Annotated in this window: 51 protein-coding genes, 11 tRNA genes, 3 rRNA genes and 2 other annotated features (2 of these 67 cut by a window edge); of the genes, 61 read left to right on the top strand and 4 right to left on the bottom strand. The window is 42.6% G+C overall.

Annotated elements, in window-relative coordinates; genetic code table 11:
* From lon to ACP8HI_RS15385, 52 genes are all read left to right on the top strand, one after another.
* Window positions 1–1,241: the 3' portion of an endopeptidase La gene (gene lon / locus ACP8HI_RS15640; protein ID WP_438347134.1), read on the top strand. Its footprint begins 1,096 nt before the window's first position; only the last 1,241 of its 2,337 coding nucleotides appear in the window; the start codon falls outside the window, past its left edge; the stop codon is at window positions 1,239–1,241.
* A gap of 15 nt (window positions 1,242–1,256) precedes the next feature.
* The gene (gene yihA / locus ACP8HI_RS15635; protein ID WP_438347133.1) at window positions 1,257–1,886 is read left to right on the top strand and encodes a ribosome biogenesis GTP-binding protein YihA/YsxC; all 630 of its coding nucleotides are present in this window, start codon (window positions 1,257–1,259) and stop codon (window positions 1,884–1,886) included.
* 182 nt (window positions 1,887–2,068) lie between these two features.
* Window positions 2,069–2,590 (top strand): hypothetical protein, encoded by a 522-nt coding sequence (locus tag ACP8HI_RS15630; RefSeq protein WP_438347132.1) that lies wholly within the window; start codon window positions 2,069–2,071, stop codon window positions 2,588–2,590.
* Window positions 2,591–2,752: 162 nt separating this feature from the next.
* Entirely contained in the window at window positions 2,753–4,147 is a 1,395-nt protein-coding gene (gene hemA, locus ACP8HI_RS15625; protein ID WP_438347131.1) for a glutamyl-tRNA reductase, read from the top strand.
* A gap of 16 nt (window positions 4,148–4,163) precedes the next feature.
* Window positions 4,164–4,991: a cytochrome c biogenesis protein CcsA gene (gene ccsA / locus ACP8HI_RS15620; protein WP_438347130.1), complete on the top strand. Its 828-nt coding sequence runs from the start codon at window positions 4,164–4,166 to the stop codon at window positions 4,989–4,991.
* An 8-nt stretch (window positions 4,992–4,999) separates the two neighbouring features.
* Window positions 5,000–5,647 (top strand): precorrin-2 dehydrogenase/sirohydrochlorin ferrochelatase family protein, encoded by a 648-nt coding sequence (locus ACP8HI_RS15615; RefSeq protein ID WP_438347129.1) that lies wholly within the window; start codon window positions 5,000–5,002, stop codon window positions 5,645–5,647.
* A 3-nt stretch (window positions 5,648–5,650) separates the two neighbouring features.
* The gene (gene hemC / locus ACP8HI_RS15610) at window positions 5,651–6,607 is read left to right on the top strand and encodes a hydroxymethylbilane synthase (RefSeq protein WP_438347128.1); all 957 of its coding nucleotides are present in this window, start codon (window positions 5,651–5,653) and stop codon (window positions 6,605–6,607) included.
* 4 nt (window positions 6,608–6,611) lie between these two features.
* Window positions 6,612–8,162, top strand: a complete 1,551-nt coding sequence (gene cobA, locus ACP8HI_RS15605) for a uroporphyrinogen-III C-methyltransferase (RefSeq protein ID WP_438347127.1) — start codon at window positions 6,612–6,614, stop codon at window positions 8,160–8,162.
* Between the two features lie 94 nt (window positions 8,163–8,256).
* Window positions 8,257–9,258, top strand: coding sequence for a porphobilinogen synthase (gene hemB, locus ACP8HI_RS15600; protein WP_438347126.1), 1,002 nt, complete (start codon window positions 8,257–8,259; stop codon window positions 9,256–9,258).
* A gap of 19 nt (window positions 9,259–9,277) precedes the next feature.
* The gene (gene hemL, locus ACP8HI_RS15595; protein WP_438347125.1) at window positions 9,278–10,579 is read left to right on the top strand and encodes a glutamate-1-semialdehyde 2,1-aminomutase; all 1,302 of its coding nucleotides are present in this window, start codon (window positions 9,278–9,280) and stop codon (window positions 10,577–10,579) included.
* The gene (locus ACP8HI_RS15590) at window positions 10,576–11,493 is read left to right on the top strand and encodes an RluA family pseudouridine synthase (protein WP_438347124.1); all 918 of its coding nucleotides are present in this window, start codon (window positions 10,576–10,578) and stop codon (window positions 11,491–11,493) included. Before hemL ends, ACP8HI_RS15590 begins: the two co-directional genes overlap by 4 nt.
* 188 nt (window positions 11,494–11,681) lie before the next feature.
* Complete coding sequence (locus ACP8HI_RS15585; RefSeq protein ID WP_438347123.1) at window positions 11,682–12,890, top strand: LysM peptidoglycan-binding domain-containing protein; 1,209 nt, start codon at window positions 11,682–11,684, stop codon at window positions 12,888–12,890.
* Window positions 12,891–13,055: 165 nt separating this feature from the next.
* Window positions 13,056–13,335, top strand: a binding site (T-box leader).
* Window positions 13,336–13,394: 59 nt separating this feature from the next.
* Window positions 13,395–16,061: a valine--tRNA ligase gene (locus tag ACP8HI_RS15580; RefSeq protein WP_438347122.1), complete on the top strand. Its 2,667-nt coding sequence runs from the start codon at window positions 13,395–13,397 to the stop codon at window positions 16,059–16,061.
* A gap of 40 nt (window positions 16,062–16,101) precedes the next feature.
* Window positions 16,102–17,478, top strand: coding sequence for a bifunctional folylpolyglutamate synthase/dihydrofolate synthase (locus ACP8HI_RS15575; protein ID WP_438347121.1), 1,377 nt, complete (start codon window positions 16,102–16,104; stop codon window positions 17,476–17,478).
* Between the two features lie 7 nt (window positions 17,479–17,485).
* Window positions 17,486–18,859: a UDP-N-acetylmuramate--L-alanine ligase gene (gene murC / locus ACP8HI_RS15570; protein WP_438347120.1), complete on the top strand. Its 1,374-nt coding sequence runs from the start codon at window positions 17,486–17,488 to the stop codon at window positions 18,857–18,859.
* Between the two features lie 358 nt (window positions 18,860–19,217).
* The gene (locus ACP8HI_RS15565) at window positions 19,218–20,390 is read left to right on the top strand and encodes an SPOR domain-containing protein (protein ID WP_438347119.1); all 1,173 of its coding nucleotides are present in this window, start codon (window positions 19,218–19,220) and stop codon (window positions 20,388–20,390) included.
* Between the two features lie 119 nt (window positions 20,391–20,509).
* Complete coding sequence (locus tag ACP8HI_RS15560; protein ID WP_438347118.1) at window positions 20,510–20,752, top strand: DUF4321 domain-containing protein; 243 nt, start codon at window positions 20,510–20,512, stop codon at window positions 20,750–20,752.
* Between the two features lie 22 nt (window positions 20,753–20,774).
* A complete protein-coding gene (locus ACP8HI_RS15555) occupies window positions 20,775–21,377 on the top strand; it encodes a Maf family protein (RefSeq protein ID WP_438347117.1) in 603 nt (200 codons plus the stop codon).
* A gap of 41 nt (window positions 21,378–21,418) precedes the next feature.
* On the top strand, window positions 21,419–22,108 hold the full coding sequence (radC, locus tag ACP8HI_RS15550; protein WP_438347116.1) for a RadC family protein: 690 nt from the start codon (window positions 21,419–21,421) through the stop codon (window positions 22,106–22,108).
* Window positions 22,109–22,147: 39 nt separating this feature from the next.
* The gene (locus tag ACP8HI_RS15545; RefSeq protein WP_438347115.1) at window positions 22,148–23,170 is read left to right on the top strand and encodes a rod shape-determining protein; all 1,023 of its coding nucleotides are present in this window, start codon (window positions 22,148–22,150) and stop codon (window positions 23,168–23,170) included.
* 54 nt (window positions 23,171–23,224) lie between these two features.
* Complete coding sequence (gene mreC, locus ACP8HI_RS15540) at window positions 23,225–24,100, top strand: rod shape-determining protein MreC (RefSeq protein ID WP_438347114.1); 876 nt, start codon at window positions 23,225–23,227, stop codon at window positions 24,098–24,100.
* The gene (gene mreD / locus ACP8HI_RS15535; RefSeq protein ID WP_438347113.1) at window positions 24,100–24,630 is read left to right on the top strand and encodes a rod shape-determining protein MreD; all 531 of its coding nucleotides are present in this window, start codon (window positions 24,100–24,102) and stop codon (window positions 24,628–24,630) included. Before mreC ends, mreD begins: the two co-directional genes overlap by 1 nt.
* Window positions 24,631–24,710: 80 nt before the next feature.
* Window positions 24,711–25,373, top strand: coding sequence for a septum site-determining protein MinC (minC, locus tag ACP8HI_RS15530; RefSeq protein ID WP_438347112.1), 663 nt, complete (start codon window positions 24,711–24,713; stop codon window positions 25,371–25,373).
* Window positions 25,374–25,376: 3 nt separating this feature from the next.
* Window positions 25,377–26,171 carry a septum site-determining protein MinD gene (gene minD / locus ACP8HI_RS15525; protein ID WP_438347111.1) on the top strand — a complete coding sequence of 265 codons (795 nt, stop codon included), beginning with the start codon at window positions 25,377–25,379 and terminating at the stop codon, window positions 26,169–26,171.
* A gap of 311 nt (window positions 26,172–26,482) precedes the next feature.
* The gene (locus ACP8HI_RS15520; protein WP_438347110.1) at window positions 26,483–27,193 is read left to right on the top strand and encodes a peptidoglycan DD-metalloendopeptidase family protein; all 711 of its coding nucleotides are present in this window, start codon (window positions 26,483–26,485) and stop codon (window positions 27,191–27,193) included.
* Window positions 27,186–28,046, top strand: coding sequence for a M50 family metallopeptidase (locus ACP8HI_RS15515; RefSeq protein WP_438347109.1), 861 nt, complete (start codon window positions 27,186–27,188; stop codon window positions 28,044–28,046). The genes ACP8HI_RS15520 and ACP8HI_RS15515 overlap by 8 nt, the downstream gene beginning before the upstream one ends.
* An 89-nt stretch (window positions 28,047–28,135) precedes the next feature.
* Window positions 28,136–29,380, top strand: coding sequence for an Rne/Rng family ribonuclease (locus ACP8HI_RS15510; RefSeq protein ID WP_438347108.1), 1,245 nt, complete (start codon window positions 28,136–28,138; stop codon window positions 29,378–29,380).
* Window positions 29,381–29,438: 58 nt separating this feature from the next.
* Window positions 29,439–29,523, top strand: a sequence feature (ribosomal protein L21 leader region).
* A 13-nt stretch (window positions 29,524–29,536) separates the two neighbouring features.
* Window positions 29,537–29,848: a 50S ribosomal protein L21 gene (rplU, locus tag ACP8HI_RS15505; RefSeq protein ID WP_438347107.1), complete on the top strand. Its 312-nt coding sequence runs from the start codon at window positions 29,537–29,539 to the stop codon at window positions 29,846–29,848.
* A gap of 14 nt (window positions 29,849–29,862) precedes the next feature.
* On the top strand, window positions 29,863–30,195 hold the full coding sequence (locus tag ACP8HI_RS15500; protein WP_438347106.1) for a ribosomal-processing cysteine protease Prp: 333 nt from the start codon (window positions 29,863–29,865) through the stop codon (window positions 30,193–30,195).
* Window positions 30,196–30,212: 17 nt separating this feature from the next.
* Complete coding sequence (gene rpmA / locus ACP8HI_RS15495) at window positions 30,213–30,524, top strand: 50S ribosomal protein L27 (RefSeq protein ID WP_438347105.1); 312 nt, start codon at window positions 30,213–30,215, stop codon at window positions 30,522–30,524.
* Window positions 30,525–30,778: 254 nt separating this feature from the next.
* A complete protein-coding gene (locus ACP8HI_RS15490; RefSeq protein ID WP_438347104.1) occupies window positions 30,779–31,519 on the top strand; it encodes a Spo0B domain-containing protein in 741 nt (246 codons plus the stop codon).
* Window positions 31,520–31,532: 13 nt separating this feature from the next.
* Complete coding sequence (obgE, locus tag ACP8HI_RS15485; protein ID WP_438347103.1) at window positions 31,533–32,843, top strand: GTPase ObgE; 1,311 nt, start codon at window positions 31,533–31,535, stop codon at window positions 32,841–32,843.
* A 372-nt stretch (window positions 32,844–33,215) separates the two neighbouring features.
* Window positions 33,216–33,653 (top strand): ACT domain-containing protein, encoded by a 438-nt coding sequence (locus ACP8HI_RS15480; protein ID WP_438347102.1) that lies wholly within the window; start codon window positions 33,216–33,218, stop codon window positions 33,651–33,653.
* A gap of 43 nt (window positions 33,654–33,696) precedes the next feature.
* Window positions 33,697–34,983, top strand: a complete 1,287-nt coding sequence (locus tag ACP8HI_RS15475; RefSeq protein ID WP_438347101.1) for a homoserine dehydrogenase — start codon at window positions 33,697–33,699, stop codon at window positions 34,981–34,983.
* A 24-nt stretch (window positions 34,984–35,007) separates the two neighbouring features.
* A complete protein-coding gene (gene thrB / locus ACP8HI_RS15470) occupies window positions 35,008–35,976 on the top strand; it encodes a homoserine kinase (protein ID WP_438347100.1) in 969 nt (322 codons plus the stop codon).
* Entirely contained in the window at window positions 35,973–36,854 is an 882-nt protein-coding gene (gene pheA, locus ACP8HI_RS15465) for a prephenate dehydratase (RefSeq protein WP_438347099.1), read from the top strand. The genes thrB and pheA overlap by 4 nt, the downstream gene beginning before the upstream one ends.
* Before the next feature lie 175 nt (window positions 36,855–37,029).
* Complete coding sequence (locus tag ACP8HI_RS15460; protein WP_438347098.1) at window positions 37,030–38,304, top strand: LysM peptidoglycan-binding domain-containing protein; 1,275 nt, start codon at window positions 37,030–37,032, stop codon at window positions 38,302–38,304.
* 547 nt (window positions 38,305–38,851) lie between these two features.
* Window positions 38,852–40,409: ribosomal RNA gene (locus ACP8HI_RS15455) — 16S ribosomal RNA — on the top strand.
* Window positions 40,410–40,807: 398 nt separating this feature from the next.
* Window positions 40,808–43,738, top strand: a 23S ribosomal RNA gene (locus ACP8HI_RS15450).
* 162 nt (window positions 43,739–43,900) lie between these two features.
* Window positions 43,901–44,017 (top strand): 5S ribosomal RNA (gene rrf / locus ACP8HI_RS15445).
* The 16S, 23S and 5S rRNA genes sit together here with 11 tRNA genes alongside, the layout of an rRNA operon.
* Window positions 44,018–44,082: 65 nt before the next feature.
* A tRNA-Asn gene (locus ACP8HI_RS15440) sits at window positions 44,083–44,158 on the top strand.
* Window positions 44,159–44,162: 4 nt separating this feature from the next.
* A tRNA-Glu gene (locus ACP8HI_RS15435) sits at window positions 44,163–44,237 on the top strand.
* 26 nt (window positions 44,238–44,263) lie between these two features.
* Window positions 44,264–44,339, top strand: a tRNA-Val gene (locus tag ACP8HI_RS15430).
* Window positions 44,340–44,359: 20 nt separating this feature from the next.
* A tRNA-Met gene (locus ACP8HI_RS15425) sits at window positions 44,360–44,436 on the top strand.
* 13 nt (window positions 44,437–44,449) lie between these two features.
* Window positions 44,450–44,527: transfer RNA gene (locus tag ACP8HI_RS15420), tRNA-Asp, on the top strand.
* 60 nt (window positions 44,528–44,587) lie between these two features.
* Window positions 44,588–44,663: transfer RNA gene (locus ACP8HI_RS15415), tRNA-Lys, on the top strand.
* A 16-nt stretch (window positions 44,664–44,679) separates the two neighbouring features.
* A tRNA-Leu gene (locus ACP8HI_RS15410) sits at window positions 44,680–44,764 on the top strand.
* Between the two features lie 7 nt (window positions 44,765–44,771).
* Window positions 44,772–44,846: transfer RNA gene (locus ACP8HI_RS15405), tRNA-Gly, on the top strand.
* A gap of 7 nt (window positions 44,847–44,853) precedes the next feature.
* Window positions 44,854–44,930: transfer RNA gene (locus ACP8HI_RS15400), tRNA-Arg, on the top strand.
* A gap of 18 nt (window positions 44,931–44,948) precedes the next feature.
* Window positions 44,949–45,030, top strand: a tRNA-Leu gene (locus ACP8HI_RS15395).
* A gap of 6 nt (window positions 45,031–45,036) precedes the next feature.
* A tRNA-Pro gene (locus tag ACP8HI_RS15390) sits at window positions 45,037–45,110 on the top strand.
* A gap of 179 nt (window positions 45,111–45,289) precedes the next feature.
* Window positions 45,290–45,955 (top strand): BofC C-terminal domain-containing protein, encoded by a 666-nt coding sequence (locus ACP8HI_RS15385; RefSeq protein ID WP_438347097.1) that lies wholly within the window; start codon window positions 45,290–45,292, stop codon window positions 45,953–45,955.
* A 116-nt stretch (window positions 45,956–46,071) separates the two neighbouring features.
* Here ACP8HI_RS15385 and ACP8HI_RS15380 read toward each other — a convergent pair whose 3' ends face one another.
* Window positions 46,072–47,136 carry a branched-chain amino acid aminotransferase gene (locus ACP8HI_RS15380; protein ID WP_438347096.1) on the bottom strand — a complete coding sequence of 355 codons (1,065 nt, stop codon included), beginning with the start codon at window positions 47,134–47,136 and terminating at the stop codon, window positions 46,072–46,074.
* Window positions 47,137–47,265: 129 nt separating this feature from the next.
* Between ACP8HI_RS15380 and ACP8HI_RS15375 the strand changes: the two genes are divergently transcribed.
* From ACP8HI_RS15375 to yajC, 8 genes are all read left to right on the top strand, one after another.
* On the top strand, window positions 47,266–48,147 hold the full coding sequence (locus ACP8HI_RS15375) for a LysR family transcriptional regulator (RefSeq protein ID WP_438347095.1): 882 nt from the start codon (window positions 47,266–47,268) through the stop codon (window positions 48,145–48,147).
* A 101-nt stretch (window positions 48,148–48,248) separates the two neighbouring features.
* Window positions 48,249–48,752, top strand: a complete 504-nt coding sequence (gene ruvC, locus ACP8HI_RS15370) for a crossover junction endodeoxyribonuclease RuvC (RefSeq protein WP_438351854.1) — start codon at window positions 48,249–48,251, stop codon at window positions 48,750–48,752.
* Entirely contained in the window at window positions 48,749–49,363 is a 615-nt protein-coding gene (gene ruvA, locus ACP8HI_RS15365; protein ID WP_438347094.1) for a Holliday junction branch migration protein RuvA, read from the top strand. Before ruvC ends, ruvA begins: the two co-directional genes overlap by 4 nt.
* A 19-nt stretch (window positions 49,364–49,382) precedes the next feature.
* Window positions 49,383–50,390 (top strand): Holliday junction branch migration DNA helicase RuvB, encoded by a 1,008-nt coding sequence (gene ruvB / locus ACP8HI_RS15360; RefSeq protein WP_438347093.1) that lies wholly within the window; start codon window positions 49,383–49,385, stop codon window positions 50,388–50,390.
* Window positions 50,391–50,418: 28 nt separating this feature from the next.
* Window positions 50,419–52,533, top strand: a complete 2,115-nt coding sequence (locus ACP8HI_RS15355) for a SpoIID/LytB domain-containing protein (protein WP_438347092.1) — start codon at window positions 50,419–50,421, stop codon at window positions 52,531–52,533.
* A gap of 7 nt (window positions 52,534–52,540) precedes the next feature.
* On the top strand, window positions 52,541–53,569 hold the full coding sequence (gene queA / locus ACP8HI_RS15350) for a tRNA preQ1(34) S-adenosylmethionine ribosyltransferase-isomerase QueA (RefSeq protein WP_438347091.1): 1,029 nt from the start codon (window positions 52,541–52,543) through the stop codon (window positions 53,567–53,569).
* Window positions 53,570–53,639: 70 nt separating this feature from the next.
* On the top strand, window positions 53,640–54,779 hold the full coding sequence (gene tgt, locus ACP8HI_RS15345; RefSeq protein ID WP_438351853.1) for a tRNA guanosine(34) transglycosylase Tgt: 1,140 nt from the start codon (window positions 53,640–53,642) through the stop codon (window positions 54,777–54,779).
* A gap of 31 nt (window positions 54,780–54,810) precedes the next feature.
* Entirely contained in the window at window positions 54,811–55,122 is a 312-nt protein-coding gene (yajC, locus tag ACP8HI_RS15340) for a preprotein translocase subunit YajC (protein WP_438347090.1), read from the top strand.
* 138 nt (window positions 55,123–55,260) lie between these two features.
* On the opposite strand, the gene ACP8HI_RS15335 is transcribed toward yajC, so the two are convergent.
* Complete coding sequence (locus ACP8HI_RS15335) at window positions 55,261–56,088, bottom strand: phosphatase PAP2 family protein (protein ID WP_438347089.1); 828 nt, start codon at window positions 56,086–56,088, stop codon at window positions 55,261–55,263.
* Window positions 56,089–56,179: 91 nt separating this feature from the next.
* Entirely contained in the window at window positions 56,180–56,575 is a 396-nt protein-coding gene (locus ACP8HI_RS15330; RefSeq protein WP_438347088.1) for a TIGR04086 family membrane protein, read from the bottom strand.
* Window positions 56,576–56,821: 246 nt separating this feature from the next.
* Here ACP8HI_RS15330 and ACP8HI_RS15325 point away from each other — a divergent pair, with 246 nt between their 5' ends.
* Window positions 56,822–57,544, top strand: a complete 723-nt coding sequence (locus ACP8HI_RS15325; RefSeq protein ID WP_438351852.1) for a DUF421 domain-containing protein — start codon at window positions 56,822–56,824, stop codon at window positions 57,542–57,544.
* A gap of 6 nt (window positions 57,545–57,550) precedes the next feature.
* Here the strand turns inward: ACP8HI_RS15325 and spoVB are convergent, their stop codons facing one another.
* Window positions 57,551–57,671, bottom strand: the final stretch of a protein-coding gene (gene spoVB, locus ACP8HI_RS15320; protein ID WP_438347087.1) for a stage V sporulation protein B. Its footprint extends 1,457 nt past the window's final position; only the last 121 of its 1,578 coding nucleotides appear in the window; its start codon lies off the right edge, out of view; the stop codon is at window positions 57,551–57,553.

Genomic DNA, 57,671 nt, shown 5'->3' with positions numbered 1-57,671 from the left:
CTCGTTCCATAGCCCGATCACTTGAGCGGAAATTCGTACGTATATCGCTTGGAGGTGTACGGGATGAAGCGGAGATTCGTGGGCACCGTCGCACATATGTCGGGGCCATGCCAGGTCGTATCATACAGGGAATGAAATCTGCTGGCTCGATGAATCCGGTGTTTCTTCTAGATGAGATAGACAAAATGGCATCTGATTTCAGAGGTGACCCTTCATCTGCTTTACTTGAAGTGCTTGATCCAGAACAGAATAATACATTTAGTGACCATTTTATTGAGGTTCCTTTTGACTTATCTAAGGTGATGTTTGTTACGACAGCCAACGCTATTCATAATATTCCAAGACCTCTTTTGGATCGGATGGAAATACTCCATATTCCAGGTTATACGGAACTTGAGAAGCTTCAGATTGCCAATCGGTATCTGTTGCCGAAGCAAAAGCGTGAACATGGCTTGGAACCTGATCAACTGCAGGTCGATGAGGATGCCCTACTGAAAGTGATTCGGGAATATACGCGTGAATCAGGCGTTCGGAATCTGGAGCAACAGATTGCTTCAATATGTCGTAAGACTGCAAGAAAGATTGTTTCACAACAGCACTCCATTATTGTAATAACACCTGCTGATATTAAGGATAACCTTGGAATTGCTAAATTCCGTCATGGTGTAGCTGATCTTGAGGATCAGATTGGCACGGTAACGGGGCTCGCATGGACTGAAGTAGGTGGAGAGACGTTAATGATTGAAGTGACAGTCGTGCCAGGTTCAGGTAAACTAATATTAACAGGTCAATTGGGTGACGTGATGAAGGAGTCTGCACAGGCGGCCTTTAGCTATACTCGTTCCCAATCCGAAGTGCTAGGAATCGATTCTGACTTCCATGAGAAGAATGATATTCATATCCATATTCCTGAAGGGGCCATTCCTAAAGATGGGCCGTCGGCAGGGATTACGATTGCTACTGCGTTGGTTTCGGCTTTGAGTAAGAGATATGTCTCCAAGGATGTCGCTATGACAGGTGAGATCACGCTGCGTGGACGTGTATTACCTATTGGAGGACTGAAAGAGAAATCACTAGCTGCCCATCGTGCAGGCTATAAGAAAATTTTGCTCCCTAAAGATAATGAACGGGATTTAAGTGAGATTCCGGACAGCATAAAGAATGAAGTGGAATTTATTCCTGTGTCTCATATGGACCAGGTTCTGCAACATGCGCTTGTGGAACGTAAGGGAGTGCACTAGAGAGGGATTATAACTATGAAAGTAACCAAATCCGAGTTTGTGATTGGTGCCGTTGGGCCCGATCAATACCCGGGCGATGGCTTGCCAGAGATTGCTCTGGCAGGTCGTTCGAATGTGGGTAAGTCATCATTAATTAACAAAATGATTAATCGTAAAAATTTGGCTCGAACAAGCTCAACGCCTGGTAAAACTCAGCAATTAAACTATTATGTCGTTAATGATGAATTGTATTTAGTTGATTTTCCTGGATATGGTTTTGCTAAAGTATCTAAGACGCAGCGTCTGGCATGGGGTAACATGATCGAGAAGTATTTATTAGAAAGAGTGACATTGAAGCTATTGCTACTTGTAGTGGATCTGCGGCATCCTCCTTCCAAAGACGATATGATCATGTATGATTGGGTATCACATTATGATATTCCTGTCTGTGTTGTAGCAACGAAGGCTGACAAAATCCCTCGTAGCCGATGGGCTAAGCAGATTAAGCAAATGAGGCAATGTTTAGGTTTGCGAATTGATCATCCACTAGTCTTATTCTCATCTGATACGGGCTTAGGCAAAGATGAGCTGTGGGGTATTATTAAAGCTAATATGATTGCCACTGAAGAAGATGATGAGGATGAAGTTCTTACCGAAGGACAATAACTTTATACTTGTTAAAATATAAGAAAGTATAAGTTTCACTTGATACTTCCTTATATTTCCCCTGAGAAGGACGGCATAGTCGTTTCTACTTGACAAATAACCATGGAGGTCCGTGGTTATTTGTTTTTTCGCATTCCCATACAATGATACATAGCTGTAGATGTGATAAGGGGGCGTTGTGATTGCGTCGTAGAAAGAACAAAGACATTGTATTCACTTGTATATTGTTACTGTTAGTTGGGAGTTTGTTGTACCAGGGCTATCAGTTATTAAAGCCCAATGAGGTGAAAAAGGATGCATCCCAGATGCTTTATCAGGTTGTTCATTTTCAAATGGAAATATTGAATTCCTCCTTAATGGAGGCTATTCATATGAATAATACGAAAGAGCTAGATCGAGTGAAATTGGCTGCATACTCAGCTAACTTCGGACATGAACGGATGGTTAGAGCTTTTGGTAAGGATGAACTAGATTATTTGCCAGCCGTGGATGAATTGGTTAATATGATAACAGGCTGGCAGATCGCTGGAGATCGTTCGATTAGTCAACAAGAACGCGATTTGTTAGTTGCATTTAGTTCTAAATTTGCTGAGATCATACCGGTTTATGGTATTCTTGTAAATAATAATCATCAAGTAAATTCAGTACAAGCCGAGCAATTGAGCAAACTAAGTAAACAATTAGATGATCTAATTTCAAGATAAGGGCTTATCCCGATATGACGGGTTCATAAACATGTCAATAAATCGCCATGGAGATTTAAAATATTGTGATATAATTAACATAATTGAAATTGTAATCTATAATTGAGTGGTTGATATATGGTACGGAGATATTTAAATCAGTTGAGGTAGGTGACTTTATATATGCATATCGTCGTTGTAGGATTAAATTATCGAACATCGCCTGTGGAAGTGAGGGAGAAATTCACATTCGCAGATAAGGATTTACCGGAAGCTTTACGCCAATTAAAGCTTACCAAGACCGTATTGGAAGGTGTTATTGTTGCAACTTGTAACCGGACAGAAATTTATGTAGTCGTAGATCGTCTACATATGTGCGGTTATTTCATACGGGGTTTCATGGAGCAGTGGTTCGGTATTTCCCGTGAGGAATTCACGAAGCATATATATATATATGAAGATGAACAAGCGATATCTCATTTGTTCCGCGTGACATGTAGCTTAGATTCTATGGTGCTTGGAGAAACGCAAATTTTAGGTCAAGTACGTAGTGCATTCCTAGAGTCACAGCGTAACAATGCAACGGGTACTTGGTTCAATATGCTATTTAAGCAGGCGGTTACCCTAGGCAAAAGAGTACATTCTGAGACGACTATTGGAGAAAGTGCGGTATCCATTAGTTATGCTGCAGTTGAATTAGGTAAACGGATTTTTGGGTTGTTTACAGATAAGAAAGTATTGATTCTTGGTGCGGGTAAGATGAGTGAACTAACTGTGAAGCACTTGTATGGAAATGGAGCAGCTGAAGTTATTGTTGCCAACCGCACGTTGTCGCGAGCAGAGGAACTAGCCAAGAAATTCAATGGCTCACCATGTACTCTAGATGCGGCGATTAAGCGTTTAGATGAAGTGGATATTCTAATTAGCTCCACAGGTGCGGATGAATATGTATTAACTTCTTCACAGGTCAAAGAGAGTATGAAGCGTCGTCAATCACGGCCATTGTTTATTATTGATATTGCTGTTCCAAGGGATATAGATCCCATTATTGGTGATATTCATAATGTATTCTTGTATGATATCGATGATTTAGAAGGTATAGTACAGAGTAACCTTGAAATGCGTCGTACTGAAGCATCTAAGATTGAGATCATGATCGAGGAAGAAATCATTGTATTTAATCAGTGGTTGAAGACGCTTGGTGTTAGACCTGTTATTCGAGCTTTACAAGAAAAGTCTAATGTAATTCACGAAGAAACGATGGAAAGCCTATTTAACAAACTTCCTGAATTGGATGAACATCAACGGAAAGTGATCCGTCGTTTAACTAAAAGTATCGTGAACCAGATGTTGCATGATCCGATTAATCGAATAAAGGAATTGACTGGTGAGAAGAATGGGGAGGATTCCCTAGATGTCTTTACACAGATATTTGCTCTAGAGGACCAGCTGAATGACACAAGAGATGATGATATGTTGGTTGGACCAAAGCGCATATTGATGGGTACAAGCAGTAAATCTTCTACGGAGATCAAATCATCTCTTCCTAAGGCATCCTTGATGCCGGCCAGCCTGTAGAGGTGGGTGAGAGAAGATGTTATTATTAAGTAGAATTTATGATGCAGGCATTTATATTTATGCCCTGAGCCTTCTGTTCTTTTTCTCTGATTGCATTCGACGCAATTTGAGAGCGAAGTGGACAGGCACAGGGCTTCTTGTTGTTGTATTTGTAGTTCAGTTAACGATCCTTGGGATTCGAATGTGGGAGGAACGTATTGTTCCGATTTTTACCCTATATGATTTCTTATTCATGTTCGCGTTCATTCTTGTTATTGCTTCATTACTGATGTGTCTCTTTAAAAAGTCTGAGTTTGCTGTTCTTTTGTTAAGTGTGATTGGTTTTTGTGTTTTTGTACTTAATCACTTGTGGTTCGATTTCAGTAATGATCCTATGAGCAATTGGCAAGGTGTACACGGGTTGTTAGTATTCCATATTATTTTGGCAAATCTAAGTGTAGTGTCATTTACAGTTGCTGCTGTATTTGCAGTGATGTATCTATTTTTGCATAAGAAATTAAAAGATAAGAAATGGAATGATACGGTCAGACGACTACCAAGCCTTGAAATGATGGACAAATACTCCTACTATGGCATGGTGACGGGATTGCCGCTCCTATCTGTATCACTGATCGTGGCAGTGCTGTCTATTGTTGCTGAAGGACGTCTAGAATTGCTTTTGGATTCCAAGGTAGTTACTACTTTCGTGGGATTGAGTATTTTCATAATGTATTTTGTTAAAAGAAGGGCTAAGCAAAATTCCGGAGTAGTGATATCTAGGTGGGCGTTAATCGGATATGCCGTTATCATCATAAATCTGATGCTGAATTCATGGTCTAAATTTCATTGGTGGACAGGAGTGTGAGTTGATCTATGGCTGGATATATCCCTATCATGCTAGAGTGTGAAGATCGACCCTGTCTTGTTGTCGGTGGGGGGATGATCGCCGAGAGAAAGATTAAGGCACTCCTTGAAGCGCGAGCGAATGTAACTGTGATTAGTCCAGAACTTACGCATGGCTTATTTGTATTATATAAAGAGGGTCGTATTCAATGGGAACAAAGAGGTTTTGTTGATGGTGATACTTCGGGGTATTGGATTGTTCAAGCTACAACAAATCATGAATCTTTGAATAGGACAATAGCAGAGGAAGCGAAAGAAAGCTCGATTCCCGTTAATGTAGCGAGTAAGGCAGAGTTGGGAACATTTATCAATCCAGCTGTTATGAAGCGAGGACGACTAACGATTGCTGTATCAACATTAGGTGCGGGTCCAGGAATAGCAGCGAGTATAAGTAATACTTTGGCTGAGCAGTATGGTGAGGAATATGAGATTTATCTAGACATTCTGTATCAAATTCGTTCAGAAATCAAAAAAAGAGTTGCTTCACTTGAACAACGCGGTAAGTTATTAAGGAAATTAGCGCAATGCCATATTCTTGAGGATATTCGAGAGGGTACCTATAAGGAGTGGAGTCAAGCGGAAATACAAACGTGGATAAGAGAGAATGAGGAGGAGTAAAGCATGCGGACGATTGTAGTAGGTAGTAGACAAAGCGCACTCGCGTTAACGCAAACAGGGCAAGTCATTCAGTCATTGCAGAAACTTAGTGATGAGCATGGGTTTGATTTGACATTTGAAGTTAAAAAGATTGTTACAAAAGGGGATCGCATTCTCGATGTGACCCTTTCTAAGGTTGGTGGTAAAGGCTTGTTCGTTAAGGAGATTGAGCAGGCGATGCTTGACGGAGAGATCGATATGGCCGTACATAGTATGAAAGATATGCCTTCAGAGTTGCCGGAAGGTCTAATGAATGGTGCTGTGCCAGTCCGTGCAGATGCACGCGATTGTCTTATCTCCTTGGAAGGATTGGATTTAGATCAATTACCGCATGGCGCTAAGGTTGGGACGAGTAGTTTACGGCGTTCAAGTCAACTAAAGGCATATCGTCCAGATCTGCAGTTAGAGCCTATTCGCGGTAATATTGACTCTCGACTACGGAAGCTTGAGGAAGGCGAATTTCAGGCCATTCTACTAGCAGTAGCGGGTCTGAAACGTATGGGCTGGGAAGATCGAATTACATCTTATATTTCGGTAGATGTCTGTCTGCCTGCTGTTGGGCAAGGTGCATTAGGTATTGAATGTCGTGCAGATGATGAGGAAGTTCGTAAACTTCTTGCTCTGTATAATGATAAAGACACTTCGATGATAGTAGCAGCAGAACGTAAATTTCTAAGTGTATTGAATGGTGGTTGTCAGGTTCCTATTGGTGCACATGCGATATGGGTGCATGATAGTTCAGATCATACCCAAACAGGCTCCAGAATTATACAATTAACAGGCATGGTTGGTTCTCCTGAGGGGGACGTCATTCTGAAGGAAATGGTGACGGGGACTGATCCCGAGAAGCTTGGTCTTGAAGTAGCAAACAAGTTAATTGCTCAAGGAGCAGAGAATATATTGGCGCAAGTAAGGGGATGATGGGATGTCGTTAACATCTGGCAAAGTGTATTTGGTCGGGGCAGGACCAGGAGATGCTGGTTTAATTACTGTCAAAGGCTTGCAATGTATCAAAAAAGCAGACGTAGTTGTGTATGATCGTTTGGCAAATCCACGCTTGCTACAATCCATGAAACCCGGCGCTGAGAAGGTATACGTAGGCAAGCTTCCAGACAGACATACGATGAAACAGGAAGATATTAATCAGCTGTTGGTGGATCTTGCTTTGGAAGGTAAGACGGTGACTAGGTTAAAAGGTGGAGACCCGACTATCTTTGGTCGTGTCAGTGAGGAAGCGGAACTACTGTGGAAGAATGGTATCCGCTATGAAATCGTTCCGGGAATAACTTCGGCGATAAGTGTTCCTGCTTATGCAGGTATTCCGGTGACTCACCGTGATATGTCTTCGTCACTCTCGATTATTACGGGTCATGAAAGTCCGGACAAGCTTGATCGAATGATACAATGGGATAAGTTAGCGAATGCTACGGGAACCCTTATCTTTATGATGGGGGTTGCTAAGATAGGTTACATAAGTGAGCAATTGATCACACACGGTCGTCTTGCTAATACTCCCGTGGCGCTCGTACGTTGGGGAACTCGTGCGGAACAGGAAACATTGACTGGGACGCTTGCAGATATTGAGGATAAAGTAAAAGCTGCTGATTTTCAGCCTCCCGCTGTAATTGTTGTAGGTGATGTGGTACTACAGCGTGAGAAATTGATGTGGGCAGAGTATATGCCACTCTTCGGCAAACGTATTCTTGTAACCCGTGCTCGTTCCCAAGCAAGTGGGTTGGCTAATAGAATTGAGGAGCTTGGTGGCGAACCTTATGAGTTTCCAGTCATTGATATGGTGCATCCGACAGAGCAGAATGAAATACTAAATATAGAGTCGTCATTTGCTAAATTAGAGGAGTATGATTGGATCTTCTTCACGAGTGTGAATGGAGTGGAGTTCTTCTTTCGACATTTACAGGAACAGAGACGAGATGTCCGTTCATTATATCGTGCAAAGGTAGTAGCTGTTGGGCCAGCTACTGCTGAAGCCTTGATGTCACATGGTGTCATCCCTGAACAACTTCCGGAAGTATTCCAAGCAGAGGGAATGGTGGAGATGTTAGGAGAACGGCTGAAGGCAGGACAGAAGGTTCTACTACCACGAGGAGATAAAGGTAGAAAGTGGCTTCCTGAGAAGCTTGTGGAGATGGGGCTTGAAGTTACAGATACAGTTACATATCATACGGTTATTACGGGTGAAGATGATAGTGAACTGTTAAGAATGTTTGATGAAGGCGGCATTCATGCCATTACGTTCACTAGTTCCTCAACGGTGACGAATCTCCTTGCCATCATGAAGCGGATGGGGATTCAAGATCCTGTAAAGAAATTGGAAGGTATTGCAACCTTCTGTATTGGAGAAATTACAGCGATAACCGCAAAGGAAGCAGGCTTAACCGTGGGAATGGTAGCGGAAGAAGCGACCATCGAGAGCCTGGCTCAATCTTTATGCCGTTGGAACGCGATACAAAACTGAGATGAAAATATAGTGGTGTAAGAATAATCCGTCATCGCAGCGGTCATGTGAGAGAACCAAGTGTATGCTTAAAAACTTTTAGGAGGTAACAACCATGAGTTTTCCATTAGTGCGGCATCGCCGCTTACGGCAATCTGCCGGTATACGTAGTATGGTGCGGGAGACCGTTCTAAATGTGCAGGATTTGGTACAACCTATCTTTGTCGCATACGGTACAAATGTGAAAAGGGAAATATCCTCCATGCCTGGCGTGTATCATTTCTCGCTCGATACGTTGAAGAGTGAAGTAGATGATATTGCAGCTTTGGGCATTCCGGCAGTGCTATTGTTTGGAATTCCGGAAACGAAGGATAGTATCGGATCTTCAGGGTTTGCAGATGATGGCATCGTACAAGAGGCAACACGCCTTATTAAAGGCTGGTATCCTGAATTATTAGTTATTGCAGATACTTGTTTATGCGAATTTACGGATCATGGGCATTGTGGGATGGTACATACTTTTGAACATGAAGGTCATATTTGTGGAGATGTGCTTAATGACGAGTCACTCGTGTTGCTTGTCAAGACCGCAGTATCTCAAGCTAAAGCGGGAGCCGATATCATCGCACCGTCGAATATGATGGACGGATTTGTAAGAGCAATTCGTGAAGGGCTTGATGAAGCAGGCTATCAGAACATACCCATTATGTCTTATTCAGTGAAATATGCTTCTGCATTCTATGGACCTTTCCGTGAAGCAGCGGACTCTGCACCTCAATTTGGTGATCGTAAAACATATCAAATGGACCCCGCTAATGCAAGAGAAGCGCTTAGAGAAGCAGAATCTGACGTGCTTGAGGGTGCTGATATGCTTATGGTAAAGCCAGCTTTGGCCTATTTGGATATTATGCGGATGATTAAGGATCAATTCGATCTTCCTTTGGTTGCATATAATGTTAGTGGTGAATATTCCATGGTCAAAGCTGCCGCACAGCAGGGCTGGATTAATGAGAAGGCGATTGTTCAGGAAATGCTTACAGGTATGAAACGTGCTGGCGCAGATATCATTATTACTTATTTCGCGAAAGATGTAGCTGGTTGGATCGCAGGAAAATAGAAGGATGGGAGTGTCGAGGATGACTCAATTGTCTGGCAAGCGTAAGGAAGAGGCTTCTAGAGCTGCTTTTGAAGAAGCTAAGCAATATATACCTGGTGGAGTTAATAGTCCTGTTCGTGCATTTAAGGGAGTTGGATTAACTCCGATTTATGTAGAGCGCGGAGAAGGATCTCGTATTTTTGATATCGACGGAAATACATTCATTGATTATATCTGTTCTTGGGGACCTCTAATTATGGGACATGCCCATCCAGAGGTTATTGCAGCTATTCAGGAAACTGCTTTGCGGGGGACAAGCTTCGGGGCTCCGACGTTGATTGAGACGGAGATGGCGAAGCTTGTCTGTGAGCGCGTTCCGTCTATTGAAATTGTGCGGATGGTTAATTCGGGCACGGAAGCTACAATGAGTGCCATTCGTCTAGCGCGTGGTATTACGGGCAGAAGTAAAATTTTGAAATTTGAAGGTTCCTATCATGGACATGCAGATAGTCTTTTGATCAAAGCGGGATCAGGGGTAGCTACATTAGGATTACCTGATAGCCCTGGAGTACCAGAGAGTGTTGCGGCGAACACAATTACGGTTCCTTATAATGATCTTGAATCTGTCAAAGTAGCCTTTGAGCGTTTCGGTGAAGAACTTGCTTGTATCATTGTTGAACCTATAGCTGGGAATATGGGTGTTGTTCCGCCACTTCCAGGTTTTCTACAGGGATTACGTGATCTAACGACCCAATATGGAAGCTTACTTATTTTTGATGAGGTCATGACCGGGTTTCGAGTTGACCTAAATTGTGCACAAGGATTATATGGAATTACACCAGATCTAACTTGTCTCGGCAAAGTGATTGGTGGTGGACTTCCTGTAGGTGCATACGGTGGTAAACGTGAATTTATGGAGCAGATATCTCCATCTGGACCTATATATCAAGCAGGTACGCTTAGTGGGAATCCGTTGGCAATGGCAGCTGGTTACACGACACTTAAGTTACTCACGCCAGAAGTCTACAAGCAATTAGAGGAACGTGCTGCACGTCTGCAAGCTGGACTTGAGCGAAATGCTCAAGAACTGGGTGTTCCTGTTACGGTCAATCGGGTGGGATCTATGGTATGTCCTTTCTTTACCGATGAATCGGTCATTAACTTTGATACAGCAAAGAATAGCAATTCAGACACATTCCGACGTTATTTTGCAGGATTACTTAACCATGGTGTGAGTGTTGCTCCGTCACAGTTCGAGGGAATGTTCGTTTCAGCAGCACATAGTATCGAGGATATTGATTACAGTATTGAAGCTAACTATAAAGCCCTTAAGAATCTATGAGCTATCAAGGTAGTTGGAGTCGTCTAGGAGAGTGGCTGGTACTTATTCCTGGAAAAACGATCCGTGATTCAGACAACCGTGAGACGGAGACGCTTGCGTGGTTGTTGAACGCTGTTGGAATGCCTGAGAAGTTGTTACGTCGACTTAAGCACGAGAAAGGAATTCAATGGAATGGCGATAAGCTAAGGCTGGCTCTATTTCCATCACGTCCCCGTGGTATTGGTTCGATCTGGCAGGAAATTGATGTCCTCTATGAGGATGATTTCTGTTTAGTTATTCACAAGCCAGCTGGAATGACGATACACCCAGACGGACGTGAGGGTGAGGTAACACTGGATCATATTGTTGCTGCACACTATGAGGGAATGGGTGAAGAAGTCGCTGTTAGACACATCCATAGACTTGATCAGCATACGTCAGGACCTGTGCTCTATGCTAAGAATGAATGGGCCCAGTTGAAGTTAGATGAAGACATGCGAGGGAAACAAATGGAGCGAAAATATATCGCTTTTGTTGAAGGGACTGTCACTTCAAATTTGTCGGTGATTGATCTCCCCATTGGGAAGGATCGTCACCATGCTCAGCGCCGTCGTATCTCTCCTACAGGGCAATCTGCACGCACACGTGTGCGTGTGGAAGAGGTGTATAGAGGCGCGAGTCTTATTCATCTTGAATTGGATACAGGTCGTACACATCAAATACGTGTTCATTTAAGCCATTTAGGATATCCGTTACTGGGTGATACACTTTATGGTGGAAGTGATGCTTTGATTCATCGACAAGCACTGCATGGAGCGAAATTATGTTTCTCACATCCGTTTACAGGTGAATTTATCGAAATTGAGGATCCGTGGCCGGAGGATTTACTCGATCTTCGAATTAAATTGCAAGCGGTGACTAAAGAAACACATTAAAAAAGGTATGCGTTCTTTTTTCAAAATATAAGAAAATATAAGTTTCACTTGATACTCTATTTCTTATATTTCGGCAGAGACGGATGCAGTCTTTGAAAAAGGACGGCATAGCCGTTTCTGCTTGAGCATATAAATATAGTGAGTTAAGAATAATGGGCTCATGCCATGAGTCGACTCATGGTTAGAATATGCTGAAAAGGAGGACGTTACCTGTGTTTGACCAGTCCTATGGTTTGCGCTTTGATATTTATGAACGCATTCAATTATCAGAAGAAGTGGCTGGAATTGCGGAGCTTGAAGAGGTTGAATTGTTACCGCATATTCAGGTGATTAATCAGGATGAGGAAGCTACACTCCGGGGGCACTTATTACTAACAGGCTTATACAGAGGAGAAGGTGAAGAGGAGGGTACGCAACGGCTTGAGCACTACATTCCCGTTGAAATTACTGTGCCTCTTAACCGTGTTTCATCCTTAAACGAGATTGCAGTAGAAATTGAAAACTTCGACATCGATTTATTGTCCAAGAGAAGCCTTAACATTACAGGAGTGCTGTCATTGCGGGGGATTGAATCACCTGGAGAAGACATCTCAGCTTGGAATGCCGAAGAGTTCACGGTTGTACATGCTCCGGATTGGGAGGCGTTTCAAAACTCTTCATCTCGACCACCAGGTGAAGATATAGTCTACGAGGATCAAGTGGGGAATGAATGGCTAGAATTAAGTGAACCCATTGATGGACAGGATGCTCAAGCTAACATATCGGCGCTACATATGGATGAGGAGGGTCTTGCTCGCCTTAAGGATCACTCAAATGTGTGGCAAATTAAAACTGAGGATGATCAGGAACTCTCATCACCTACGCTAAACAGTCTTCAGGATGAACAATTACTGAACGAAGCCAATGCAGAACGAGAACCATCTTTGAATTCGTCAGAAAGTGGATTGTTAGACGAGGATTCATTTCTAGCGGCTGGAATATCGGAATCTGCTCAGGTTGAAGAAATCGATGAGAAAGTGGAGTTGAAAATTGCTTTAGGAAGCAAAAAAGAACCCACAACTTCTCGGCAAGATCAAGTCGGATTATCGTCAATATTGAATTCTAGTCGGGCGAGATCGTTAAGAGATTTGGAACAACAGGTTCAGGAAGAACAGTTGCAGGCTCGTGAAGTAAATAATGATCATGCAGTAAATGAAGAAGTGGAATGGAAAAGCCTCTTTCTCGGAGGAACATCTGAGAAGACGCCATTCAGTAAAGTTCGACTCTGTATCGTTCAAAGGGAAGAGACGATTGATTTGATCGCAGATCGCTATCAAATGAGTTCAAGAGAGCTGCTGTTATATAATCGTTTATCTGAACAGACGATTGAAGAAGGACAGATTCTCTATATCCCATAACGTATAACGATGGTGTTATTAGCGCAAGGGGCTATCTCCTTAGTAGAATTTCTCTACTAGTGTGATAGCCCTTTTCGTATTGAAGATGTTGACTATAGTTCGTCCCCTATGCACACGATATTGACTATAGTCAACATGCACGTTATTATTAATACAGAATATTGACAATCAACTGTGAACGGGAAGAGTAGTTGGCATGCCCTTCAGAGAGCGGAATTGCAACGCTGGAAGATTCCGCAGGATGTAAGCCAAGCGAAAGTCGCCCTTGAGTTGCCTGTTTGAGCCCCTGTGTCATTTATCAAGGGACTAGAATATGGCCGGTTGCAGCCGTTATCTGTATGAGTGTCGTGATTTGTATCATGGTAAGCCTATGTCATATTGGCTTATTATTTTACTTATTATGAAACAAAGGTGGTACCGCGAAAGATAACCTTTCGTCCTTTGAGGGCGTGAGGTTTTTTTGTGTTTTTAGATATTCTGAAGATGTACTGGAGGTTAATAAAGATGACAGATAAAGAAACGAAGACAACGACTGAAATGCCAACAACGTATGATCCTAAATCAACTGAACAGAAATGGTATAAATACTGGTTAGAGGGTGAATTCTTCAAAGCGGGTCAACGACCTAATGCGAAGCCCTATACCATTGTTATTCCACCACCAAATGTGACAGGGATGCTTCATATTGGTCACGCGATGGATTTCACGTTACAAGATATTCTAATACGAACCAAGAGAATGCAGGGATACGATGCGCTTTGGCTGCCTGGAACCGATCATGCAGGTATTGCTACACAGACCAAAGTGGAGCAGAAGTTACGTGCGCAAGGGATAACTCGCTATGATCTAGGAAGAGAGAAATTTCTGGATCAAGTATGGGAGTGGAAAGATCAGTATGCGAATACGATCCATGATCAGTGGGCGAAGATGGGTTTGTCTCTCGATTATTCTAGAGAACGGTTCACATTGGATGAAGGTCTCTCCAAATCTGTAAAAGAAGTGTTCGTGAAGCTCTATGAGAAAGGGCTGATCTACCGTGGTAAATATATTATCAACTGGGATCCAGTTGCACGAACAGCCTTATCTGATATTGAAGTGGAGCATAAAGAGGTACAGGGACATCTCTATCACCTGAAGTATCCTCTAAAAGACGGTAGCGGTCATATCACTGTGGCAACCACACGTCCCGAGACGATGTTAGGTGATTCTGCTATTGCGGTCCATCCAAAAGATGAGCGATATACAGACATGATTGGAAAAACGGTCTTACTGCCTATCGTGAATCGTGAAATACCGATTATTGCTGATGAATATGTCGACCGAGAATTTGGTAGTGGTGCAGTAAAGATTACCCCTGCCCATGATCCGAATGATTTCGAAGTAGGTCTTCGCCATCAATTGGAACAAATCATAGTTATGGATGATACCGGAACTATGAATCATCTTGCGGGTCCATATGAAGGTCTAGATCGTAGCGACTGCCGCAAACAGATTGTAAAGGATTTACAAGAACAGGGTGTTCTTATCCGCATCGAGGATCATGTTCATCAGGTTGGACATAGTGAACGTACGGGAGCCGTAGTGGAACCTTACCTTTCTACACAATGGTTTGTTAAAATGAAGCCATTAGCAGAACGAGCGATTGAAGTGCAAAAGTCAGGCAAAGGGGTAAATTTTGTACCAGATCGATTTGAGAAGGTTTACTTGAATTGGATTGAAAATGTACGTGATTGGTGCATATCAAGACAACTTTGGTGGGGTCATCGCATCCCGGCTTGGTACTGTGAATCATGCGGTGAGCTTCATGTTGCCCATGATGATGTAACGGTATGTTCTAAATGTGGAAGTAAGGAACTAAGACAGGACGATGATGTGCTTGATACATGGTTCAGCTCAGCTCTATGGCCTTTCTCAACACTTGGATGGCCTGAAGAAACGGAAGATTTGAAACGGTACTACTCAACGAATGTACTCGTTACAGGATATGACATCATTTATTTCTGGGTTGCACGAATGATTTTCACAGCACTTGAATTCACGGACCAGATTCCTTTCCAGGATGTATTGATGCATGGTCTCGTTAGAGATTCGGATGGACTCAAAATGTCCAAGTCACTCGGAAATGGTGTAGACCCACTAGAAGTTATTGAGAAATATGGCGCGGATGCCATGCGTTATATGATTTCAACGGGCAGTACGCCAGGTCAAGATCTTCGTTTCCGTTGGGAGCGTGTGGAGCAAGCACGTAATTTCGCGAATAAAATATGGAATGCTTCTCGATTCGCTCTGATGAATCTGGAAGGCTTCAGCTTTGAGGATATTGATATTAGCGGCGACTTACAAACATCAGATCGTTGGATTCTCCATCGCTTAAACGAAACTTCACGTGATATTACACGTCTAATAGATGTCTATGATTTTGGTGAGACAGGTCGAGTTCTCTATAACTTTATATGGGATGATCTTTGTGATTGGTATATTGAGTTCGCCAAGCTGTCATTATATGGTGAAGATGAAGTAGCGAAGAAGAATACGAAATCGGTTCTTGCTTATGTACTCGATCGTACTCTACGTTTGATTCATCCGTTCATGCCGTTCATTACGGAGGAGATATGGCAGCATCTTCCGCATGAAGGAAATACCATTACACTGGCTTCATGGCCAGAGTATAATGCTTCCTTTGAGAATCTAGAAGCAGTGAATGAAATGAATATGCTGATGGGAATCATCCGTACGGTACGTAATGTTCGTGCAGAGGTTAACGTGCCCATGAGTAAAAAGGTTGAACTGATCATCAAAGCAGGCGATGTGGATGTGCTCGGAATTGTGAGTCGTAATGAAAATTATGTGAAGCGTTTCTGTAATACATCGAGCTTTGAAGTAGGCGTGGATATCCAAGCTCCAGAGAAGTCGATGACAGCTGTTGTGACAGGTGCCGAGTTGTATTTGCCTTTGGCTGGATTAATTGATATTGCTCAAGAAATTGAGCGCCTTGAAAAAGAAGTACAAACGTTAAACGCTGAGGTTGAGCGAGTAGAGAAGAAACTTAGTAATCAAGGATTCGTTGCTAAGGCTCCTGCGAAAGTTATTGAAGAAGAGACTGCGAAGATGGCAGATTACTCTAATAAACGAAGTAAAGTATTGGCTAGAATAGAAGAGCTCAGAGGGTAAGCCGGATATCAAATAATTTATAGAGCTGAGGGTGGAAAGCATGGGAAATGATAATGTAGCTGAAGTTCCAGCTCCCTTTACAACATATCATGAAGCAGTCAATTGGATTAATGGCTTGTTACCATTTGGAATCCGACCAGGATTATCTCGTATGGAGATGATGATGGAACAACTTGGACAACCTCAGAAACGTCTTAAATTCATTCATGTAGCGGGAACCAATGGTAAAGGATCCACTTGTGCTTTTTTGACAAAGGTATTGTTACAAGCAGGGTATTCAGTAGGAACATTTACATCGCCGTATATTACTAAATTCACGAATCGGTTTCAATATAACGGAGAGGATATTCCTGAAGAGACACTGCTTAATCTCACCAATACATTGCGTCCAGTGGTAGAGAAAATCGCGCAAACTGACCAAGGATCACCAACGATGTTTGAAGTGTCTACAGCCATTGCGATTCTATACTATGCCAAGGTATGCGTTCCTGATATTGTCGTATGGGAGACGGGTCTTGGGGGTAGACTGGATGTAACAAATATTGTAACTCCAGTCGTTTCTGTCATTACGAATGTTGGTTTAGATCATACGGATATTTTGGGAGATACACTATCTCTTATTGCTGCGGAAAAGGTTGGGATTATTAAGCGGGGCGTTCCCGTCGTTAGTTGTGCTGACCAGCCTGAAGTAGTGGAAATACTGAAAGCAACAGCGGATAGAAACAACTCGACCTTATACCTTGCGGGGGAGAAGTTTACGTATGAACGTGTAAAGTTCGAAGAAAGTGTTCAGACCTTTCATTTTATGGGGCCTTTTCGCTCAATGGACATTGAAGTTGAATTGAAGGGTGAGCATCAGATTGCGAACGCTGCGGGTGCGATGATGGTGCTAGAGGTGCTTCGTCAATATATGGCCTATGTCATAGATGATGAAGATCTCCTCAAAGGATTCCGAGATACTGTATGGGCAGGACGATTAGAAGAAGTAGTAAATCATCCGAGAATTATAGTGGACGGCGCACATAATCCCGAGGGTGCTGAGAGCTTGGCCAAGAGTATTCCTCAGTATTATAAATACCGATCATTAAATTTGATGATGGGGATGTTGGCGAATAAGCATCATGAATCCTACTTGAAGCATATACTTCCTTTAGTGGATACACTTATTCTAACTGAACCGGATTTTCGCAAAAAGATGGATGCCAATGGGTTACTTGAGGTTGTGGAACGTTTACAACCTAATTACGCTAAACCTACTTTGCAAATTATCGTAGAACCTGATTGGCGAATAGCACTAGAGAATTTAAAGTTACGGACGGAAGAGGAGGATCTTGGAGTGGTATCTGGTACATTATATTTAATTGCCGACGTGCGGGGATCTCTCTTGAATCAATCCGATTCTGAAAAAGGTTGGTGAATAACGGTTGAATACATCAGAACATATTCATTTTATTGGCATTGGTGGCTACGGAATGAGCGCCATCGCGAGAGTCATGTTAGAAATGGGCTATACGGTTACGGGTTCAGATATGGTCTCCCAGGAATTAACTGAAAAGTTAGCCGCCAATGGAGCCAAGATTTATATTGGACATACTGCAGAACAAGTACATGGTGCCGATGTGGTCGTCTATTCGACCGCTCTATCCAAAGATAATGTGGAAGTAGTGGAAGCTGAACAACTCAATATTCCCGTGTTACACCGTTCCCAAATGTTGGCTAGGCTGCTAAACGAGCGGAAAGGGGTAGCTGTTGCTGGGGCTCATGGCAAGACGACTACGTCATCAATGATTGCCCTGGTAATGGAAAGATGCGGAATTGATCCTACCTATATCATTGGTGGCGAGATCATGAATATTGGGACTAATGCTAAAGCAGGTCAAGGAGAACATGTTGTCGCAGAAGCAGACGAAAGTGATGGCTCGTTCTTGCAATACCACCCATGGCTTGGAGTAGTTACTAATATTGAAGCAGATCACTTGGAGAATTATAACAGTGACTTCGAACAGCTAAAAGGGGCATATGTTCAATTTCTGAATCAGATTCGCGAAGACGGTATAGCTGTTGTTTGTGCCGATGATCAGAATGTACAGTCCATTTTACCGAGACTAAATAGCTCTATTACCACTTTTGGTATTAAGACAGAAGCGGATTATATGGCAAGTGAAATTACTCTCGGAGATCGCCAAATTGCCTTTACGTTGAGTCATAGAGGTGAGGAGCTCGGAGCTGTGAAATTATCTGTCCCAGGACTTCATAATGTGTACAATGCGATGGCAACCATTATTGTCTGTCTAAAGTCAGGTATTCCTTTCGCTTCTATTGTACGGGAAATATTGGAGTTTAATGGTGCAAAGCGGCGCTTCCAGGTACTTGGTGAAGAGAACGGCATTCTCATCATTGATGATTACGCACATCACCCGACGGAGATTGAAGCTACGATCAGTGCGGCAAAGGCAACGGGTAAACGCATTATTGCGGTATTCCAACCGCAGCGGTATTCTCGAACATTCTTTCTGCTGGATGCTTTTAGCCGAGCCTTTAGTGAAGCGGATGAGGTCATTATTACGGATATTTACTCGCCTGCGGGTGAACAGGAAATTGAAGGTGTCCATTCTTCCAAATTAGTGGAACTTATCGTGCAGAATAGTAACGCGACGGCAAGATACATTCCGACGAAGGAATTGGTACTTGAAGATTTGAAGAATAGAGTGGCATCTGGAGATGTTGTTCTTACTATGGGAGCCGGAGATATATGGAAAGTTGGAGCCGAGCTTGCTAAAGGTATGAACAAAAAGTAATGGTGAGATAACAACATATGCATAATTATTAAAAATACACGTGGTATCCATAAGGATATTACGTGTTTTTTTTAAATATAAGAAAGTATAAGTTTCACGCGATACTCTATTTCTTATATTTCCGCTGAGAAGGGTGCCTTCTTTGAAAAAGGGGACGACACAGCCGTTTCTACTTGGAAGGCTTAAAGTTTTATCCCTTCTCGGATGAAAGTAGCCGAGATCTGTCTGATACGTTAGTTAGAGCGAATATCGTGCCAATGAAATGTTGTTAGCAAATCTCTATCATTGTTGAACATATCTTTCTGAAATCTATCATATATCTAGATAATAGAAGATGAGACAAGGTGAGGTGTTAACAATGAATAAGGGAAGAATGACATTTCGATTTGATGAAGGTAAACGGAACACAGAGTGGAATGAGCAAATAATTAACGGGGAGAAAGCAGTAGAGAAGCTAGTTGAAAGTGAGTTTAGGGATGAATTAAAAAATGAGACTTATCCAAGATTAACCGTTGTGCCAGAACCGCTGGAAGGATGGGGAGACCCATTCAGTAAGAATGAAGCATGGGAAGAGATGATGACGAATCGTCAACAAAGAGTGGATTTCAAAGACAATGAATACGATGAATTATATAGTACAGAGGCTCAGCATGAAGGAAAGGTAAGCCCTGATATAAATAACAGCCATTCAGAATACCGGAAGCATCGGCCCACGTCATTGTGGAAAATATTTGGTACTGTTACTGCCGCAGTGGTGACAGGAGCGTTGTTCGGCTTTGTAGTTCTTTCCTTTATTGATCTAGGAAGCATCTTTCCTAAGGAATCATCAACAATAACAGATACAGAAGCCATTTCAGTTACAAGCCTGGTTCCCACCGCCAGCGAGGGGGAAATACCAGCTGTTGCAGTAACGATTGAACCCCAAACCTATTATATGTTGCAGTATGGCGTGTTTAGCAATGCTGAACGAGTGGAAATAGCCAAAAAGGAGCTTGAGCAGATTGGTTTGGCTGCTGGTGATGATCCAGATCAGGAAAATCGGGTATACGCAGGTATATCGACAGACCGTGAACAGGCTAAATTGCTAAGTAATCAGTTAAAGACTCAAGGGGTCGAACTCTACGTTCGAGAGATTATACTTCCGTCAGCAAGCGAACTTACCTTTGCAGGGGATGCACAAAGCGTAAATGATTATTTTACCGTCAGTACGAACCTTATTTCTTCTTTAAGTAATCAATCGTCAGTCTTGCTGGGTATGGAACGGCCTACGCCTTTAAGTCATAGTGACACAGTAGCTTTGACCGAACTGCACCGGGTATGGACAGAATCTATCAAGACTTTACAGGCGGGCCTTACTTCCGAAGAAAGTGCTGGGGTCAAACAGATGGAACTAGCTATGAATAGTGCTTTATCATCAGTAGTTGAGTATAACAAGAACACATCAAAAGGTCATTTATGGGAAATACAATCTTTCATGATGCAATATATGATGGGACAGAAGCAAGTTCTAGAAATGATGATGAAGAGTTGAAATGTTCGTATGTCCGACAGGGAATTTGGAAATACATCCCTTGTCGGATTTTTGTTTGTATTGAAGTAGAATTAACCGTATAATAATGTGTGTGTCAAAAAATGGCGAGGAAGATATGAATGAAGAGAAACGTAGGAATGCTTATATTGTTTCTTGTGCTTGGTTGGCTCGTAGGGGCTTTGATAGCTCAAGCGCTTGAACCTGTTCAGAGTTTATCTTTTTTGACTGCATCAACGATGATTAAATGGTCACCACAAGCTGACCTGAATATTATCAAGTATGATTTCACAATTCAATTGAAACTGTGTTTGCTTAGTTTACTTAGTATGATTATCTCTGTGTGGCTGTATCGCAAGCTATAATTGGGATAAAGGGGAAATTGATTTGACATCACAACATTCACATGTAATTATTCTGGCATCGACATCACCGCGTCGGCAGGAATTAATCTCCTCCCTACGTATTCCATACGTCATACAAGCGAGTCATGTAGATGAAGATACACCTGAGAACTGGACCCCTCGGGAAATTGTAGAGGGATTAGCTTATCGCAAAGCGGAAGCTGTTCATCGTTCTTGCCTAAACGATACTGAACGTTCTATCATTGTAGGAAGCGATACTATTGTGCTATTAGACAATGAGGTACTCGGCAAGCCAAAGAATGACCAGGATGCTAATCGTATGTTATCATCTCTTCAGGGGAGAACCCATGAGGTATACACTGGCATAGCCTGTATAGATGTACTGACAGGTAGAACATTGATCAGTCATAGGATAACTTCTGTTACTATGAAATCTTTATCTAATCGAACGATTCAAGCATACGTAAATAGTGGCGAACCTTCAGATAAGGCAGGATCTTATGCAATACAAGGCCTTGGAGCGACCCTTATTGACCGAATAGAAGGGTGTTACTTCAATGTCGTGGGATTATCTCTATCTCTCCTCTCTGATATGTTATCGGAGTTAGGAATGGACGTCTTGTAGTTTTCTTAGGGTGTTTGAAATGAATGAAAGAGGGGAATACAATGGAGTCGCATACCATGTTATTACGCGACCTCCCCCATGAAGAACGACCACGAGAACGCATGATGCAATATGGGGCAGACGCCTTAAGCCACGCTGAATTGTTGGCAATACTATTACGTACGGGATCCCATAAGGAATCCGCTATTCACTTGGCGCAACGGATTATGAACCAAGTGGGAAGTATTCGTAACCTGGTTGATCTTAGTATTGATGAACTTACACAAATTAAAGGCATTGGAAATGCGAAGGCAGTTCAGCTTAAAGCTGCAATTGAATTAGGACAGAGGCTAGTGAAATCCCGAATGGGTGATACGGTTACTATCCGTAGCCCGCGTGACGCAGTGGATTTACTCAATGAACAATTGAGGTATTTACAAAAGGAACATTTTGTCTGTTTGTTCCTGAATACAAAGAATCACGTCATTGCCCAAGAGACACTATCTATGGGGAGTTTAAACGCCTCCATCGTTCATCCGCGTGAGGTGTTTCGTGCAGCTATCAAATGTAGTAGTGCGTCGATAGTATGTGCGCATAACCATCCTAGTGGAGATCCTACTCCAAGTCCTGAAGATATTTCTTTGACTTCTCGTTTAGTAGAAGCTGGTCATATTATTGGGATTGAGGTACTGGATCACGTCATCATCGGAGATGGTGATTTCGTTAGTTTGAAAGAGCAAGGTTTGATGTAATATACTTGTTTAGATTGACAGAGAAAGGGAGTTTACAGCATGTTTGGTGGTTTCACGAAAGATTTAGGTATTGATTTGGGGACAGCGAATACACTCGTTTACGTCCGCGGTAAGGGTATTGTTGTGAGAGAACCTTCAGTTGTAGCAATTAGACTAGATACGAAAAGCATTGAGGCTGTCGGTGAATCCGCCAAAAGAATGATTGGACGTACCCCTGGTAATATCCAAGCGATACGACCTATGAAGGATGGCGTTATTGCGGATTTTGATATCACAGCCACGATGATCAAATACTTTATTAAACAAGCACAGAAGCAACGCTCTTTATTTCAACGTCATCCTAATGTTATGGTATGTGTACCTTCAGGGATTACGGCTGTGGAACAGCGTGCTGTCGAGGACGCTACGAAGCAAGCAGGAGCACGAGAAGCTTTCATTATCGAAGAACCATTTGCAGCGGCTATTGGTGCTGATCTTCCAGTCTGGGAACCAACAGGTAGTATGGTTGTAGACATCGGTGGTGGGACAACAGAAGTGGCAGTTATCTCCCTTGGGGGAATTGTAACAAGTCGTTCAGTTCGTGTTGCTGGGGATGATATGGATGAATCCATTATGCAATATATTAAACGACAATATAACTTGATGATTGGTGAACGGACATCCGAGCAAATGAAAATAGATATTGGTTCCGCACTTCCTTTAGATCAAGTAGAAACGATGGAAATACGTGGTCGGGATCTAGTGTCTGGATTACCGAAGACGATTACGATTACTTCGGACGAAATAAGCGAAGCTCTTGGTGATACAGTTAACTCCATTGTTGAAGCTGTTAAGGTGACCCTTGAGAAGTGTCCTCCGGAACTAGCAGCAGACATTATGGATCGTGGGATTGTATTAACAGGTGGGGGAGCTCTACTTCGCAACCTGGACAAGCTACTTGCTCAAGAGACTGGCATGCCCGTTATTGTTGCAGAGAATCCATTGGATTGTGTAGCAATAGGTACAGGAAAGGCTTTAGACAATATTCACTTATTCAAGTCTCTGTCTAGGTCGAAACGATAGGATCATCATGTGAATCAACCCCTGATATGGGAGAGAAATCAGCAATGTTAGAGGGTGTTGAAACTGTTTAAGTTGTTAGGGAACAAAAGATTATTTGTTATATTAATTGGTATTGTTATGTTTATCACTCTTATGGGTTTTACAATTGGTTCAAGGACTTCACTGTCTTGGCCAGAGAAATTCGTAAGAGATACGGTCGGTTTCGTACAAAACATATTTTATAAGCCCGCTGGCTATATAGCGGGCTTGTTTGAAGATATCGGTAATATGAAAGGTATCTATGAAGAGAACGAAGAGCTAAAAATTGCGCTCGCGCAGTACACGCGTGAGAAAGCACGGTTTAATTTTATGGAAGCTGAGAATAAGAGACTTCAAATCGCCCTTGATTTCACGATAGCGCAAAGTGAGAAAAATAATTATGAATTCCATATTGCGCAGGTGGTTAGTGTGAATACAGACCCGAATAACCGATCATTAGTTATAGATATTGGACAACGTGATGGTGTGAAGGTGGATATGACGGTTACTTCTGTAGAGGGTCTTGTGGGTGTCGTAAGTAAAGTCAGTAACTTTACTTCAACAGTGAAGCTGATTACAACGATGGATGTTAAGGATCCCAATACAAATGCTATAGCTGCAACAGCACTTAACAAACAGGATAAAACCTTTGGTATCATTGAGAGTTATGATCAGAAGACAGGTACGCTTCTTATGACCGGAATAAAAGAGGATGATCCACTGAAAGAGGAGGATACGATTGTATCTTCAGGTAGTGGAGGTTTATATCCACAGGGAATGGTTATTGGAACTGTGGAGAGTGTCCAAATCGGTGAAATGGGATCGCTTAGGACAGCTACGATTATACCTGCTGCAGACTTCGTGGATTGGAAGCAACTATTTGTAGTGTTTACACCGGAGGTTCAAGAATAGTGATGATGCGTAGACCCGTACTTATTGTATTGTTGTTCATACTCTTTATACTAGAAGGAACTATTGTGCCATGGCTTATTCCTGGGGCATGGCAGTCTAGAATTGTGCCGAATTTGGTGTACATCGTGATTCTGTTTGTGTCGATCTATAACCATCGTCATACGGCATTAGTGCTTGGGATCGTATTTGGAATGCTACATGATATTGTCTTTTATGGTCAAATCATGGGTACATACTCATTCGCAATGGGGTTTTCGGCCTATTTTATGGGTTTTGTATTCCAAACTCCACGTGCGCCTATGCCAATCATGATGACGGTCATTCTGTTGGGTAGCCTACTATTGGATAGTACGTTATTTGGAATATATACGATATTTCAAATGAATCATACAACGTATGATTGGGCTTTGGTGCATCATATTCTCCCTGACTTATTCGTTCATTTTGTCTTTGGATTAATAATCTATGTCCCACTACGATCTCAACTAGAGAAAATCAGTAAACTTAACCAAAAGGAGAATGCGGCTTAGGCTAAATTCTACAAATTAAAGGTCAAAGCAGGAACTTGGGACTCGAGGCACGAAATGAAAGAGGATGGGAGGGACAGGTTATGACTGTGAAATCCAATCATGTCACGATTAAGGGTATTAAGGATGGCCTGGTATTCCTGCTTGATGCTGAGTGTGACTTTGAGGATTTACTGACTGAGCTTCGCTATAAACTGGAATACAGCCATACGAATATTTTGACGGGACCCATTATACATGTGGATATAAAACTAGGTTCAAGGGTTGTAACCGAGGACCAGAAACAGAATATTCTTGATATTATGAAACAAAAAGGTAATCTACTGGTACGTTCTGTTGAATCACAAGAATCGAAACAAGAAGAAAATCTAGGGAGTAATATTACCGTCATAAGCGGAATGGTTCGTTCTGGTCAGGTTCTTCATCATCAGGGAAATCTCTTATTCTTGGGTGATGTCAATCCAGGAGGATCTGTGACATGTACTGGAGATATTTACATTCTGGGTTCATTACGTGGAATGGCTCATGCGGGAGTGGAGGGTTATGAGGATGCCGTGATTGCGGCATCTCACTTTGCTCCGACACAGTTACGGATCTCAGATATGATTAGCCGTCCGCCCGATGAGTGGGAGACATGGGAAACTACTATGGAATTTGCATATTTGCAGGATGGGGTTATGCAAATTGATAAGATGAGTAATATTGTACGTTTACGGAGAGATTTCAACATGTTTAAGGGGGTGTAGTGCATGGGAGAGGCAATTGTCGTTACTTCTGGTAAGGGTGGAGTAGGTAAGACAACCACGACAGCGAATATTGGAACTGCGCTTGCTTTACTTGGCAAAAAGGTATGTTTGGTGGATACCGACATAGGGCTTCGTAATTTAGATGTAGTCATGGGACTTGAGAATCGTATTATTTATGATCTATGTGATGTAGCCGAGGGGCGATGTCGTCTAGGGCAAGCACTAGTGAAAGATAAACGATTCGATGAGTTATACATGTTACCAGCAGCACAGACCAAAGATAAAGACTCTATTAAACCGGAACAGGTAAGGGATATTATCCTTGAGCTTAAGAAAGATTATGATTATGTTATTATTGATTGTCCAGCGGGAATCGAGCAAGGATTTAAGAATGCGATTGCCGGGGCTGATAAGGCTATTGTTGTTACGACGCCAGAGAATGCTGCAGTTCGAGATGCTGATCGTATTATCGGGCTTTTGGAAACTTCAAATGTGAAGTCTCCTATGCTCGTTGTGAATCGAATACGGCCCAATATGATGAAGAGCGGTGACATGCTTGAGATTGAAGACATCCTTCAAGTCTTAAATATCGATTTGATTGGGATCGTACCAGATGATGAGTATGTGATTAAGGCGGCTAATAATGGAGAACCAACAGTGATGAATCCAGATTCCAAAGCAGCGATTGCGTATCGTAATATCGCTCGACGTATTTTAGGTGATACAGTGCCTTTGATGCAAATGGATACTAAACAGGGTGCATTTAAACGATTCAAAAAGTTCCTAGGAATGGGATAATATAGATCAAGAAATAAGGGACTGTCTTTAAAAGCTAGGAATCTAGCTTTAGGACAGTCTTTTTTTATTACCAAACGATATTATTAATGTGTGATCAAAAGGTCGACTTTTCAGCACCGAGAAGATTGGATGAAGCAAGGGAGAGAGGACCGGCTGTATTCAATCTTCGATGTCGATTAAGCTCCTAGGTATACTTCGTGATCAAAATGTGACTTTTAGAACAACCTCTATTAATAAGGCTTGTTCTAAATAGATGGACATCCCTCATAAAATAGGAGATAAAAGTAGCCTCTTAAGGGGGATGAATGATCATGAATACAAATGAAGTGCGAGAACGTGATCCTGAAGTGGTATGGAAAAAGGAACGGGGGCGTTGGAATGAAGATTATGGAAAGAGAACAAATCATTCTTTTATCTCGAGTTTTATATGGAGGCTACTATTAAGCGCTATATTGTTTGGGTTAATCATTGGAGTCTATCGTTCACAGCAGGCATGGGCAGTGAGTATTCAACATTACATTGCACAGTCACTAAATCGGGAAATGGATTTCCAAGCGGCGGAGTCATGGTATGTTGCTCATTTCGGAGAAGCACCCACTATCATCCCCATATTCAAGGAGAGTCAGGATGACCCTCTGAAAGTCATTGCTTCCCTAACTTTGATTGCCCCAATGCATGGAATAGTAACAACACCTTTCTCTGCGGATCTGAGAGGGATTGAAATAAGTCCAAACAAATATTCAAATGCTACTCAGCAGGTTAAAAGTGTAGCGACAGGACGCGTCATAGAAGTGCTGAACGAAACGCTGTCGGGCAAGAGACTAACCATTCAGCATATGGGTGGGTTGGTGGCTGTTTATGGGCACTTAGACACTACTTTGAAGGTGAATGATTGGGTTGAAGCAGAAGATAGTCTTGGCTGGTTATCCAATGGACTTTCTGGACAGCCACAGGCTTTATACTTTGCTATGAAACAGGGCGAGGGTTATATTGATCCTTTGGAAGTGATGTCTTTTGATTAATATCCGAGGGATAACGCTAAAATTACATCCTTTATTTGTAATCGTGATGTTGATGTCTATTTTGACTGGGAACTTTATTGAGCTGATCACGCTCTTTGCTATTGTCCTTATACATGAAATGGGTCATTTAAGTATGGCTGTATTGTTCGGTATAAAAGTTTTGTCGGTACAGTTATTACCATTTGGAGGTGTAGTGACGATTGAAGACCAGGGAAAGTTAACAGCCTGGAAGGAAATCGCAATAGCTATGGCGGGGCCCCTTCAAAATGGAATCATGATCGTTATTGGAATGATGTTCATTTCTGTAGGGTGGGGTAACAGTGAATATATTTCATATATTGTGCATGGAAATATGGTTATTGCATTGTTCAATCTGCTACCCATCCCCCCACTTGATGGTGGTAAAGTATTGCAATCGTTAATCAGTCGCTATTTTTCTTACTATGGGACTTTACTATGGTCATCAAGAGTAAGTATAGTAACAAGTGTGGGTGTGGTATTATACGCAATACTTCCTCTGATTGAGGGAAAAGGAGTAATACAACTTAATCTGCTCATGATTGGTATATTTCTTTTTTATTCCAATCTCGTGGATTATCGTAATATCCCTTATCGCTTCATGAGGTTTTTGATGAATAGAGGTCCAATATATGCCAGATACGCCTTGATGAACACACTTGCGCAACCGATTATTACAAATGGAACGAAACATTTAGACCCTATTTTGCGTCTATTTAAGAGAGAGAAATATCATTTAATTTATGTTGTGGATAAAAAAGGGAATGTCATTGCTGTTTTGCCTGAGCAACGTCTTATATCGGCCTATTTTTCTACTGAACGTCGTATTCCCTAATATTGAATTACGAGTTAAATGGTATTGTACAAAATTTATTAGAGATTTCATGCACACATTATGAAATGTCTTCTAGCAGAGGTGAAGCCATGAAACAGATGATCGTTAACTGTGAAACGAAGTTTACACAGATGGCTCTCATAGAGGAAGGTAAGCTTGTGGAGTTTGCGACAGAACGGAGCCAAGGTGAAAGCTTAGTAGGAAGCTTTTACAAAGGGCGAGTCGTTAATGTATTACCAGGCATGCAAGCGGCTTTTGTAGATATTGGTCATAAAAAAAATGCCTTTCTTTATGTGGATGATGTGCTACACCCACATCTTGATAAGCAGCCGAAGGTTAAACCTTCGATAGAAGAATTATTGAAAGTTGGACAAGAAGTTATTGTTCAAGTTATGAAAGAATCCCTTCGGGGTAAAGGACCACGAGTAACTACCCACTATTCACTCCCTGGACGCTGGATTGTGTATATGCCAATTGCAGACTATGTAGCTGTTTCGAAGAAGATCCAAAGAGATAGTGAACGAACGAGGCTGAAGATTCTAAGTGAACAGTTACGTTTTCGCGGTGAGGGAATTATAGTCAGAACAGTATCGCAGGATGAACATATTGACGCTATTAAAGGTGATTTGGAATTATTGCGAGAACAGTGGCAACAAATTCAAGTGAAGGCTAAAGAATTAGCTACACCCAGCCTGCTCCATCGGGACTTGAGTATTGTTCAGCGCCAAATTCGAGATGTATTGAACCCCCTAGAAGATGAACTTATTATTAATAATATTATAGAAGCCAATGAAGCAGAGAAATATTTGTATGAAATGAGTAATGGCGTACATTTACCCGTAAAGTTGTTCCAGTCCTCTGAATCGATCTTCAAAGCTCATGGTGTTATTGAGCAATTAGATAAAGGTCTTTCCCGAAAAGTATCACTTGCGAGTGGCGGAACGATTGTATGGGACCATACGGAAGCCTTAACCGTCATTGATGTAAATACAAGCAAATACACGGGCGCTTATAGTTTGGAAGAAACAGTAACATTGACGAATTTACAAGCTGCCGAAGAAATAGCTAGATTGATTCGCCTAAGGGATGTAGGAGGAATTATCGTTATTGATTTTATTGATATGGAGCAGGAAGAACATCGTCAGAATGTGATGGAAGCTCTAGAGACTGTGATGAAGAAAGATCGAGCGAAGAGTCAAATTGTTGGATGGACGAAACTTGGACTTCTTGAGCTCACACGCAAAAAAGTTCGTGAGGATACATCCATATTGCTTGATAGAACTTGTGATAGTTGCTCGGGAACGGGCAGAATCAATATCATTACAATTCATTGACTGCGCGTAAGAAGTATGATATTATCTAAAAGTATGTGTTTGGTGCTTCATTGCCCTGCACATGCTGTAACCGCTCCGATTGGGTCATGAAGTGCAGTGTATTTATATGCTGCCACCTAGATTAGGCGAGTCTGAGACATGAGGAGGTGCAAGAATATGTACGCAATTATCGAAACAGGTGGTAAACAATACAAAGTTCAAGAGGGCGATGTGTTGTTCATTGAGAAACTACATGCAGAAGACGGAGAAAGTGTTACTTTTAACCGTGTACTAGCAATATGTGATGACAATGGTTTGGTAGCAGGTACACCGTTACTTTCCGGTGCGACTGTAGCCGCTACAGTTGAGAAACATGGTAAAGGTCATAAGGTTGTTGTATTCAAATACAAACCTAAGAAGAACTACCATAAGAAGCAAGGTCATCGTCAACCATACACTAAAGTAACAATCGGAAAAATTCAGGCGTAAGAAGGTGCGATAAAGTGATTATCGTGCGTATCTTTCGTAATCATAGCGGGTTGATCCAAAGATTCAAGATAAAGGGACACGCAGATTATGCGAAAGCTGGAGAAGATATTGTATGTGCCGGAGTATCAGCTGTCACTGTCGGAACAGTTAATTCGATTGAAGCGTTAACAGGTATTATTTTGGATTGTGAAATGCATGATGGTTTCTTAAGTGGAAAGATCCCTCTTCATGAGGATATATCTACTGGAAGTAATGTGCAGCTCTTAATGGAATCGATGATCGTTATGTTGAATAATATTGCTGAATCATACGGTGAGTATATTCAAATAGAAGAAATTATTATTTAAAGAAGGAGGTAGACAACATGTTACAGTTAAATCTTCAATTGTTCGCATCGAAAAAGGGTGTTGGTTCCACAAGAAACGGACGTGATAGCCATTCGAAACGTCTTGGTGTAAAACGTGCAGACGGACAAACGGTTACTGGCGGAAGTATCCTAGTTCGCCAACGTGGAACGAAAATTCATCCGGGAACGAATGTTGGCATCGGAAGTGACGATACCTTGTTTGCTAAAGTGGAAGGCGTTGTGAAATTTGAACGTTGGGGCCGCGATCGCAAAAAAGTGAGCGTCTACCCGGTAAATATCGCTCCTGTAGCGGCAGCAGTAGAAGCTTAATTGCTATCGAAACAGTTGTGACATAAGGATAAACGCCTATGGGCGTCCTTTGGCACCGATCGTTTACCAGTGAAATATAAGAAAGTATAGGGTGAAACTTATATTTTCTTATATTTTGATAAAAGCCTCCGGCCGATAAATGCCGGAGGCTTTTTTGTAGCTTTCGGGATGAAAAGGTGAGATAAACTTCATATTTGTGCTATACTATGTAGTGGTGAAATTAGTCAATAGGTGATTAGGGGCGAGGAGAAGCTGTGAAAACGTGGAAAAAGTTATGGGCTTTTGCTATCATATCCACATGGATTCCTTTGTTGTTGGTTATTTGGTTTCCATCGACCATATGGTATGTTTTCCTTACGCTTTGGGTGGCAACAGTCTTTTGGATCGTAATCACAATTATTCATAGGCAGAGTGAACGGGAACAGCGATTACTGATTCAAAGCGTTGAAAAGACAGCTATCAAGAGCTTGAATCATCATAGACATGACTGGATGAATGATTTACAAATTTTATATGGCTACATTCAACTTGGAAAGCATGATAAATCTATTGAATGTGTGGGAAGAATAAAGGAACGGATGGAGCTTGAGGGTAAGATTGCGAAGCTTGGTATTCCATCTTTAGTTTTTTATCTGCAATCTTTTCGTACCATAGGAAGTAATGTGGAACTTGAAATCAATATTGCAGATGATTTACATCTTAGTAATAGAATGAAAGAAGATGACACTGAGAATTGGGTATCCGCTATTGTAAAAAGTATTCGGGCATTTCAATACGTTGGGCGGGTATCCTGGGGTGAGAGTCGTAAGCTTACGCTCAGTCTTTATGAAGAAGATGGAGAAATAGTCGCTTTTTTTGAAGGTGATGGTTTACAAGGAACGCCAGAAGTTCTTGAGCAACAAATTCATAATGTGGTGCGTAGTAATAGAGTAAGGCTGGAGAAGTTGGATACTACTACATCCTCATTCCAGTTACGCGTACCGTGTGATACATGAGGAAGGTGAAGTTATGTTTATAGATAAAGCGAAAATATATGTAAAGGCTGGCGACGGCGGTGACGGTATAGTTGCATTCCGACGTGAGAAGTTCATACCAAATGGTGGACCTGCGGGTGGTGATGGGGGCAGAGGTGCTGATGTCATTTTTCAGGTAGATGAAGGGCTTCGAACCTTGGTGGATTTCCGTTACCAACGTCACTTCAAGGCAGATAAAGGCGTGAAGGGTCGGAATAAAAGTCAACATGGGGCCAATGCGGAACATATGATTGTTCGTATCCCTCCGGGTACAATCATATTGAATGATGATACAGGAGAAGTGATTGCGGATTTAACCAGACATGGACAATTTGTAGTTGTCGCACGTGGAGGACGTGGAGGAAGAGGTAATAATCGGTTTGCCACAGTTAAGAATACAGCACCCGAAATTGCCGAGAATGGCGAAGAGGGTCAGGAACGACATATTGTATTAGAATTAAAGGTGATGGCAGATGTTGGACTTGTAGGTTTCCCGAGTGTTGGTAAATCGACCTTGTTATCTGTCGTTTCAGCTGCAACTCCCAAGATTGGTGCGTATCACTTCACAACGCTTACTCCGAATTTAGGTGTGGTTGATGTGGGGGACCATCGTAGTTTTGTTATGGCTGATTTACCGGGACTAATCGAGGGTGCGCATGAGGGTGTAGGGCTTGGGCATGAATTCCTACGTCATGTTGAACGAACTCGTGTCATTATTCATGTGGTGGATATGTCTGGATCTGAAGGCAGAGACCCTTACGAAGACTGGGTCAAGATCAATGATGAATTACAACTATATAATCCGGTATTAGTCAATCGTCCTCAGATCGTTGCGGCGAACAAAATGGACATGCCTGACTCAGAAGCGCTATTAGCATCTTTCCGTGAAAAGGTTAAACTAATTAGACCCGAAATGGAGATTATGCCAATATCCTCCTTGACTCGTCAAGGTATACAGGAATTGCTATACCGTGCTACAGACTTACTTGATCAAATTCCGGATGAACCTGTTATAGAGGAAGTTTCTGAACTGAAGGAAAGAAAAGTGTATAAACTAGATAAGAAGGATGATGATTCGTTTACGATCGTTAGAGATAACGATGAATTCGTCGTTCATAGTGAAAAGATTGAACAAATGATGAAGAGAATGCAACTTAATTCGCATGAAGCTGTTCTTAAATTAGGCCGAATTCTTAGAGGTATGGGTGTGGATGAAGAACTTCGTAAACGCGGAGCGGTAGATGGTACCATCGTTCGACTTGGAGACTTTGAGTTCGAATTTGTTGAAGGCAGTAGTTATTATTAAAATGCTACAAACCGTGTGCAGCACTTTAGAAGTGCCGCACACGGTTTTTTGTTTGAATATACATCGTGATCAAAAGATGACTTTATGAACTTCCTCTTAAAATGAGAGCTCAAAAAGTCAGCTTTTCAGCACCGAGAAGATTGGACGAAGCAAGGGAGTGAGGAGCGGAGCGTAGGCAGTACCTACGTGAGCACCGGAAGGACCGGCTGAATTCAATATTCGATGTCGAATAGACCCCTTGGTTTACTTCGTGATCAAAAGGTGACTTTTTGAACTTCTGCTTATAAGGATGTCTGTCTATTGACCCTTAAAGGGTTTTTATATTATAATGTCCACTATACACAAACAGCAGTCTTTGAGGAGAGGACGTTCGTGAAAGAACGCTATTACCTGGTTCGTGAGGATATTTTACCAGAAGCTATCATAAAGACGATGCAAGTGAAGCAATTGCTCACTACTGGAGATGTGAAGACGGTTCATGAAGCGGTGGAACAAGTTGGATTAAGTCGTAGTGCATTTTATAAATACAAAGATGGGATTCATCTTATTAATCATTTGGAACGTGAGAGAATTGTGACAATATCCATTGATTTAGTACATCATGCTGGGATGTTATCGAAGGTGTTAAGCCTTGTAGCTGGTCTTGGTGGTAATGTACTAACGATGCATCAAAGCATACCATTGCAAGGGGTGGCTAATGTTGTCATCTCTGTGGAAATATCAAGGATCAGTGAAGAACTTAATGAGATGTTGGAAGATATAAAAGGTATTTCAGGAGTGAAACGCGTTCATATGATTGGACAGGGCTAGGGATAAATAAGGGTTGGACGAAGTGGTCTGGGAGGGTATATTAATGAAACCGATAAAAGTGGGGCTATTAGGATTAGGTACAGTAGGTATAGGTGTCGTTCGAATTGTGGAAGGGAATCAGGAAGATTTAAGCAGTCAAGTAGGTTCTCCAATAATTATTGAAAAGATAGCTGTGAAGAACAGTGAAAAACCAAGGGATATTTTTATTGATCCATCAAAGCTGACAGAAGATCCGTGGGATGTTATTCGTGATCCTGAGATTGATGTCATCATAGAAGTTATGGGTGGCGTTGAGCAGACTAAAGCTTACGTATTGGAAGCTTTAGAGCGAGGGAAGCATATCATCACCGCGAATAAAGATTTAATGGCATTGTATGGATCTGAAATTCTTGCTAAGGCCCAAGAAAACCAATGCGATGTATTCTATGAAGCAAGTGTAGCTGGTGGTATTCCAATAATTCGTACGTTAATTGAAGGTTTCTCTTCAGATCGTATTTTAAAAATAATGGGGATAGTGAATGGTACGACTAATTTCATTCTGACTAAGATGAGTAAAGAAGGAGCTTCTTACGATGATGTACTACAAGAAGCACAACAACTTGGTTATGCAGAATCAGATCCAACTTCGGACGTAGAGGGACTGGATGCTGCTCGAAAGATGACTATTCTGGCAACACTTGGTTTTAGAACCAATGTTGAATTACAGGATGTAAGTGTCCACGGTATATCTCAAGTAACCAAAGAAGATATTGCGTATGCTAAGCGTCTAGGTTATGAAATGAAGCTTCTAGGGATTGCGGATTGTGAGGATGAGTCTATCAGTATTAGTGTTCAGCCTACAATGGTACGACGCAGTCATCCGATTGCCGCGGTTAACGGTGTGTATAACGCAGTGTATGTGTATGGTCAAGCAGTTGGAGAGACGATGTTCTATGGGGCTGGGGCTGGAGCAATGCCTACGGCGACTTCAGTGGTAGCGGATCTGGTAGCGGTAATTAAGAATTTGAAGCTTGGGGTAAATGGCTTGAAAGCCATTGTTCCATATAAGCTGAAAAAGCTCAAGAGTGATGAACAAATCAAGTACAAAAACTTTATTCTTCTACATGTGGATGATAAGGCAGGAGTGCTTGCGCAGATTACACAGGCATTTGCTCAATTCGATGTGAGTTTAGAGTCTGTTGTACAACAACCGAACGAACATAATCCTTTTGCAGAAATTATTATCGTTACTCATGATGTAAGCAAAGCTAGTATGAATAAGGTATTGCAGCATTTTGAAGGACTTGATGTCATTCGTACCATTAAAAGTGTTTATCGGGTAGAGGGATAACGATTTATATATAAAGGAGCCGTTATGGATAGAAATGAAGGTGTTCGCGTAAAGGTTCCTGCTAGCACGGCGAACCTAGGCCCAGGATTTGATACGTTAGGGATGGCCTTATCGTTATATTCATGGGTGGAGATGAAAAAGTCGGAACAAACCCAATTTCATTTGTATGGGGATCAAATGAAAGGGATACCTAAGGATAAAACTAATTTATTGTACCGAGTGGCACAGCTTGTATTTGTTGAGGCTGGGGTTTCTGTGCCGGAGGTTGAAATTTCAATGTATTCAGAGATCCCATTGACAAGAGGTCTCGGGAGTAGTGCGTCAGCTATTATTGGAGGAATGACCGCGGCAAATGCTCTAATAGGATCTCCACTTTCCAATGATAAGATATTCGACATGGCAACAAGTTTAGAGGGTCATCCTGACAATGTGGGAGCGTCTTTGTTCGGGGGAATCATTACTGCAATATGGGATGGGACTCACGCTGATTATATCGGGATAGAACCGCATGAAGATTTAGAGGTCTTAGTTGTCATCCCGGAATTTCAATTGTCTACCTCTGAAGCTCGAAAGGTGTTGCCTGATCATATTAGCCGAAAAGATGCGGTATATAACATCAGTCGATCATCGTTGCTGGTGGCTGCGCTCTCCAGTGGAAGGTTTGACCTTATAGGAAAGGCTATGTCGGATCGATTACATCAGCCGTATCGAGCAAGTTTAGTGCCGGGAATGACATCTATATTGGAGGAGGCTCCGAATCGTGGAGCACTTGGGGTTGCCTTGAGTGGCGCGGGTCCAACTTTGTTAGCATTAGTAGATCGTCGAGATCTTCGAAAGAGAGAATTGGAATCCTATCTGTTAGATACAATGAGGTCGCATGGCATTCAAGCGTCTGCAAGATGGCTTGGGCCGTCTCGTGAGGGTGCTGTGATCTGTGAGACAGTGAACTCTAACTCATTTATGAACATGATCAAAGGGGAAGTTGAAGTATGAAACGAATAGCATTACTACCAGAAGGCTCTGTTTCTCATGAGGCTGTACTTCATTTATTTGGTGATGAACCTGTAGAATTACAGTATTATAAGCTTATTTCGGATGTGTTTCTTGCAACTGCTCAAGGTAAAAGTGATTACAGTGTAATTCCCATCGAGAATACAATAGAAGGATCAGTAAGTCTGCATATGGATTGGCTTGTGAATGAAGTTGATATCCCTATGCAAGTGGAATGGGTCTATCCATCTATACAGAACTTGATAGGAGATCGAGAACAATTCCTTTCTGAATCAGGTGATATAGATTACAGCAGAATTACTAAGATTATTTCTCATCCTGTTGCCTCTGCGCAATGTCAGCAGTTTATACGGAAGCGTGCGCCCCAAGCTGAGATAGAGAATGTAGGGAGTACAACTGAAGCAGTGCGTATTGTGAAAAATAATCCAGGGAATGGATGGGCGGCCATTGGTACAGCTCTTGGTGCGGCAACCCATGGTTTAGATGTGATGTCTGAGCGTGTGACGGATCATGACAATAATTTCACCAGATTTGTACTTATTGGTCCTGATCTTGTGAAGCTTAAACGTCAAAACAATGCATTGAAAACAAGTATTACCGTTACGCTCCCAGAAGATTTCCCTGGGGCACTTCATCAAGTTCTTTCTACCTTTGCTTGGAGAAGGCTCAATTTGTCACGAATCGAATCACGTCCTACGAAGAAAAAACTTGGGAATTATTATTTCTATATTGATATTCTTGAAGAAGTTAATACGGTTCTATTGCAGGCAGCGATATTGGAGATTGAGGCATTAGGATGTCAGGTGCGAGTGTTGGGGTCCTATCCAACGTATACCTATGAGAAGAATATGCAGATGTAGTAAGATCCGTTAGCCTTACATTTGTAGGGCTGTGTCTATAGAAATCCTTTCATGATTGAACATGGAAGGATTTTTTTTGTTATCAATGATGTCATTCGCCTAAACTCTGCATAAGATGATAGTAACGAAGGCGGGCTATTATTCTGCCTAAAAGAAGTTTAGGAGGTTTTACCGCGTGAAAATACACATGGTTAAGAAAGGCGACACCTTATACAACTTATCTGGAAAATATGGGATCCCTTTAGAAAAGTTAATTGAAGCCAATCCACAGCTCTTAGATCCAAACAAGCTAAACATAGGTGATAAGGTCAAAATTCCATCGAAGTCTGTTTCTACATCTAAACCAGAAGACGCCGTTCATAAACATGTAGTGAAACAGGGAGATAGTCTTTGGAAGATATCTAAAGCATGGGGAGTTACATTGAAGGAAATGCTCGATGCTAACTCACATTTGAAAAACCCAAATGCCCTGCTAGTTGGTGAGGTTGTGAATATTCCTGAGGTGGTAATGAAAGAGGGCGTCTATAATGCATCATCTGAAGGGAAAGGAACGATGGATAAGATTACGCATGGGGGGAAAACGAATACAGGAGTCAAAACAGAAACAGCGCCAAATCAGGCCCTTCCACCAGTCGTTCCGCAACTTCCACCGCTCCCAGTGAATCCTGCCCCGATCATACAGGCGCCTAATCCTGTATTTGAAAGCCATGAAGAAAAAGTAGAAATGTCACAGCATTTGTTTATACAGTTTCCTGTACCTGCGCAAGAAGTTGTGGCGCAGCAACCTGTGGTAGAGCCAACTCAGAAATGTCCAGTTTCTGCGGAGAAAACAACCTATCCAGGGGTAACGGAGGGTTACTCGTATTCCCAGCCACAGTATGAACAACAAGGATATGGGTATGGGCAATCAAGCTATCCTGAGATGATGCAAATGACTCATCAAATGCCGGAGTATTGTAATCCGAATATTTCGCCTTATAATGCTCAGTTTATGGAAAACACTTCTGGTTACTCATCCTATGGGGCCTACACGGAGAATGCACCAGCAACTGTATCTAATGCTACACTCGCATCGGAGAATGCACCTGTAATCCATTCTGATATCTACTCTTGCACGCATCCTTTCGAGTGGACTTTTCCGCAGTCCAATATGCAGGGTGGTTATTCAGCGATGCCGAACATGTCTTATGGAGCTTATGGTTCGGCTTACCCGCAACAAACAGAAGTTAAAGCAACACAAGATTGTGGTTGCCAAAGTAGAGAGCAAGATGGCTCACCAATCGAATCCGATGTATTAGTTAGTGATAAGGAACTGGAGACTGCTCAGACTTCCAGTGTGAGTAAAGGCAGAAAAGGATCTGGAAATCAGATTGGAAAATCAGCTCCAAAAAAAGAAGTTAAGAAATCAAGCGTGCAACATAGACGACGTAATCCTTGGATAAAAAATTAAAAACATTTCAAAATCAAGACGGGCGATTTATAAATCGCCCGTCTTGATTTATTGAGTGCTAAGAACATAGTAGCTTTAATCTATACACTTTTCTTATATTTTTTGGAGAGACGACAAGAGTCATTAGAGAAGGATAACAGGGTCGTTTCTATATGATATGTTTTTCTAGTTGCCAAATAGGGGGAGAGTGTGTTAAATTATTAATCCACCCATTAAAGTCTGACGGGCTGGAAGAAGTAGAGAAGAAGTAGAATGGTAGCATAAAGGATTAGGATAATTAATTCATAAAAATAAAGCTTGCGTTATCAAATCTCACATGATATGATATAAAAGTTGTCACCGAGACAAACTGGTGATTAACGAAAGAGAAATTGATCTTTGAAAACTGAACAACGAGTGAGTGGTTTTCACGAAAGTGAGAACAAAACAAATGAGAAATCATTTGGATTGAGAATGAATAATTCTCGTCAGTATGTTTCAAAATGAGCATAATCGCTCTTTTCATGATTGGTTCCAAATCACTGCAAAGCTGATTTGAAATCAATCTCTATTGGAGAGTTTGATCCTGGCTCAGGACGAACGCTGGCGGCGTGCCTAATACATGCAAGTCGAGCGGAGATTTCAGAAGTGCTTGCACTTCTGAAATTTCAGCGGCGGACGGGTGAGTAACACGTAGGTAACCTGCCTGTAAGACTGGGATAACTATCGGAAACGGTAGCTAATACCGGATAACTTATTTCTTCACATGAAGAGATACTGAAAGGCGGAGTAATCTGCCACTTATAGATGGACCTGCGGCGCATTAGCTAGTTGGTGAGGTAATGGCTCACCAAGGCGACGATGCGTAGCCGACCTGAGAGGGTGAACGGCCACACTGGGACTGAGACACGGCCCAGACTCCTACGGGAGGCAGCAGTAGGGAATCTTCCGCAATGGACGAAAGTCTGACGGAGCAACGCCGCGTGAGTGATGAAGGTTTTCGGATCGTAAAGCTCTGTTGCCAGGGAAGAACACTTGGGAGAGTAACTGCTCTCAAGGTGACGGTACCTGAGAAGAAAGCCCCGGCTAACTACGTGCCAGCAGCCGCGGTAATACGTAGGGGGCAAGCGTTGTCCGGAATTATTGGGCGTAAAGCGCGCGCAGGCGGTCATTTAAGTTTGGTGTTTAATTCCAGGGCTCAACCCTGGGTCGCACTGAAAACTGGGTGACTTGAGTACAGAAGAGGAGAGTGGAATTCCACGTGTAGCGGTGAAATGCGTAGATATGTGGAGGAACACCAGTGGCGAAGGCGACTCTCTGGGCTGTAACTGACGCTGAGGCGCGAAAGCGTGGGTAGCAAACAGGATTAGATACCCTGGTAGTCCACGCCGTAAACGATGAGTGCTAGGTGTTAGGGGTTTCGATACCCTTGGTGCCGAAGTTAACACATTAAGCACTCCGCCTGGGGAGTACGGTCGCAAGACTGAAACTCAAAGGAATTGACGGGGACCCGCACAAGCAGTGGAGTATGTGGTTTAATTCGAAGCAACGCGAAGAACCTTACCAGGTCTTGACATCCCTCTGAATCCACTAGAGATAGTGGCGGCCTTCGGGACAGAGGAGACAGGTGGTGCATGGTTGTCGTCAGCTCGTGTCGTGAGATGTTGGGTTAAGTCCCGCAACGAGCGCAACCCTTATGCTTAGTTGCCAGCACATTATGGTGGGCACTCTAAGCAGACTGCCGGTGACAAACCGGAGGAAGGTGGGGATGACGTCAAATCATCATGCCCCTTATGACCTGGGCTACACACGTACTACAATGGCCGGTACAACGGGCTGCGAAATCGCGAGATGGAGCCAATCCCAACAAAGCCGGTCTCAGTTCGGATTGCAGGCTGCAACCCGCCTGCATGAAGTCGGAATTGCTAGTAATCGCGGATCAGCATGCCGCGGTGAATACGTTCCCGGGTCTTGTACACACCGCCCGTCACACCACGAGAGTTTACAACACCCGAAGTCGGTGGGGTAACCCGCAAGGGAGCCAGCCGCCGAAGGTGGGGTAGATGATTGGGGTGAAGTCGTAACAAGGTAGCCGTATCGGAAGGTGCGGCTGGATCACCTCCTTTCTATGGAGAATCGTTTCCTGTAACGGAAACATTCGAACACGGTGACTACGGTCACCGTAAGACTTTACAATGTAAAGTCGCACACTCACTCGTTGTCAGTTTTGAAAGAGCAATCTTTCAAACATGTTCTACCGCTAAGTAAGGGTGTGAACTTTGATCCTTGAAAACTAGATAACGAACGAATTTGTAAGTTAGAATGAACATTCTTTTTATCTACGTTTTGTTAACTTGTTAACGAAACAAAGTGTAAAAGTAGCAGCGAGTATTCGATTTATCGAGTACAAGCTAACATGTACGTGCGAATTTGATGTGATGATCGATCCTTTGGAAGTTTGTTTCAACCGTTCACGGGGAAATAAGCGGACAACAGAGCGAGCAGCGCAACAAATGAGCAACGCGGTTAAGCTACTAAGAGCACACGGAGGATGCCTAGGCACTAGGAGTCGATGAAGGACGTGGCGAACAACGAAACTGCCTCGGGGAGCTGTAAGCAAGCTTTGATCCGGGGGTGTCCGAATGGGGAAACCCGGCTGTGTTAATACGCAGTCACTCCTACCTGAATACATAGGGTAGGTAGAGACAGACCAGGGGAACTGAAACATCTAAGTACCCTGAGGAAGAGAAAACAATAGTGATTCCGTCAGTAGCGGCGAGCGAACGCGGATTAGCCCAAACCAAGGAGCTTGCTCTTTGGGGTTGTGGGACGTCTCACACGGAGTTACAAAGGAATATATTAAGCGAAGAGGTCTGGAAAGGCCCGGCATAGAAGGTAAAAGCCCTGTAGCTGAAAGTATATTCTCTCCGAGACGTATCCCGAGTAGTGCGGGGCACGTGAAACCCCGTATGAATCCAGCAGGACCATCTGCTAAGGCTAAATACTCCCTAGTGACCGATAGTGAAACAGTACCGTGAGGGAAAGGTGAAAAGCACCCCGGAAGGGGAGTGAAATAGAACCTGAAACCGTGTGCTTACAAAAAGTCAGAGCCCGTTCTATGGGTGATGGCGTGCCTTTTGTAGAATGAACCGGCGAGTTACGTTCCCGTGCAAGGTTAAGCTGAGAAGGCGGAGCCGCAGCGAAAGCGAGTCTGAATAGGGCGAATTTTAGTACGTGGACGTAGACCCGAAACCGAGTGATCTACCCCTGTCCAGGGTGAAGGTGCGGTAACACGCACTGGAGGCCCGAACCCACGCATGTTGAAAAATGCGGGGATGAGGTGGGGGTAGCGGAGAAATTCCAATCGAACTCGGAGATAGCTGGTTCTCCCCGAAATAGCTTTAGGGCTAGCCTCGGAATGAAGAGTCGTGGAGGTAGAGCACTGATTGGGTGCGGGGCCCGCAAGGGTTACCAAGCTCAGTCAAACTCCGAATGCCATGTACTTATATCCGGGAGTCAGACAGTGAGTGCTAAGATCCATTGTCGAAAGGGAAACAGCCCAGACCATCAGCTAAGGTCCCCAAGTGTGTGTTGAGTGGAAAAGGATGTGGAGTTGCACAGACAACCAGGATGTTGGCTTAGAAGCAGCCATCATTGAAAGAGTGCGTAATAGCTCACTGGTCGAGTGACTCTGCGCCGAAAATGTAACGGGGCTAAACACACCACCGAAGCTATGGCTTGATACATTAGTATCAGGGGTAGGGGAGCGTTGTATAGAGGTTGAAGGTGTACCGTGAGGAGCGCTGGACACTATACAAGTGAGAATGCCGGTATAAGTAACGAAAAGATCAGTGAGAATCTGATCCGCCGAAAGCCCAAGGTTTCCTGAGGAAGGCTCGTCCTCTCAGGGTAAGTCGGGACCTAACGCGAGGCCGAAAGGCGTAGTGGATGGACAACAGGTTGAAATTCCTGTACCACCGTAATCCGTTATGAGTAATGGGGTGACGCAGTAGGGTAGTGACGCGGACTGATGGAATAGTCCGTCTAAGCAGTGAGGCTTGTGTGTAGGCAAATCCGCACACTATAAGGCTAGGCTGTGATGGGGAGCGAAAATTACAGTAGCGAAGGTCATGATCTCACACTGCCAAGAAAAGCCTCTAACCAGGAGAAGGTGCCCGTACCGCAAACCGACACAGGTAGGCGAGAAGAGTATTCTAAGGCGCGCGGAAGAACTCTCGTTAAGGAACTCGGCAAAATGACCCCGTAACTTCGGGAGAAGGGGTGCCCCGGTAGTGTGAATAGCACGAGGGGGCCGCAGTGAAAAGGCCCAAGCGACTGTTTAGCAAAAACACAGGTCTGTGCGAAGCCGTAAGGCGAAGTATACGGGCTGACGCCTGCCCGGTGCTGGAAGGTTAAGGGGAGTGGTTAGGGGTAACCCGAAGCTATGAACCGAAGCCCCAGTAAACGGCGGCCGTAACTATAACGGTCCTAAGGTAGCGAAATTCCTTGTCAGGTAAATTCTGACCCGCACGAATGGCGTAACGATTTGGGCGCTGTCTCAACGAGAGATCCGGTGAAATTTTAATACCTGTGAAGATGCAGGTTACCCGCGACAAGACGGAAAGACCCCATGGAGCTTTACTGCAGCTTGATATTGGATTTGGGTACGATCTGTACAGGATAGGTGGGAGCCAGAGATTCAGGAGCGCAAGCTTCTGAGGAGGCGCCGTTGGGATACCACCCTGATCGTATCTAGGTTCTAACCTAGGACCGTAAACCGGTTCGGGGACAGTGTCTGGTGGGCAGTTTGACTGGGGCGGTCGCCTCCTAAAGAGTAACGGAGGCGCCCCAAGGTTCCCTCAGAATGGTTGGAAATCATTCGAAGAGTGCAAAGGCAGAAGGGAGCTTGACTGCGAGACCTACAAGTCGAGCAGGGACGAAAGTCGGGCTTAGTGATCCGGTGGTACCGCATGGAAGGGCCATCGCTCAACGGATAAAAGCTACCCTGGGGATAACAGGCTTATCTCCCCCAAGAGTCCACATCGACGGGGAGGTTTGGCACCTCGATGTCGGCTCATCGCATCCTGGGGCTGAAGTAGGTCCCAAGGGTTGGGCTGTTCGCCCATTAAAGCGGTACGCGAGCTGGGTTCAGAACGTCGTGAGACAGTTCGGTCCCTATCTGTCGTGGGCGCAGGAAATTTGAGAGGAGCTGTCCTTAGTACGAGAGGACCGGGATGGACGCACCTCTGGTGTACCAGTTGTTCCGCCAGGAGCATAGCTGGGTAGCTACGTGCGGACGGGATAAGCGCTGAAAGCATCTAAGCGTGAAGCCCCCCTCAAGATGAGATTTCCCAATTAGTAAGACCCCTTGAAGACTACGAGGTAGATAGGTTGGAGGTGGAAGCGCAGCAATGTGCGGAGCTGACCAATACTAATCGGTCGAGGGCTTATCCTAACAAATGTTTAACGGTTGAAGTGTATACTTCATACTTTCTAACACAAATTCGTTCGTATCTAGTTTTCAGGTGATCAAACATCTGAATAAGCTGCAGGTCCTTTATGAGGACTGATATTTTCTCGCAGCGATTTCGAGAAGCGTAAGCTTCGAAAAATCATGTTTGGTGGCGATAGCGGAGGGGTTCCACACGTACCCATCCCGAACACGACCGTTAAGCCCTCCAGCGCCGATGGTACTTGGACCGCAGGGTCCTGGGAGAGTAGGACGTCGCCAAGCAGAAGTTTTGTAAGACATGATTACATACATAAGTGATGTAAGGAATGTATTATAAAATGTTATATTCCCTGATAGCTCAGTTGGTAGAGCACTCGACTGTTAATCGAGTTGTCACAGGTTCGAGTCCTGTTCGGGGAGCCATAACGGCCCGTTGGTCAAGTGGTTAAGACACCTCCCTTTCACGGAGGTATCAGGGGTTCGAGTCCCCTACGGGTCACCAAATTTAATTTGTACACGTATAGATATGGAGGCTTAGCTCAGCTGGGAGAGCATCTGCCTTACAAGCAGAGGGTCGGGGGTTCGATCCCCTCAGCCTCCACCATAATATTTTTTTTAAGATGACGCGGGGTGGAGCAGCCCGGTAGCTCGTCGGGCTCATAACCCGAAGGCCGCAGGTTCAAATCCTGCCCCCGCAACCAATTATAATTATGTGGAACCGTGGTGTAGTTGGTCTAACATGCCTGCCTGTCACGCAGGAGATCGCGGGTTCGAATCCCGTCGGTTCCGCCATTATATTTAGTAGAGATTTAGTCGGGTAATCCGTCAGAATCTTGAATATTTACAATTTATGAGCCATTAGCTCAGTTGGTAGAGCACCTGACTTTTAATCAGGGTGTCGAAGGTTCGAATCCTTCATGGCTCACCATTTCTTATCAAAGTGTGCGCGTGTGGCGGAATTGGCAGACGCACTAGACTTAGGATCTAGCGTTTCACGACGTGGGGGTTCAAGTCCCTCTACGCGCACCATCATTATGCGGACGTGGCTCAGCGGTAGAGCATCGCCTTGCCAAGGCGAGGGTCGCGGGTTCGATTCCCGTCGTCCGCTCCATTTATTTGCGCCCTTAGCTCAGCTGGATAGAGCGTTTGACTACGAATCAAAAGGCCAGGAGTTCGAATCTCTTAGGGCGCACCATTTTATTAGTTTCAATAAGCCGATGTGGTGGAATTGGCAGACACGCCGCACTCAAAATGCGGTGCCGCAGGGCTTGCCGGTTCGAGTCCGGCCATCGGTATTGTATCGGGACGTAGCTCAGCTTGGTAGAGCACCTGGTTTGGGTCCAGGGGGTCGCATGTTCGAATCGTGTCGTCCCGATTATGTTAAGAACCATCGAATCATTTCGATGGTTCTTTTCGTGTTTTTAATTTTTTGGTATACTTTGAGTTCCTTTATCTGCTTGTTTGTATAAATATTGTACTCCTCGGTCACAATATAGAAAAGTAAGCAGATAGAAGGGGATCAGCGTGAATGCTTCGAAACTCAAAAAAAGGTTGATGAGAAATTGGAAAAGGTGGAAGCGTCGAATTGGAGCAACAGCCTTGAGTGTGATTATCGCTATGCTGGCTTGGTGGGGAATTCATCTCTCTGGGGAAATCGAATCTTTATTATACTCAGAACCACAAATTGCTATGGAAACCTTGAACTATCTACAAAATACAGCTTCTACTGATGAAACTGAAGAAAGACAACAATTTTTGCAAAGCTTAAATGATTCTAATAAAGCCCATAGGGTAGTTATTCAGAGAAACTATATATGTGGTCAAGAAGAAAGAGTTATGGGACAGATGAGTTCTGATAAAATTATAGAATTGCTTCATCATAATCCAACATGGAAAGGTCATTTTGGTGAAAATGAAGATGTCTGGCTGACGGAACTGATCGAAGACCTATCTCCTGTGTGCAAACAAAGGGCATATATGAGTATGGATGCGAATGGTAATCTTACCTTATATGAAGGTCCACCGAAGCAAGAAAGGGTATTAAAGACCTTTTTTCAACTCGATATTAACTCTATGGAATCAGCATTGCCTGAGGGTGTATTGGAACAACTATATGACGGTATTCGTATTCAAGATTTAGATGAATACAATAGTGTTATATCGACATTCAGTGACTTCGCACAAGAGTATACTGAGAATGTTATGAAGAGGACAGAGTAAGAGACAATTGATCAAAGAACAGCAACAGATCCCACTAGATGTCTAGTGGGATCTGTTGCTGTTTAGCTGTGTTTGTGCGAGATCAAAAGATGACTTTTTGAACTTCCTCTATTTGATTATACTTGTACAGTCCATTGCAGAGTATCTGGGATGAATCCCGTTTGGATACCAGTAATGGTGTCATAAAGTTGTTGTGACAGCTTACCGATTTGCCCCTCATTGATGAGCACTTGTTTCTCATTCCAGAATAATTCACCAACTGGAGAGATAACTGCCGCTGTACCGGTTCCGAAGACTTCTTCTAAAGTATGATTATTATAAGCTTCGAAGACTTCCTCCATCGAAATCCGGCGTTCCTCTACCGGTATCCCCCAGCTCTGTAGTAGCTCGATAATAGAATCACGGGTTACCCCTGCTAGAATACTACCGTTCAACTCTGGAGTGATGACTTTTCCATCAATTTTAAAGAATATGTTCATACTGCCAACTTCCTCAATATATTTCCTTTCGAGAGCGTCTAACCAAAGAACTTGAGAATATCCTGCTTCTTTAGCTTCGGTTTGTGCTTTAATGCTAGCTGCATAATTACCTGCTGCCTTCGCGGTCCCTAGTCCACCTCGAACGGCGCGCGCGTAGGAAGACTCCACATTGATCTTAACAGGCTCTAAACCTTCACTGTAGTATGCGCCAACCGGAGATAGGATGACGAGAAGCTGATAATTATGGGCGGCACGTACACCAAGACAAGGTTCAGTAGCTATAATAAATGGACGAATATATAGAGAGGTACCTTTACCTGAAGGAATCCATTCTTTTTCTATATTAACTAAGGTTTGAATAGCATGTAGAATAAAGTCTTCATCGATTTCTGGAATTTCAAGACGATTGTTCGATTGATTGAAACGTTCCATATTTTTATTGGGTCTAAACAAAAGAATTTGGTCATCTTTTGCCAAGAATGCTTTCATTCCCTCGAAAACAGCTTGACCATAATGCAATACCATGGCAGCAGGATCCAACACTATGGGGCCATAAGGAACGATACGAGCATCATGCCAACCTTGATCTAAATTGTAATCTAGTAAAAACATATGATCTGTAAAAATTTGTCCAAATTCTAGATGATCTTGAAGTGGTTTCTGTTTAAGGTCGTCTCTTTTGTAGATTTGAATGTCCTTCATACTTTAACTCCTCCTGAGTTTCACTGAAATATACTTACTTCATTATAATGAATAAAAAAACAATTGGTCAATCCAATAATATCTATTAAGATGATAGGTACCAACTATACATGGAATGAGGTAGTGAATTTGGAATTCAGAGTTCTAGAATATTTTCTTGCCGTTTGTGAAGAATTACACTTTACCAAAGCAGCAGAGCGATTAGGAATTAGCCAGCCTACATTGAGTCAACAGATTCGCGTGCTTGAGGATAGATTGGGAACTCCCTTGTTTAGGAGAATCGGAAAAAAGAACTATATAACTGAAGCTGGTCATATTTTGCGAAATCATGCCATTAGAGTATTCTATGAGCTAGAACAAGCACAAATAAAAATAACCGAAATCAAGGGATTACAACGCGGGAAGTTAAGGATTGGATGTTCGGGTAATCATCTACTGACAACGACCATCGTTTCTTTTCATGAGAAGTACCCTAATATATCGTTATCTGTGATTGAATTAGCAACGGAAGAAACGAGGCATGGCTTGTTGAATAATGAATTGGATATGGGTGTTGTCTTTCTACCTTTGGAGGATGCAAACTTGATTAGTCATCCACTCTATACGGAAGAGCTTAGTTTAGCTGTTTCATCAGTACATCCATTAGCTAAAGAGAATAGCATTCCATTCAATGATTTGCAAAATCTATCACTTATATTATTTCCCGAGAAGTTCTTGGTTAGAAAAATGGTTGATACGTATGGGAAAGAAGTAGGTATTATCCTGACACCTATATTGGAACTGTCGACCATGGATTCTATGATGCAGATGGTTAGGCTGAATATTGGTGCAACCATTTTACCTAAATCTTATCTTCACGTAAATTATGCTCAAGATCAACAGATAAAGATTATTCCTATTATTGAGCCTATACCTCAAAAAACAGTTGGAATCGTTTATCGAAATGAATCAATGATAAGTTTATCTATGAAGGCGTTTATTCATGAATTAAAAGGCAACTATCAATCCTAAGAAGGAGTTGTTTTCTTAGAGTAATAGACTTAATAGAGAGTTTTTCATATAATGAGATAACGAATACATATGTTCGTGTTATGACAGAGGAGAGATTAATTTTGCGGATTTTAGGAATTGACCCGGGTATTGCTATTGTCGGATTTGGTTTCGTGGACAAGGTAGGAAGTAAGGTTATTCCGGTGCAATATGGATGCATTCAGACCGAAGCTCATACGCCAGAGGAAGATCGGTTGCTACATGTGTATGAAGGTATGGTACAGTTGATAGATAAATATAAACCAGATGCTGTCGCTTTTGAGAAGTTATTCTTCAATCGGAATGTGACGACGGCTATGATTGTAAGTCAAGCACGTGGTGTGATGATTCTAGCCGCAGTGCAAAAGGGACTTCCAGTCGCAGAATATACACCATTACAGGTGAAACAAGCTGTTGTAGGTTATGGTAAGGCTGAGAAAAGGCAGGTTCAGGAGATGGTGAAAATTTATCTTCATCTAAAAGAAATTCCTAAGCCTGATGATGTGGCGGATGCTCTAGCTGTTGCTATATGTCACGCCCATTCATCAACATTAAATTCGATGATCAAAGAGGTGTTGAAGAAATGATTGATTACCTAACAGGTCCGGTCGTCCATTTGGAGAATGACTATGTTGTGATTGATGTCCGTGGTATAGGATATCGGGTATTTTGTCCGAACCCCTACGCCTTTGCCAAGGTGGAAGGCGAAGTAACTATTTATACACACTACAACGTGCGTGAGGATGCCATATTAATATTCGGATTCCCGACACGAGAAGAGCAGAAATTGTTTCGTAAGTTAATTGAAGTATCGGGCATTGGTCCAAGGGTAGCCCTTGGCATATTAAGTGGGGGAAATCCAGAACTTGTTGTTTCTGCAATCTATCAAGAGAATATACCTTTCTTGATAAAGCTTCCGGGTATTGGGAAGAAGACTGCGCAACGGATGATTCTCGACTTGAAGGACAAGCTGGATGGTTTCGCTACAACTGTTATTTCGGGTGGATTATTCACCGTCCCTGAACCTCAAGAAGGAGATGGATCCTCTTGGTCTGAGGCTAGGGAAGGATTGAAGGCCCTAGGGTATACGGAGACGGAGCTTGACAGTGTATGGTTAAAAATTAAAGATGATATCACATATGAAGACACGATAGACGTCTTAATGAAGAAGGCGCTCAAACTGCTCTATGCGGGCTGAGGAAGAGGAGCGATAGTTAATGGAAGACCGTATTATATCAGCGAACTTGATGATGGAAGATCAGGCGGTGGAGTTAAGTCTTCGCCCTCGTTATTTGGCAGAATATATCGGACAGAATCAAGTGAAGGAAAACTTAAAAATTTATATTGAAGCCGCTAAAATGCGTAATGAGGCGCTAGATCATGTGCTTCTGTATGGTCCTCCGGGGCTCGGTAAAACAACACTAGCTAATATCATAGCCAATGAATTAGGGGTGAATCTGCGGACAACATCCGGTCCTGCTATAGAACGCCCAGGAGATTTGGCTGCGTTACTGACCAATCTTCAAGAAGGCGATGTACTGTTTATTGACGAGATTCACCGTCTGCATCGGACAGTAGAGGAAGTCATGTATCCTGCAATGGAAGACTTTGCTCTGGATATTATGATTGGTAAGGGACCAAGTGCCCGTTCTGTGCGATTGGATTTACCTCCGTTTACATTAATAGGTGCTACCACTCGTGCAGGTTTGTTATCGGCGCCACTTCGAGATCGTTTCGGTGTAGTTAGTCGTTTAGAATTTTATAGTGTGGATGAGTTGAGTTATATCGTATCGAGGGGAGCAGATATCTTCGGGATTGAGATTGTAGGAGATGCAGCCGATGAGATTGCGCTTAGAGCGAGGGGAACCCCTCGTATTGCTAACCGTCTGCTAAAGCGAGTACGAGACTATGCACAAGTACGTGGGGATGGGATGATTACAAGAGATATTGCAGATCAAGCACTCCAAATGCTGCAAGTAGACCCAAGAGGATTAGATTCCATTGACTACAAAATACTTCATACGATGATTACAAGTTTTCGTGGAGGCCCAGTGGGACTCGATACGATTGCCGCAACGATTGGAGAAGAGAGTCAAACGATTGAGGATGTATACGAACCTTACCTCATGCAGATTGGTTTTTTACAACGGACTCCACGCGGTAGAATGGTTTCACCTACAGCGTATCAACACTTAGGATTACCACAACCACCTCAGCAGAAATAAATATTCTATCCTAGAGAGGAGATATCCAATGATTTTTGATTTGAAAAAAGGGTTTCTGAAGAAATTTACTACAAGCATGTTAGTTGTTGTTATTGGCTTATCTTGTTTGAATGTTTCACAAAGGGCTATGGCGGCAGGATTTATTCCAGATACGATAAGGGTTGCGATGTTTGTTGACTTGGGAAGTACTTACAGATCAATCACTCCAGCAGTAACACTTGGGTCTGGATCTGCTTGGAGTGTCGGGATGAATGGTTCAGCTGGATACCGTGAGATGGCATCCTTCATGGGGAGTACACAAGTACGATTCAGTGTTGATTCATTTCGGGTAAAAGTATTGGAGACGTCAGATTGGAATACTGTAGTAGCTGCATTCCAGAACTTGTCTGCAACAGCGAATGATAAGCCGATTCTATTCAGTTCTTCATTGGGAGGACAGACGGTGTATCAACTGTATACCGGAATGTATGCAACTGAACAAGCCGGTAGAGAAGCTATGATCCGTGTTAGCCAAACGGCGGCTGCTCAATTGAACGGTCAAACACCTTCGCTGAAGGGGAGCAAACATGGGTCAGCAGGTGTTCATGCTACGTTAGATCAAGCCGTGGCACAACAAAGGTTGATTCAAGCGGCTGGTTTTGATGCTATGACTGTTATCCAATATATACCGTCAGGTGGAATTCAATATGCGGTATGGGTAGGAGAAGCAACAAGTGATGGTGAACTGAGTGTTATTCAACAAGAAATGAGTCAGGTTATGCCTACGATTACTTTAGCGGCTATAGATTCATCTCTTCCAGCACTTATACTACGTCAGGACGTTGGACTTCATTTATCTCCTAATCAAACGGTAGCACATTATCAAATAAGCGGTGAATCTGCGAAAGTATGGATACCGGATCCATCCAATGGAATAAAAGTAATGGAGAGATCAGAGCGAATTTATCGTGGCAATTGGGAGATTAGTTCATATAATGGTCAGTTAGCGTTGGTGAATGAACTTCCTCTAGAACAATACCTATATTCTGTTGTTGGGGGAGAAGTACCTTCTTCGTGGTCGTCAGAGGCACTGAAGACTCAAGCGGTAGCTGCAAGAAGCTATGCTATATTTCAAAGAAACAAATATCAAGTGGCAGATGTGGTCGATACGACGCTAAGTCAAGTTTATAATGGCTTAAGCTCAGAAGCTGCAAGTATTACACAAGCTGTTGACGATACAAAGGGTGAAGTTCTCGTAAAGGATGGTAAGGTAGTTGAAGCTATCTTTTCATCTAATAGTGGTGGGGTAACAGCAGATTCTAGTGAAGTATGGAATAGCGGTAACAATACCTTTATAAATGTAAAAAGTGAAGGTGATATATCTGCTCAAAATAACTTGAAGATGTGGTATTATGTCCTTTTGAACAATGGATTGACAGGTTATATCCGTGAAGATAATGTGAAGGAATTGAGTAATACAACCGCAGCAGGACTTGCTCAATTAACGGTAACATCATCAGATACCAATGTCCGTCCAACACCACAGATTCAATCGACTGTAACACCTGTAGCTAAGCTTAATCCGGGAGATACTGCCGTTATTCTTGAAAAAGTCGCAGAATCGAACTCTTATTCTTGGGTTAGAGGCCCTTATACCTCTGCTGAGCTACTCAAGGCTATGCAAGGAAAGGCATCATTGCAGTTACCATCCGCGATTAGTTCGCTGGAAGTAACGAAACGGGGACCATCGGGTCGTGTTATTGAACTGAAGGTAAATGGTCAAATTCTAAATGTGAAGTATCCAGATTTGTTTAGATCAGCATTAAATGGCTTACCGAGTACTTTATTTGATATTGTATCCACCGGAAGTTATACTGTATTAGGTTCCGACGGTGCAACGGTACAAGCATCTACGTCATCAACGACTTCTGTCATTTCAGCAGCGGGGGTTAGTAACCTTAATGGGATTACGACGGTTATCATGAATGGTGATTCAAAGGCGACTGCAGTGGATGCGAGTGAGAAGTTTAAATTTATCGGTCAAGGAAACGGTCATGGACTAGGACTTTCTCAATGGGGAGCCAAAGGTATGGCTGATGCAGGGTATGATTATCAGGATATTTTGAAACACTATTATCAAAATGTCACTATTGTTAAGGAATGACGACAACATGGATGTAGAATTATATAATTTCGATCTGCCAGAGGAATTGATTGCCCAGACCCCACTTTTAGAACGAAGTTCATCGCGATTGCTTACGTTGAGCAGAGAAGATGGTTCGATGGAGCATCACACCTTTAAAGATATAACAGATTATCTTCAACCAGGTGATACACTTGTATTAAATGATACTCGCGTTATTCCGGCGAGACTATTCGGAGTGAAAGAGGATACTGGTGCGAAAGCAGAGGTTCTGTTACTTAAAAATTTGGGTGAAGACCGCTGGGAAGCATTAGTGAAGCCAGGGAAAAAGCTGAGACAAGGCAATGTCATTATATTCAGCGATGAACTTAAAGCGGTGATTGAATCTGAAGGAGATATGGGTGCTCGAGTACTTGTATTCACTTATCAGGGCGTATTTCAGGAAATTCTCGACCGTCTGGGACAAATGCCTCTTCCACCTTACATTAAGGATAAGTTAGATGATCGTGAACGTTACCAAACGGTGTATGCTCGTCATGAGGGTTCGGCAGCAGCACCTACAGCAGGGCTTCATTTCACAGAGGAATTACTTCATGATATTCGTGCCAAGGGAGTATCTGTGGCATTCATAACATTACATGTCGGGTTAGGGACATTTCGACCGATGTCAGTTGAGCGAGTGGAAGACCATGTTATGCATGAAGAGTATTTCTCATTGTCTCAGGAAACCGCAGACTTACTGAATAGAACGCGCCTGAACGGTGGGAGAATTATTGCCGTAGGAACAACGTCTGCTCGGACACTAGAAACTGTCGGGCAGAAATGTGGAGACGCTCCATTGAAAGAGAGTAGTGGTTGGACTAGCATTTTTATGTTTCCAGGATATCAATTTACCGTCGTAGATGCCTTGATTACCAACTTTCATTTACCAAAGTCTACTTTGGTGATGCTTGTAAGTGCATTGGCAGGACGAGAACAGATTCTAGAAGCGTATCAAGAAGCTGTGAAGGAGCAATATCGTTTCTTTAGTTTCGGTGATGCGATGTTTATTTATTAAGTTATATAAATGAGAGTTCACAAGGTGACTTTTCGAACAACCTCTTATGAAGAAGGGATACAAATACATTATGGTAGCAGCAGTAACTTATGAACATATAAAAACATGTAAACAATCTGGAGCTCGTCTAGGACGAGTTCATACACCTCATGGAATTATTGAAACACCAACATTTATGCCTGTGGGGACACTGGCCACGGTTAAAACGATGAGTCCGGAAGAACTTAAGCAAATGAATGCACAGATTATTCTTAGTAATACTTATCATCTATACCTTCGTCCAGGTCACGATATTATCCGCGAAGCAGGCGGTCTTCATAAGTTTATGAATTGGGATCGTCCAATTCTAACGGATAGTGGTGGATTTCAAGTATTTAGTCTAAGTGAAATGCGTAAAATTACAGAAGAGGGCGTTCATTTCCGTTCTCATCTAAATGGAGATAAATTATTCCTCTCTCCAGAGGTTGTAATGGAAGTTCAGAATGCACTTGGCTCGGATATTATGATGGCTTTCGATGAATGTCCACCATATCCAGCTGAGCATGAATATGCTAGAAAATCGCTTGAACGCACAACTCGTTGGGCTGAGCGTTGCTTAGAAAGTCATGCGCGGAGTAAAGATCAAGCACTATTCGGTATCGTTCAAGGTGGGATGTATGAAGATTTGCGTAAGCAAAGTGCGCGAGATTTGACTTCCATGGATTTCCCGGGGTATGCTATTGGTGGACTCAGTGTGGGAGAGCCAAAGCAGCTAATGTATGATGTTCTGGATTACACAGTTCCACTCCTACCTAGCAATAAACCTCGTTATTTAATGGGCGTGGGATCTCCTGATGCTCTAATCGAAGGATCCATTCGTGGAATAGATATGTTTGACTGTGTTCTACCAACACGGATCGCCCGTAATGGGACAACGATGACAAGCGAAGGAAGAGTTGTAATTCGTAACGCGAAGTATGCTCGTGACTACGGTCCTTTAGATCCGGCATGCGATTGTTACACATGTAGGAATTACTCGAGAGCTTATTTGCGGCATTTGATCAAAGCTGATGAGACTTTTGGACTGAGACTGACTACATACCATAATCTGCACTTCTTGCTAGAATTAATGCGCAAGGTTCGTCAGAGCATTATGGAAGACAGACTGCTTGATTTTCGAGATGAGTTTTTTGAACAGTATGGTCTTTACGAGAATCTGAAAGGATTCTAGAATGATGACATTTATTTAAGGGGGAAAAGAAATGTTCGAATTTGCAACAGAAGCTTCCGGTAGTGGGGGAGTTGGATCCATATTTCAACTAATATGGCCATTTGTTTTAATGTTTGCTATTTTTTACTTTTTGTTAATTCGTCCGCAACAGAAGAAACAAAAGGCTCGTGCTAGCATGTTAAGCACTCTCCAAAAGGGAGACAAAGTAGTAACGATTGGTGGTCTTCACGGAAAAATCGTAGAGATTACAGATGATATTATTGTTCTTCTAGTAAACGATGCAACAAAATTGACTTTTGATCGTAGTTCTATAAGTCAAGGTGTTCGCACGGATGTCAAATAGTAAATAATTGCAAACCAATCTTATGATTTGAATGAAATAGAGGTTGTCCATTAGTTACTCAGACTAATGGACAACCTCTATTTGTATATGTGATTGATTACAGTGCGTGATCAAAAGATGACGTTTTTGAACTTTCTCTTACATCGAAATGTTGCGTAACTTCGAACGAGCTTTGATTGAACCATCTTCCTTAGCAACCGTTAACTTAGCCCAATAGATGCCTAGAGTAGAAGCAGTAATACCTAGTATTGATCCTGCCAGCATATCGATCACCCAGTGAATACCAAGATAGAATATACTGAATACGATAACGGTTGAACTAATGGCGGTTATGATTCTCCAACGTAGATTTCCTGAACGAGCTGCTAGCAGCATGATCGTTACAGAGATGGAAGTATGAAGGCTTGGGAAGCAGTTATTTAGACCAGACAGCGGCCTGTAGTCCTCCTCAAATGACGGGAATACATCCAACATATGAAAGACTACTCCTGAAGGCGCATAGGACCAAGCCTCATTTACAGGAACAAGAATGTAAAAGGGAATAGCTACCGCATAGTTAATCATAATAGCAAAGCAGGTCGCATATACAAGCAACTTGTTACGATCCAACATGTAGACTCCTATGGAGGCAATTAATAAGGATTGGAATATAATGACATAGAAAAACACTAATATCTGAGTGAGAATTGGATTGTAAAAGAATTGCTGCAAAGCTTGTACGAAATGACCTTCTATACCAAAGATCAATGGTGTGAAATCAGCTTGATAGTTTAAGCTGTCTTCAAATTGCAACTCGTATTTGTTAATTAATAAAATACATGCAACGGAAAGGAATAATACTAGAAATGTACGTGAAGATAGTAGTGATTGAATAAATTCTTTGATGACTAAGAAAGGGTTTCGAAGAGACCCTATCCAGATAAGTAATATAACAGTTGCTGTTGAAGCTAAAGCAATAGTTCCCATGGATTGGTAAATCACAAAAAAACATTCCTTTCTTTTTAGCATGACTTGAATTAGTGTACCACAGATAAAAGAAAGAGCATATATTTGGGAACTACATATTATTTTTTAAATTAATTCCAAACACTCCTCCAATGGCACCGATTACAAAGCTCGCTCCAATCCAAGAAATATCCCTAAGAGTAAAAGAACCATCTAACGCGAGAAATCCAATTAGAAGTATAATTAGTCCATAAAATAAACCAGTCAGACCTCCGTGAACCCACCCCTTGTGCTTAGAACGTTTGCCAGACACTATGCCACCAGCAATGGCGGAGAATGCATGAATGATGTATGTGTACATGGTAAGGTCATGTTCCTGCAGCCCACTTAACCATAAGAAAAGTGAGAGAATGAATGCGCCTAGCATCATCCATGCGAATGCATAGCATAGTCCGGCTAGAACCGAATTGCTAACTCTAAATGAGAATAATTGACGGATAAATTGCATGTTGTTACCCCCTTTGTAGTCCATATATTACTGTCATTCTATGATGAGGCTTGCCCCAGTATTACAACAAGTAGGACATAGAGTTCTTTTACAGAAGTAAATACCATTAATTGAATGCGTGATTAAATGCATGGGCTGTACGCTAAAAGGCGACAATAACTATACAATATGTTAATCGTAACAAGATTAAGGGAGCGGATATAAGTGAATGTGGACTTTACGACACATATTTTTAGAACTCTGCTGATGTATTTTTTTATATATGCTACGATTCGTATTATGGGTAAAAGGGAAATTGGGAAACTATCCATATTTGATTTAGTTATTTCTATTATGATTGCGGAAATTGCGGTATTCGTGCTTGAAGATATCAAAAGGCCTTTGTTGGAAGGTATCATCCCAATGGTTACGCTTGTTGTGTTACAAATCGTAATCGCGCAGATTAGCTTAAAAAGTCGGAAACTACGATTGTTATTTGATGGTAAACCCGTTGTTCTTATATCCAATGGTAAGTTACACCGAGATACGATGAAGAAGCAGAGGTATAATTTAGATGATCTTATGTTTCAGATCCGTCAAAAAGATATCGATAACATTGCTGATGTAGAATTTGCGATTTTAGAGACTACGGGTCAGCTTACGGTATTCCCAAAAGACTCCAATACGCATTCTAGCTCTTCTATGGATGGCTCCGCCTTAAGCGAGACTGGGAAATGGAAGAGCAGAAGAAAGGTACTTGTGCCTGCTGGGAAGGTAACCCATCAGGGATTACCCATTCCATTGATTATGGATGGTAGAGTCATGGATGAAAATTTATTGTTGATTAACAAGACACGATTCTGGTTAAAGAACATCATTCAGTCGAATGGTGCTAACGAGTTTAAGGATGTTTTTCTGTGCAGTATTGATCATAAGAATCAAATCTATATTGATGTAAATAAAGATCAGAGTGGGAATAAATCCGATTAAAAGACGCTAACTAGACGGAAACCATTGCCCGATGATCGGTAATTTCTCTAAATCACGTATAGACACGAGCTTGATTCTAAATATGATGATCATATAAATAACCATTCCGATGATACATGAGATTAGG

Source organism: Paenibacillus sp. FA6, assembly GCF_051550225.1.
GTDB lineage: Bacteria > Bacillota > Bacilli > Paenibacillales > Paenibacillaceae > Paenibacillus_AQ.
The sequence above is the reverse complement of the archived record's forward strand: the minus strand, read 5'-3'. Positions and strand labels throughout refer to the sequence as shown.

Bases quoted from the DNA above. Each gene is read 5' to 3' on its own strand.
- yihA (WP_438347133.1), top strand. From the start codon at position 1,257: ATGAAAGTAACCAAATCCGAGTTTGTGATTGGTGCCGTTGGGCCCGAT.
- hemA (WP_438347131.1), top strand. From the start codon at position 2,753: ATGCATATCGTCGTTGTAGGATTAAATTATCGAACATCGCCTGTGGAA.
- ccsA (WP_438347130.1), top strand. From the start codon at position 4,164: ATGTTATTATTAAGTAGAATTTATGATGCAGGCATTTATATTTATGCC.
- ACP8HI_RS15615 (WP_438347129.1), top strand. From the start codon at position 5,000: ATGGCTGGATATATCCCTATCATGCTAGAGTGTGAAGATCGACCCTGT.
- hemC (WP_438347128.1), top strand. From the start codon at position 5,651: ATGCGGACGATTGTAGTAGGTAGTAGACAAAGCGCACTCGCGTTAACG.
- cobA (WP_438347127.1), top strand. From the start codon at position 6,612: ATGTCGTTAACATCTGGCAAAGTGTATTTGGTCGGGGCAGGACCAGGA.
- hemB (WP_438347126.1), top strand. From the start codon at position 8,257: ATGAGTTTTCCATTAGTGCGGCATCGCCGCTTACGGCAATCTGCCGGT.
- hemL (WP_438347125.1), top strand. From the start codon at position 9,278: ATGACTCAATTGTCTGGCAAGCGTAAGGAAGAGGCTTCTAGAGCTGCT.
- ACP8HI_RS15590 (WP_438347124.1), top strand. From the start codon at position 10,576: ATGAGCTATCAAGGTAGTTGGAGTCGTCTAGGAGAGTGGCTGGTACTT.
- ACP8HI_RS15585 (WP_438347123.1), top strand. From the start codon at position 11,682: ATGCTGAAAAGGAGGACGTTACCTGTGTTTGACCAGTCCTATGGTTTG.
- ACP8HI_RS15580 (WP_438347122.1), top strand. From the start codon at position 13,395: ATGACAGATAAAGAAACGAAGACAACGACTGAAATGCCAACAACGTAT.
- ACP8HI_RS15575 (WP_438347121.1), top strand. From the start codon at position 16,102: ATGGGAAATGATAATGTAGCTGAAGTTCCAGCTCCCTTTACAACATAT.
- ACP8HI_RS15565 (WP_438347119.1), top strand. From the start codon at position 19,218: ATGAATAAGGGAAGAATGACATTTCGATTTGATGAAGGTAAACGGAAC.
- ACP8HI_RS15560 (WP_438347118.1), top strand. From the start codon at position 20,510: ATGAAGAGAAACGTAGGAATGCTTATATTGTTTCTTGTGCTTGGTTGG.
- radC (WP_438347116.1), top strand. From the start codon at position 21,419: ATGGAGTCGCATACCATGTTATTACGCGACCTCCCCCATGAAGAACGA.
- ACP8HI_RS15545 (WP_438347115.1), top strand. From the start codon at position 22,148: ATGTTTGGTGGTTTCACGAAAGATTTAGGTATTGATTTGGGGACAGCG.
- minC (WP_438347112.1), top strand. From the start codon at position 24,711: ATGACTGTGAAATCCAATCATGTCACGATTAAGGGTATTAAGGATGGC.
- minD (WP_438347111.1), top strand. From the start codon at position 25,377: ATGGGAGAGGCAATTGTCGTTACTTCTGGTAAGGGTGGAGTAGGTAAG.
- ACP8HI_RS15520 (WP_438347110.1), top strand. From the start codon at position 26,483: ATGAATACAAATGAAGTGCGAGAACGTGATCCTGAAGTGGTATGGAAA.
- ACP8HI_RS15510 (WP_438347108.1), top strand. From the start codon at position 28,136: ATGAAACAGATGATCGTTAACTGTGAAACGAAGTTTACACAGATGGCT.
- rplU (WP_438347107.1), top strand. From the start codon at position 29,537: ATGTACGCAATTATCGAAACAGGTGGTAAACAATACAAAGTTCAAGAG.
- rpmA (WP_438347105.1), top strand. From the start codon at position 30,213: ATGTTACAGTTAAATCTTCAATTGTTCGCATCGAAAAAGGGTGTTGGT.
- obgE (WP_438347103.1), top strand. From the start codon at position 31,533: ATGTTTATAGATAAAGCGAAAATATATGTAAAGGCTGGCGACGGCGGT.
- ACP8HI_RS15475 (WP_438347101.1), top strand. From the start codon at position 33,697: ATGAAACCGATAAAAGTGGGGCTATTAGGATTAGGTACAGTAGGTATA.
- thrB (WP_438347100.1), top strand. From the start codon at position 35,008: ATGGATAGAAATGAAGGTGTTCGCGTAAAGGTTCCTGCTAGCACGGCG.
- pheA (WP_438347099.1), top strand. From the start codon at position 35,973: ATGAAACGAATAGCATTACTACCAGAAGGCTCTGTTTCTCATGAGGCT.
- ACP8HI_RS15385 (WP_438347097.1), top strand. From the start codon at position 45,290: ATGAGAAATTGGAAAAGGTGGAAGCGTCGAATTGGAGCAACAGCCTTG.
- ACP8HI_RS15380 (WP_438347096.1), bottom strand. From the start codon at position 47,136: ATGAAGGACATTCAAATCTACAAAAGAGACGACCTTAAACAGAAACCA.
- ruvA (WP_438347094.1), top strand. From the start codon at position 48,749: ATGATTGATTACCTAACAGGTCCGGTCGTCCATTTGGAGAATGACTAT.
- ruvB (WP_438347093.1), top strand. From the start codon at position 49,383: ATGGAAGACCGTATTATATCAGCGAACTTGATGATGGAAGATCAGGCG.
- ACP8HI_RS15355 (WP_438347092.1), top strand. From the start codon at position 50,419: ATGATTTTTGATTTGAAAAAAGGGTTTCTGAAGAAATTTACTACAAGC.
- queA (WP_438347091.1), top strand. From the start codon at position 52,541: ATGGATGTAGAATTATATAATTTCGATCTGCCAGAGGAATTGATTGCC.
- tgt (WP_438351853.1), top strand. From the start codon at position 53,640: ATGGTAGCAGCAGTAACTTATGAACATATAAAAACATGTAAACAATCT.
- yajC (WP_438347090.1), top strand. From the start codon at position 54,811: ATGTTCGAATTTGCAACAGAAGCTTCCGGTAGTGGGGGAGTTGGATCC.
- ACP8HI_RS15335 (WP_438347089.1), bottom strand. From the start codon at position 56,088: ATGGGAACTATTGCTTTAGCTTCAACAGCAACTGTTATATTACTTATC.
- ACP8HI_RS15330 (WP_438347088.1), bottom strand. From the start codon at position 56,575: ATGCAATTTATCCGTCAATTATTCTCATTTAGAGTTAGCAATTCGGTT.
- ACP8HI_RS15325 (WP_438351852.1), top strand. From the start codon at position 56,822: ATGTATTTTTTTATATATGCTACGATTCGTATTATGGGTAAAAGGGAA.